This window comes from Streptomyces aurantiacus, from assembly GCF_001418335.1.
Taxonomy (GTDB): Bacteria; Actinomycetota; Actinomycetes; order Streptomycetales; family Streptomycetaceae; genus Streptomyces; species Streptomyces aurantiacus.
In genome coordinates, this window is sequence record NZ_LIPP01000122.1 from 1 (window position 1) to 57,671 (window position 57,671).

The window sequence follows — 57,671 nt, forward strand, 5'->3', positions numbered from 1 at the left end:
GGCCATCGACGCGCGCTTCCAGTTCAGGCGGTGCCGCAGGAGCGGAGTCCGGCGTCCGGTAGCTGCCCTCCGCCGCAGGGCCGAAGCACCGCCTTGCTCCCCCACCCGCCACCAGCCCCGCACACTCCCGGCCCTGGCCAAGGCCGCACTGCCGTAGTCCTTCCGGTTCGTGAACCAGGTCGTGATGCCTGAGGCGCCGGTACGGTGGATCGCGGCCGGGCTGTGCAGGAGTGGGCCGCGAAGACGGTCAGTCTGTCGGGTCCGGTCACGGGTCGGATCGGCGCGGCGGGTGACCGGCGTCCGCAGGTCGACGGATACCTCATCACCGGCCGCAGCACTCCGAGCTCAGCCCCGCGACAACTGCAGCGCGTCGGCCAGGAGCTGGAGCAGCGGTCGTCGCGGGGCCGTGCTGCGCGACCAGGTCCGGGCCGAGCATCGCCACGTCACCGGCGCAGGGCATCGGCCCGGTGTACGGTCTGGCCAACGTGAAGTTCGAAATGCCTGCCGTGATGGGCGCGTTCGGCCCTACGGTCGCCGGTGACTTCCTCGGCCGGCCCGTGGCGGATACGGCGGTCTGTGCGGCGCTCGCGTTCATGAACGTCCGCCACACGCACAAACAACAGGTCAAAGGCCGGAAGGCCGGAAATCCCGCCGCATATCTGCTCCCGGTGCAACGCGGCCTTCAACCGCGGCCCCTCCTGCGGAGGATCACCCGGCTCGCCTGACCTGCCAGGCGCGCCGGGCCGTCTCCTCCTCGAATCTCCGAATACCTATCGGCTTGCGACCACCACGACCGCCACGACCTTCAGGCCCTCGCCCCTGAGCTCCGCGACGCGCTGAGCCGTACGCCTGCCGCGGAGGCTCGCCGATGAGTTATCCCGGGCCCCGGTCGGACGTACGGATCAGCGCAGTCCGGCGAAGAGATCGTTCTCGGGTACGGCCGCGCCGGTGGTGTCCTTGACACGTACGAAGGTCTCCATGCCCATCAACTCGCCGAACCTCTCCTTGCCCATCTTGAGGAAGAAGATGTTCTCGCCCTGACTGGCGTGCGCGGCCAGCGCATCGTACTTCTGGCCGCTGAACGCGGTGGTGTCCACCCACGTGGTGATCTCATCGTCGGGAAGGCCGATCTCGGCCATCGCGGCGGCCTCGGCGGGATCCGGCTCCGGCATGTCCGGGTGGAACTCCCGCATGGTCTCCCCGAAACGCTGCATCATCGAGCGGGGCGCCGTCGTCCAGTACACCTTCGGTGTCAGTGTGGTCCTCTCCAGCGCCGCCATCGTGATGCGGTGGGCCTGGATGTGGTCGGGGTGCCCGTAGAAGCCGTTCTCGTCGTAGGTGACGACCACATCGGGTCGGTAGTGCCGCATGAGTTCCGCGAGTCGGGCGGCGCCTTCCTCCACCGGGGTGTGCCAGAAGGATCCGGGGGCGTCGTTGCTCGACCAGCCCATCATTCCGGAGTCGGCATAGTCCAGCATCTCCAGATCGCTGACCTTCAGAACGTCACAACTCGCTTCGAGTTCTTGCCGGCGCATCAAGGCGACGGCCACCGGATCGTGCCCGGGATCACCCGGCTTGACACCCCCCGGTGCGTCACCGCAGCCGCCGTCGGTACACGTCACGAGAACCGTGCGGATGCCTTCCGCCGCGTACTGCGCGAGGACCCCTCCGGTTCCGGTGGCCTCGTCGTCGGGGTGCGCGTGTACTGCCATGAGCGTCAAGGGTCGGTCAGCCATGAAAGAACCTCCTGAAAAAATACATTTTTGTGTAAATGTGCGGCGAGCTTGCCGCGATCCTGGGGCCCGGATCCCGGTGGGGACGACGGCCTTGTGGTCTCCGTTTTCCCCGCCCGTGCGGCGCCGGTCCCTCGGTCGATGCAACCATGACGACCGAACCGGCTGTTCCCGGCGCGGCCGCCCGGCCTTCCAAGCGTCGGCGTTCCAACGCGAGCACGAACGAGATACAGGCGCGACCCGGTGTCCCGTCGCACTGCAGTTGTCTGTATATCTTGCCCTGAGCTGCCGGTTTGCCAGGTGGCGGGGAACGCTCCTCCCAGCATCCGCAGCGAAGTCGGCTTCCATGGAGCCTACTTGGGCGCTGAGCGCCGTCGGCTCAGCAGAGGGTCATGCCGAGGAGGAGCAAGATCCCTGGGTGCCGGCGAAAGAGCGGACCGCAGCGCGGATCGGCCGGGTCAGCGGGCCCGGTCATAGACCAGGGCCATCTCGCCCAGGTCGCCGGTTTCCTGGTGGGTGAGCTTCCACTTCGTAGCCCGCAGGCCGTCGTCGAACAGTCGCTGCCCGTCTCCCGCGATCTCAGGGAGGATCATGAGGTACAGCCGGTCGACCAGATCTGCCGCGAGCAGCGGCTTGATGACACTTGAGGAGCTGTTGACGAGGATGTCGCCCTCACCGGTGGTCCTGAGCTCGGCGAGGATGTCGGCGGCCGGGGCGTTCACCACGCGGGTGCGTTCCCACGGCGCCTCGGTCAGGGTGGTCGAGAAGACCACCTTTTCCGAGTCGACCAGCCACTTCGCGTAGCCGCGATCACGGGGGTCGGCGTTCTCGTCCTCGGCGACCGAGGGCCAGTACCCCAAGAATCCCTCGGCGTTGAGTCGGCCAAGCACCGCCGTCGTCGCGCCCTCCCATATGCGGGTGAGTTGGCGCCGTGCGACCTCGGAGGTCACGTACGGCGCGAACATGCTGAAATCGCCGGGTCCTCCAGGGCCGTGATAGCGCCCGTCGAGGGAGAGGGCAAGATTCGCGGTCACCCTGCGGCTGGTCGAGTCAGTCATTTCGCGCTCCTCGCATTGGTGGTGTGGGTGTCGGTGTGGGTGTCGGTGTCGTGCGCCGCGGCGAGGATCCCCGCGAGCTTGTCGAGACTCTGGCCGAAGCCGATCTCGATGCCTGCGATGAAGTCGGCGGAGTCGACGGCGCTGCCGGTGATCCGCCAGTGGGCATCGAGGTCCGTGCCGGTGTCGCTGGGGCACAGTCCCAGGTCGACGTGAGCAGTGAAGGCGGGACTGCCATCGGGGAGTACCGGCGAGGTCCGGTAGACGAGGCGCTCGGCGGGCCGTACGTCCTCGACGGCGCCCTCCGCCCGCCCGGCGACCGCGTCAGAGTCGTCGGCGTCCTCGGCATCGCGGTACTCAAGGACGATCCGGCCGCCCGGTCGCACCTCGAAGAGGAGCTCGGAGACGCGGAGGCCGTCGGGAGCCCACCACCGGGAGAGCAGCGCAGGATCGGTCAGGTGCCGCCAGACCAGCTCCGGGCTGCCTGCGAGCGGCCGGTGAAACGTGAACGAGCGGCCGTCGGCCCACCCGGACTCCCCCGCGACAGCCCGCTCCGCGTGGAGGCTCTCCCCGTAGTGGTCGTACGTCGCACGTAGGCCGTCGGCCTGGGTCGAGGTGTCGGCAAGCCGGCTGAGCGTGGCCGCGAGGTCCCGGAGGGGAGCGGGCCGGAGTGCGTAGATGCGGCGTTGGCCGGTGCGCCGGGAGGTGACGACGCCGGCGCGTTCGAGCGTCTGCAGGTGTTTGGTCGTCTGTGGCTGCCGAGCCCCGGCGAGCTGGGCGAGGACGCCGACCGAGCGGGGCCGCTCGGCCAGCAGGCCCACGAGCCGCCAGCGGGCCGGGTCGGCCAGTGCGGTGAGGAGTGCGTCCATGGATCCGAGTATTCCCGATGACGAATATTCGTGTCAAGGAATAATACGTGGGCGTGGACACCTTCACCCTGCGCCGCCGTGGTGAGTGCCGTGACCGCATAGGTTCGCCGGTTCGGTGGTCGGGGCGGTCGGGTGTGGGGGGACGTCCGATCCGACCGCTGGAGGCGCGGTGGCTGGCGCGGTGGCTGAGCCCGTCCGTGTGCGCACCAGTACTCCGAGGTCCCCGACTACGGGCCCGCCGTGGAGCAGATGCGGAGCGACGGCCGGCACGAGTGACGCGAGCTCTCCGGCCGCAGCAGGATCAGCACCGCCGCAGGAACCGGCCACTACGTCCACGTCGACCGCCCCGACCTCGCCATCAAGGCCATCCAGCGAGTCACCGTACAGGCCACGCCCCGCTGGTAGGCGCCGAGGAACTCCTACACGTACAACCCGCGCGACCCGCATAGCCCGTGCAACCTGCACAACCCGAAGGACCAGATCACCGATCTGGTCCTTCGGGCTTTGGCGGCCTGCCGTGATGCTCCCCTCCAGGGGGAACGCGGGGTTCTGAGCCGCCGTCCGTCTCGGCTTCCGTACCCAGGCAGTTGAGCAACGGCCTTTCGTCATCCGTCACTTGTGGGGCAAACGACCGGCACACTCAGCGACCGGACCGGGCTACCGTCCCGTCGTACGGGGCTGACACCGACCACAACAAAAGCCTCTCATCTCCTGCCGAGGTCGTAGACCAACTCGGCTTCATCCGTCCGAGCAAGCCCATTGGCCTGCTCTTTTGATCCGGAGACCCATGGCTTCCTCCAGCAAGATCCGCAGCGTCCTGCGCAGGACCGCGGTTCCCCTGACCGCCACACTCCTCGCCCTTGGCATCAGTGTCTCCATGGCCGCTCCCGCCTCGGCGTCCAACTCCTACAACGGCAACGCCTACATCCAGGGCACCGGAACCTTCACGGACGACTGGACCGACGAGGGCGTCGTCGCCGAGTTCGGGGGCTACAACCGGAATTCCAATGCCACGTGCCTGTGGCAGAAGATCGTCTTCTGGGCGGATTCTTCCAGCGGTGGCCACAGGGACCAGATCGACGGCTACTTCGGCCACAACACCACCCTTGCCACACATTCGTGGCAGGCCAACTACATGAGCCCCACTGCCGCTGACGGCTCGGTAGGGAAGAACACCTGGGCCGCCGCGGGCAAGCGACTCAGGGACACGGACGGCGACGGGACGGTCGACAAGTACGACGGCCGGTACAGGGACATCGCGATCTCACGTGTCAACGGGGTCTACCACTTCGCCGACGCCGACGGCAATGACCGAAAGGCCAGCTACGACGCCCGAACCTGCACCATCGTCTAGTAGCACTCCGTCAGGTTCTGGTTCTGCTGGTTTTAAGGGGGCGACCGCAGGTGCTGCTGGTGCCGGTCCAGCACCTCAGCAGGTCTTGGAGTGCGTCGAGGGTCTGCTAGGGACCCGTATTGAGTTCCGATCAATGGGTGGCTCGGGTGAGGTCCTTGAGCCAGATCATCGAGGCGCGTAGGTGGAGGCCGGCGAGGTAGCTGTCGGGAGACTTGTCGTACCGGGTGGCGATGCCACGCCAGGCCTTCATCTTGTTGATCAGCCGCTCGACGGTGTTCCTCTCCTTGTAGAGCTCGGCGTCGAAGTCGACGGGCCTACCGCCCTGGGAGCCCTTCTTCTTGCGGTTGGCCAGCTGGTCCTTCTTCTCCGGATGACCGCACGGATGCGGCGTTTGCGCAGGTGGGCGCGGTTGGCACGGGAGGAATAGGCCTTGTCGCCCGCCACGGCGTCCGGCCGGGTGCGCGGACGGCCCACGGGCAGACGGACGCGCATCTGGTTCAGGACGGGGATGAACTGAGGGCTGTCGGCGGCCTGCCCGGCGGTCAGGAGCAGCACCAGCGGGCGGCACCTGCGGTCGCCGGCGAGGTGGATCTTGCTGGTCTGCCCGCCCCGGGAGCGGCCCAGCGAAGCGGCCTTCAGCCGCAGCCGGCGCCGGACGCGGCGCCGCTCCTGCCGTCCGGGGTCGGTGTCCGATGTCCTGTCGGCATCTCCCGCCACTGCCCACCGGTCCTGAACCGCCAGATCACCCCCTCGAACTGCTGCCGCAACCGCTCGGGATACGGACCGAACCGGCCGATCGGCAGATGGGACTCGATGAACTCCCATTCAGCGTCGCTCAGTTGCACCTGCGTCATGACACCGCGTCTACCGGCTCACGCCGTGCCGCGAGGTCGAATCCCGCAGATTGATCACAACTGGATACGGTCCCTAACGAAAAACTCAGTAATCCGAAAAACTCAGTAATCACTCGTCCGGTCACAGGCCCAGGACCGTCGCCACCAGTTCGCTGCGGCTGCGGACACCGGTCTTCGCGAACACACTCTTCAGATGGTCCTGCACGGTCGCCGCGGTGATGTGCAGTTCCACGGCGATGGTCCGCGACGGCAGACCGGCGACGACTCGCGCCAGCACGTCCCGCTCGCGCGGTGTAAGCCCGTACGCGAGCAGCAGTATCTCGGCCACGTCGGCGGCCGGCGCCGGATGTACCGTCACGGCGATGGCCGCCGGGTGCGGGCCACCACTCAGCGGCGAGGCCTGGACGGAGAGCCACCGGCCCGAGCGGCCGCGGATGCGTCCGTACGCCGGCAGCTCAGCGCCTCTTCCCCGTGCGGCCACCTCCAGGATCGCGGACGGCAGTTCCGCCTGCGACGGGCCCAGCTCGTCCCGCCAGAGTTTCGCGGCCAGGTTCTCCGAAAACAGCCGCAATTCCTGGTCGAGCAGGAGCACTCCGGCCTCGGACGGGCCCGCAGCGGTGTCGTCGGGTGCCCGGTGGGCGGCCCGGCGCAGGGCCGCACCGACCGGGGCGGACAGCCGCCGCAGGACGCCGACGTCGGCCGGGGTGAAGTCGGGCCGCCGGCCGCCGCGGAAGAGGGCGACGACGCCCCAGCAGCGGCCGTCCACCACGAAGCCCGCCCGCAGCTCGTGCCGTGCGTCGATCATCGGCAGCACGGTCCGGTAGCGGTGGCTGGATTCCGGATCACCGCCGGTGGCCGCACCGAGCGTGCCCGCGGACACCTCGGAGCGGGCCAGCGCCGCGAACTTCAGGACGTCGTCCACCAGGTACTCGTTGTGCGCGGCGGCCGCGGCCGCCTCCGGTACGAGCCCGGCGCTGACTTGGTCGGCGGTCAGCAGCGTCATCGGGTCGATCGTGCTGAAGCAGTAGGAGTCGGCCGGGATGAGGCGTGTCAGCCGGTCGGCGATCCGGCGGCGCAGTATTCGGGAGTCGAGGTCGAGACCGCAGATCGCCTCGATGTCGCGCACGGTCTCGCGCCGGACCATCGGGGAACTCACCCTTGCCACGGTATCCCAGAAATGTGGGAGGGCCGCCCGACCTCCGGGCGCCTACCGTGGGTCCGAGAAACCCCAGGTCACCGGAGGTACACCGACATGTCCCCGTCCATGCTCAACGTCGGACTGGATCCAGCGCTGGTGGACGACGCGCCCTCGTCACGGGCGGCGTTCCCTGAAATCGACGCCAAGGCGGTCCGGGCCGGAATGGCCGCGGGCCGGGCTCGGCTTGAGGAGCTCGGCCTCAGTGTCGATGTCTGCCTGCTCGACTACGGCCGCACGGCCGAGGCGGTCTTTCGCGCCGCGTTGACCGCCAAGGACTACGACATCGTGCTGATCGGCGCCGGCGTCCGGCTGGACCCGGAGCTGACCCCGCTGTTGGAGGTGCTGGTCAACACCACCCACGAGCTGGCACCCGGCGCGAAGCTCTGCTTCAACGTCAGCCCGACGACGGCTGTCGAAGCCGTCCAGCGGTGGTGGCCCGAACACAAGCCGCTGGTCCAGGCACTCCATAGCACTCAAGAGACGATTCGATGAACGGGAGGCGGTCTTCCGCCATGTCTGCAAGAGCACTTGAGGACAAGGTCGCACTGGTCACCGGCGGCAGCCGGGGCATCGGCCGGGCGATCGCGGAGCGGCTCGCCCAGGACGGCGCCGCCGTCGGCGTCACCTACGCCCGCGACGAGACGGCGGCGAGCGAGACCGTCGAAAACATCCGCAAGAACGGAGGACGGGCCTTCGCACTCCAGGCGGGGCTGGGCGAACGCGGCGACGCGGCCCGCCTCTGGGCCGCCTTCGACGCCGCGGGCACGGAGCACGTGCCCGACGGGAAGCTCGACATCATCGTCAACAACGTCGGCATCGGGGATTTCGCATCCCTGGAGTCGTTGACCGAGGACGCCTTCGACAAGGTCTTCGCCGTGAACGTGCGTGCACCGTTCTTCGTCACGCAGCAGGGACTGCCGCGCCTGCGCGACGGGGGCCGGATCATCAACATCTCCAGCTCCGTGGCCCGCCTGGCCACGCCGGGAATGATCGCCTACGGCGCCACCAAGGGAGCCCTGGACAACTTCAGTCTCGCCCTCGCCAAGGAGCTGGGTCCCCGGGGCATCACGGTCAACTCGGTGGCCCCCGGAACCGTCCTCACCGATGCCAGCGCGGCCACCCTGCTGGGCGATCCGCATGCCGAGGCGCAAGCGGCGTCTCTTGCCGCCCTCGGCCGGATCGGGCGGCCGGAAGACATGGCCGACATCGTGGCCTTCCTCGCCTCCGACGACGCACGCTGGGTGACCGGCCAGGTCATCGACGCAACGGGAGGCATGGCCCTCTGACGTGCTAAGGAGAGGAACACCGTCGAGCGGCTGATCAACAAGATGAAGGCCTGGCGTGGCATCGCCACCCGGTACGACAAGTCTCCCGACAGCTACCTCGCCGGCCTCCACCTACGCGCCTCGATGATCTGGCTCAAGGACCTCACCCGAACCACCCATTGATCGGAACTCAATACGGTCCCTAGAGGCTTGGGGCGGTGCCTCGACTTTTGGGTGGGCGGCAGATTCGATATCCAGTAGTCCGTCGGGGTCCTGGCCGTCCGGCCATTCGACCAGGAGGGTCCGCGTGGGCAGGACGCCGTCCCACCGGCTGTGGCCCCGCCCGATTCCTCGGCGGCGGCCAGGGACTGTTTGCCCGCGGGCCCCCGGTGCCGCGGGTGTCTTCCGGAGCCCCGGCCCGGACGGGGCTCCGGGGGCCGCCGGGCGTCGCGAACCGTCGTCCGGCCTCGACTCCCCGCACCCGGTCTCCCGCTTCGTCTACTTCGTCACCTTGATCCCCTCGAACTCGGTGGACTTCGGCGCCAGGCAGACGAACCAGTCGTCGGGCGAATCCTTGAGGCTGTGAATGACCGGAACGGCGGCGTTCGCCTCGGTGGCCGCGGACGCACGGCCGACCTTGGTAGTCGTGCCGTCCTTCCAGGTGCAGGTGACCTCCCGGGCGGTCTTGGCGACCTGGCCGGTCACCAGGCGCGGGGCCGTGTCGTTCTCGGGTAGCAGCGGGAGCGACACGGTCCCGTACTCGCCGCCGGACTGGACGTCGTCCTCAGGTAGCACCATGTCCGCGATCTGGGTGGTCCTCGCCTCTTCACCGGTGACCCGGTACACGAAGTGCGCGACCTTGCCCACCAGTTCGGAGGCCGTGGAGACGTCCTCCGGGTGCTCGCCGAACTTTGCCATCGCCGCCAGGGTGGCCTTGGCCTCCGCCGTGTCCGCCGGAGCCTTCCACACGTCGATGTACACCCTCCACGGCGCTCCCGCGTCGGTGCCGCTCGCCAGGGTCGTCCGCATGTGCGGCTCGGGGCCCTCCGGGCTGGCGACCGGCCGGCTCGCCGGCGATACCCCCCGGTCCCCGTCACCGGACAGCCCCGTCAGCGCCAGAGCCCCCGTACAGCCGGCCACGACCACGGTGGTGGCCGCCACGACCGCCCAGCGACGGGCCTTGCGGCGGCGGCCGCCCCGAATCACCGCCTGGGCGGGGGCTATGCCGATCTCCACCTCGTCGGCCGCGTCGGCCAGCAGGAGTGCGATGTCGTGCTGTGTCATGTTGTGACTCGTCTCCCAGTCCGCGCTTTTCACTTTCGTCCTCCCAGCGTCACCGTCTCCGCCAGCCCCGATATGGCGCGCAGCTTCGCGATCCCCTTGGCTGCGTTGCTCTTCACCGTGCCGACCGAACAGCCCATCGCCTCGGCCGTCTGTGTCTCGGTGAGATCCTCCCAGTAGCGCAGGACCACTGCTTCCCGCTGCCGTGCCGGCAGTTCGGCCAGCGCCTTCAGCAGCACGTGGCGGTCGTCGGCCTGGGCGATCCGGTCACCGGTGTCGGCCACCTCATGTGTCAGGCCCGCGTCCTCGCTCCTGGGCACCAGGAACTCCCGCAGTTTCCTGCGGTACCTGCGGGCATGCGCATTGATCATCACTCGTCGTACATACGCCTCCGGGGCGTCGGCCGAGGCGACCCTGTGCCAGGCCACATAGACCTGTTCCAGCGTCGACTGGACCAGATCCTCCGCAGCGTGCTGCTCCCCCGTGAGCAGGAATGCCGTGCGCATCAGCCGCGGCCAGCGGCCGACGACGAAGGCCTGGAACTCTCTGTCCCCGGCCTGCTTCCGAACCCCCATGAGCACCTCCTAGATGTTCAAAAGAGGCCATGAGAGGCCGAGACCGTTGCCTCACCGCGGAATCTTTTCCGCGTTCTCGCCGGAGCGGGGGGTGCCTGTCGAGTCGGCACGGAGCGCGGTGCCGGTGGTGCCACCGGTCCGTTCCTCCGTTCCTCCGTGCCGCCGCTCGCCGAACGCGGCGTACCCGCGCAGATCGCCGGCGCCGTGGCCGACGGCGCGCGCTCCATCGCAGGGACACACGTCCACCGCGTGGACGTCGCCTCCCTCAGCGACGCCGACTGGGAACTGATGGATGCCGCCGACGCCATCATCTTCGGCACCCCCACCTACATGGGCACCGCGTCGGGGGCGTTCCACGCCTTCGCCGAGGCCAGCAGCAAGCAGTGGATGACCCGCGCCTGGAACGACAAGCTCGCGGCGGGATTCACCAACTCCGGCTCCATGAGCGGCGACAAGCTGCACACCCTGCAGTACCTCTCGCTCCTGGCGGCCCAGCACGGAATGCTCTGGGTGAGCCTGAACCTCCTGCCGGGCTGGAACACCACCACATCCAGCGCCCAGGACGACAACCGCCTCGGCTTCTACCTCGGCGCCGGCGCAAAGGAGTACGTCATGCAGCACCGAAGAAGGCGTACCCGGGAGCCCCGTCGTCCTGAGTCGAGCCGACTCACTCGGGCGGCGCCGCTTCGAGGGCACCGGGGTCCCCACCCGCAGTCCCGATCGATGCTCGCATCTCACACTGCGGCCGACGCTTCCCTCCCCCTCGGCTCCCCCTCGGCTCCCTTTCCGCTCCCTTTCGGCCTCGGACTCCACGCAGTGGCCGCGCCGCCACCACACCGGTCACTCCAGCAATCGCCTCTCCTTGGCGGCCGCCACGGCCCCCGCCCTCGTCTCCACCCCCAACTTGCCGTAGATCCGCCCGAGATGGGTCTTGACCGTCGCCTCGCTGATGAACAGGGCTCGGGCGATCTCCCGGTTGCCCGAGCCGCGGGCGAGTTGTCCGAGGATCTCGTGCTCGCGCGGGGACAGGGTGGGACGCGGGCTGCGCAGCCGGGTCATCAACCGGTCGGCCACCGGGGCCGACAGGGCCGTGCGGCCGGACGCCGCATGGTGGATCGCTGTGAACAGTTCATCGGGGTGTTCGGCCTTGAGCAGATAGCCGGTGGCGCCCGCCTCGATGGCCCGGGTGATGTCGGCGTCGGTGTCGAACATCGTGAGCACCAGGACCCGGGGGCCCGTCCCGCCACCCTCGGCAGTCAGGCGCCGGGTGGCGGTCACGCCGTCCATTCCGTCGTCGAGCTGGAGGTCCATCAGTACGACGTCCGGGCTCAGCCGGGCAGCCATGGCGAGTGCCTCCTCGCCGGTGGCCGCCTCACCGACCACTTCGATGCCGTCGGCGCTGGACAGGAGGGCGCGCAGCCCCGCACGTACCACGGCATGGTCGTCGCACAACAACAGCCGGACGGGCGTCACAGGACGTGCTCCTTGGGGATGGTCGAGGGTGGCAGTGGTACGGAGGCCAGGGGTGCCAGGCAGATCGCCGCCGACACGACGGTGCCCTCGCCCGGCGTGGACTCCACGGTGAGCGTGCCGCCCGCCTGTGCGGCCCGGATGCGCATCGCGGGCAGTCCGTGCCCGCGCGCACTGTCCGGGGCCGGCCCGGACAATTCGCGCGAGGGGCCCGCCTCGAATCCGCGCCCGTTGTCGGCGACGTCCAGCGAAATCTGGTCGTCCAGGCAGGTCAGCGTCAGCGCGGCCCGGGTTGCCGCCGCGTGTTCGCGTACGTTGGCCAGCGCCCCCTGGGCGATCCGCAGCAGCGCCGCCTCAACCCGTTCCGGAAGCCTGCCCGGCTCACCGTCGAGCCTGAACTCCACGGTCAGCCCGGGACCGCTCTCTCGTTCGGCGAGTACGGCGAGCGCGCCCGGCAGGGTGTCGTCGGCGAGGTCGGCCGGCGCCAGGTCGTGCACGAACCGACGGGCCTCCGCGAGGTTGCGGGAGGTGATCTCCGACGCCCTGTGAACATGCTCGCGGGCCGCGTCCGGGTCGGTCCGCCAGACTCGCCCGGCGGCCTGGAGCAGCATCCGCTGACTGGACAGGCCCTGCGCGACGGTGTCGTGGATCTCCGTGGCCAGCCGCTGGCGTTCCGCCAGGACGCCCGCCCGCCGTTCGGTGGCGGCGAGTTCGTGACGCGTACGGACCAGGTCCTCGATCAGGTCGCGCTGCCGGGCCCCTTGACGCTGCAGATGCACCATCACGGCGGTGGCGACCGCGGCGACAGCGGGCGGGGCGATGACCATGTTGGGGTTCAACGCGCCCTCGGCGACGCGTACTTCGGAGGCCACGACCAGCGCGGTGAGTACGGCCGCCACCGGCACCGCGATCCGCGGGGGCAGCGCGTGCAGACCCGCGAACAGCAGGGGCATCGCGCACCACGTGGCGCTCGGCGCGAGGGCCAGGAGTACGACCCAGACCGCGGAGACCGAGCCCAGCCAGAGCAGATGGCGCCTGGTCGGCGGCGAGCCGGAGGGCGGTGCCGGAGCCAGAAAGCGACCGAGGACGTACAGCAGACAGAAGACCGCGAACAGCGCCACCACCCACCCGGTGCACACCCCGCCCTGGTCGCGGGTCAGGAAGCGGACGAACGAGGAGCCGAGCAGAAGGAAGAACGCGGCGTGCACGACTGCGTCCAGCCAGCGCTCGTCCGGATCGCTGTGCCTCGTCCTCATCCTCATCCTCGTCCCCATCCCCATCGCCGTCCCCATCGCCATCGTCCTCATCGTCATCCTTGTCCTCCGTGTCTAACGCTTCGGACGCGGCGCCACATCAACCGATCGGCTGACGCCGCCGTCACCCGAACCTCAGCAGGACCGCAGCCTGTTGACCGAGCCCACCGCCCTGCTCCCGCACCGAGGCTGAAACCAGACCTTGTACCCCTCGGAACGGTAGCGACCACATGCCCACGAAGAAGAACCTCACCGCCAACCGCGCCTCCCTCGGCCACCGCATCGGATACGCCCTGCATCACCCGAACCGGGTGCCCCGCTATCTGACCCGCGCCGCCCGGGACCTGTGGCTGCGCCACCGTCACACCGACCACGTCTCCTACTACCGTGCCGTGATGCGCTCCGACACCCGGGCCGACCCGGACACGGCGGTCGGCAGCCGCAGCCGTGAGCGATGGCTCGCGCTCGGGGCGATGCAGTTCGACTACCTGCTCGGCCACGGCCTGCGCCCCGAACACCGCATGCTGGAGATCGGCTGCGGCAACCTGCGGGGCGGCTGGCGGTTCATCCGGCACCTGGAGCCCGGGCACTACTACGGCATCGACATCTCGCCCGACATCCTCAGCGCCGCCCAGGAAACCGTCGTGGAGATGGGCCTGCAACAGCAGCTCCCCAGGCTGACCCCGGTTCGCGACCTGACGTTGCGGTTCCTGCCCGACGCCCACTTCGACGTGGTGCACGCGCACAGCGTCTTCTCGCACTCGCCGCTCGCCGTCATCGACGAATGCCTGGCCCATGTCGGCCGGGTGCTCGCACCGGGCGGCTGGTTCGACTTCACCTTCGACCGGACCGAGGGTGAGGAGCACCATGTCCTGCGGGAGGACTTCTACTACCGCACCGAGACGCTCACGGCCCTGGCCGAGCGCCACGGACTGCGGGCGCGCTTCATGGACGACTGGGAGGAACTCCCGCACGGCCAGTCCAAGATCCGCGTGACCCATGGAGACCTGGACACCTAGACCTGGACCTGGACCTGGACCTGGACCTCGGCCCGCGGTGAGGTCGAAGACGTAGAGGGGAGAGGGAGGGGGAGGGGGAGGACGGCGGTCGCTAGCCACGTTCTCGATGACCTGGTGACGTGCGCCGTCTCAGGCGGTGTGCCACGTGACGACGTTCTCCAGCTCTTCACGCGTGGTGCGGAACGCGTTGACCGGGTGGTCGTGGTCGGGGTAGCCGAAGGAGATGCCTGCCACCACTCGCCGGTTGTCCGGGATGTCGAAGTGGTCGCGGAGGAAGTCGGAGTAGGTGGCGAGGGCGGCTTGGGGCGCCGCGGCCACCCCGAGGCTCTGCGCGGCGAGCAGGAAGGAGTTGATGTAGAGGCCGCAGTCGACGGCGCCGTAGACGCCGAGGTCGGCTTCGGTGGTGATGATCGCGACGTGCGGTGCGTCGAACAGCTCGAAGTTCCGCAGCAGTTGCCGCAGGGTCCGCTCCTGGTCGCCCTTGGCGATACCGAGGCTTCCGTACAGCTGGAGGCCGCACTCGCGCCGGCGCTGCCGGTAGGCGCCGGTGTACTGCGCGGGGAACGGGAAGTCGGGCGAGGCCGGGTGGCTCTGGACGTGGGCCAGCAGTTCGGTGCGCAGCCGCTCGGTGGCGGCGCCTTCGGTGATGTGCAGGTGCCAAGGTTGGGTGTTGCACCACGAGGGCGTGCGCTGGGCCAGGCGCAGGAGTCGCTCGATGGTCGTCGCCGCGACGGGATCGGGCCGGAACTGGCGGCAGGTGAAGCGCTCGGTGAGGAGCCGGTTCAGTGCCTCGTGCAGGTCGGTGCCGATGCTGGTCGGGTTCAAGGGGACGCCTCCGCGAAGTGGTCTCGTTTCGAGACCGAACACTATCCGGAGTGGTCTCGTTTTGGAACTGCCGGGGTAGAGTTCTGGCGTGCGCTACGAAGACCTTGCCGACCTGCCGTGCTCGATCACGCGTCCGCTGGTGATCCTCGGCGACCGTTGGACGCTGCTGGTGCTGAAGGCGTCGTTCGCGGGCGTTCGCCGGTTCAACGAGTTTCAGAGCGCGCTGGGTATCTCCAGGAGTCGCTTGCAGGACCGCCTCGGGCGGCTGGTCGAGCACGGCATCCTGGACAGGCGGCAGGCGGCCGACGGCGCCCATGTGGAATACCGGTTGACGCGCAAGGGCCATGACATCTACCCGATCCTCATGGCGATCAGGGACTGGGGAGACGCCTACATGGCTCCCGACGGACCGCCCGCGCGCTACCGCCACCGTGACTGCACCGGCGAGGCACACGTCCAGCTCACCTGCGAGGCGTGCGGGACCGAGGTCACCGCACACGACATCACTCCGGAGCCAGGACCGGGCATCCTTTCCCACCTCGGCCGTCCGGGCGCCGAATTGGGCCAGTGACGGGTGACGGATCAGGCTCCGGCCGGCGCATGGACGCGCAACCGCACGAGGACCTGTGAAGCGTGTCGGCCTGGCTCCTCAGGGAAGGGCCCGTCTCGCGGAGCTGCGCTAGTAGTAGCCCTTCGTGCCGTCGAGCAGCTCCCGGACGATGTCCGCGTGCCCCGCGTGTCGCCCCGTCTCCTCGACGAGGTGGATCAGCATCCAGCGGAGGTTGGCGCTGCCGTCGCGGAAGTCGGGGTGGCGGCCGACGTCGTCCAGGCCGGCCGCGGCAACGACCTCGTCGCTGCGGGCGCACTGGGCCTCGTATTCCGCGAGGAGTTCCGCGAGGGGGCGGCCGTCGGTGTGCCAGTCGGCGTTCTTGCTCGACTCGTCGAATGCGGGGTTCTGCTTCTTGTCACCGCCGAGGAACAGCACTTCCAGCCATAGGTGCTCGGTCCAGCGCATGTGGGAGATGAGACCGGCCATCGTCATGGCGGGTGAGGTCGGGATGACCGCGCGGCGCGCGTCCTCGTCGCTCAGCCCTGCACATTTCCAGCGCAGGATCTGCCGCTGCAGGTCCAACCAGCCGATGAGCGCGGTGCGCTCGTCCGCTTGGCGTGGAGGGCGTTCCAGTTCCGATGACATGCCGGCGCACGCTACCAGGGCGGTCGGGAGGAGGTACCTGGATGACGGGCTCTTCCGCGATTCACGATTTTGGTCGCGGTTGGGGACATCGTCGGAGCGGCGCACACAGCGGCTGTGCCACCACGCGGTGAGCCGTCCCCCTCCCGGGCGCGGATCGGATCGCCACGACAGGATCAGAGACATCGGCCGATACCACTAGCACATGTGTCAACTGCGGCAGCAGACTGGCCAGTTCAACAGCGCACAGCCACAGGCTGCCTTCTCCGAAGCAGGGTGCCCCGCGGCCACACGCGACTGATATGAACCTACCTGAGCAACACCCCTGGTCCGGGCGGGACACAGTCGCCCTGTCACGGGCCAGCTGGTGGAGTTCGCCCCCGCACCGCGTACGGAGATGGCGGCCGGCTTCTGAAATTCAGATCGCTGCCTGGTCGCCACGCCATCCCAGGAGCCGTCGTCGCACCGAGCAGGAGGAGGGCACCGGCGGTGATCGCAGCGCGACGTGGGACAGGAAGTCGCACAGTAATTCCTTTCGAGTAACGGATGGAAAGCAAGCAGGCGCCCGGAAGTCCTCCTTGGTGATCGCACGCCGGGACGGGATGCGATTCACGGCTATGGCCGTGCTCAACGAAGGGGAACCGGTCTGCCCACCCCCCCTAGACGAGACAGAACGTTCGGTCTCACTCATTAAAGACAGATGATGCGTCACTGTCAAGACCGACCGTTCTACCGTTTGGTACGCTTGAGCACTATGAGTCGGAGTAAAGAGGGCGGCAGCACCTCGGAGGCACGCGCCCAGCTGCTCAACACGGCAACCCGGATCTTCTACGCCGAGGGAATCCACTCCGTCGGCATCGACCGGATCGTCGCGGAAGCACAGGGAACCCGGGCAACGCTGTACCGGCACTTCGCCAGCAAGGAAGACCTCGTCCTCGCCTACCTCGATCTGGCGGACCGGGGCATCCGCGGCCAGGTCGCCGTCGCGCAGGCCAGCAGCCAGTCGGCGCCCGACCAGGTGCGCGCCGTCGCCAAATCCATCACCGAAGGCATCCGGTCCCCCGGGTTCCGCGGCTGCGCCTTCCTCAACGCAGCGGCCGAATACCCCGACGCCACCCGCCCGATCCACCAAGCCGTCCTGGCTCACCGGCAATGGTTCCTGAACACCGTCACAGACCTGCTGGCACAAACGGCCGACGCACCCGCCGACACCGCCGGCCGGCACTTCGTCATGCTCCGGGACGGCGCCATGGCAGCCGGTTGCCTCTTCGACCCCGAGCTGATCTCCGAAACCTTCCTGCACGGCGTCGAAGGAATTCTTCAGGCACGCGCCAACTGACACTGCGGTTGTGTAACTGCCATCGTGGGCGACACTGCAGATCTCCTCAGGTCGCCGAGAGGAACTCTCAAGGGCCACATCCATGGACGATCAGGAGTGGTCTGCATGTATCGCCGACCTGTATGTAACGCTCACTATACCCCGAAGCGAGCAGGGCGCAAGCAACTCACGCCCACCCAAGTCCACCACTCCCCCCCTCGGCACTATCAAGACCGAACGTTCTATCTGCTACAATCCTTGGCATGGTGCGCAACGTATCCCCCGGCCGGCCGTCTGAAGCACGGTCCCGACTGCTCGACGCGGCCTGCCGGCTCTTCTACGAGGAAGGCATCCACTCCGTCGGCGTCGACCGCATCGTCACAGAGGCTCAGGTGACACGAGCGACCTTCTACCGCCACTTCCCCAGCAAGGAAGACCTCGTCGTCGCCTACCTGGACGAGGCTCACCAGGCCGAGCGCAGCCGGGCCGACACGGCCGTCGCCGGCGGACTTCCGGCCGCCGACACCGTCAGGGCACTCAGCAGATCCATCGCCCAGGGCATCCAGTCCCCCGACTATCGCGGGTGCGCATTCATCAACGCCGTCGCCGAGTACCCCGACTCCGACCACCCGGTACACCAGGCCGTACTCGCCCACCGCCAATGGTTCCTCGACACCGTCGCAGGCCTGCTGGCCCAAATCCGGGAAGCACCCGCCGAAGCCGCCGCACAACACTTCGTGATGATGCGCGACGGTGCCACGGCCGCCGGCTGCCTGTTCGACCCCGAAATGGTCTGCGAAACCTTCTTGCACGGAGTCGAAGGACTCCTGCGGACACACGCCACCACCCGCTGATCGGACGGGCGGACTCGACGCCGATCCCGAGCCGGTCACCCGTGCCGAAAGCAGAACCCTGCGGGTCGGCGCCCGCTTACGAAGCGTAGGAAAAATAGGCGACACTACCGTTGACGGTCGCCATCATTGAAGACCATCCTGTCCCAGGCGTGCGAGGAAGCCGCGACAGAGAGGTAGACAGTGAGACTGAAACGGTTGACGACTGTGCTCACGGCGTTGCTGGCCATCGCCACCGCCACTGCCGGAACACCGACCGCGGCCACCGCGAGCGAAAGAGTGTCGCGACCCGGCGAGTACGCCGGATACGCTCCCGTCCTCTACGACGAGTGGGTGCGCACCTCGCAGTACCTGCCCACCCGGGACGGCACCTGGCTTGCCGTCGACCTCTACCGTCCGGCCGTCGACGGCAAAGCGGTGGATCGGCCCTTCCCCGTCATCTGGGAGCACCAGCTCAGCAGGGCGTCGCGTGCCCCGGACGGATCGGTCAGCCTGCGTGGTGTCACCAGCGGGATGGCTGAACTCACCAAGTACGGCTACACGTTGGCGTACGTGGACCGCAGGGGCAACGGCGCCTCCTTCGGCACCATGACGGGTTATCACTCACGTACGGAGGCCGCCGACGCGTACGACGTCACCGAGTGGCTGGCCGCGCAGTCGTGGAGCGACGGTCAGGTCGGGGTGTTCGGCTGTTCCAACACGGGCGACGCCGCGATGCAGGCGGCGACCGTGGGGGCACCCCATCTCAAGGCCGTCTTCGCGGGCAACTACTCGTTCCACAAGTACGACGCCTTCCAGCGCGGAGGGATCCGGGCGAACTGGGGTGCCGGCCCCGCCCGCACCCGCGAGGAGGATCTGCGCAACCTGCCGGTCGACGCCGACAGCGGCGGCGCCCTGCTGCGTCGAGCGGTGGAGGAGCACCAGGCGAACACCTCCCTGCGGGACATGTGGCGGGCGGCCCCCTACCGGGACAGCCACGTCACCTCGGTCGGTACCCGGCCGTGGCGCGAGTACAGCGTCGCCACGTACAAGGAGGCGATCGAGCGCTCCGGTGTCCCCGTCTACAGCTTCGACGGCTGGGACGACGACTTCCGCAAGGAGACCCTGGTCAGTGCGGCGACTCTGACGAACCCGCACAAGGTTCTCGTCGGCCCGTGGCCGCACTGCGGGAGCGAGGGGTTCGACATCGTCGCCGAGCAGCACCGGTTCTTCGACCACTGGCTCAAGGGCATCGACAACGGGATCATGCAGGAGCCGCCGGTCCACTACTACACGGGCTCCTCCCACGGCACGGGACAGTGGCGCGACGCGGCGCAGTGGCCGCCGAACCCGCGTGCGCGGCAGACGCGTTACTACCTGGGCGGCGCCGCGAGCGGCACCGTCGGCTCGGTCAACGACGGCACGCTGGGCCGCTCCGGGCCGCCGCACAGGCGCGGCGGCGGTGACGCGTACACCGTCGACTACTCGGTGAGCTGCCCGGAGCCGGTCGGTCTGGCGCAGACCTGCCCGCAGGACGAGAAGGGGCTGACCTACACGACCGCGCCGCTGAAGGACGATGTCGAACTCACCGGCCATCCCGAGGTCTCGCTGCACCTGTCGTCCTCCGCACCCGACGGCAACGTCTTCGCCTATCTCTCCGACGTCGCCCCGGACGGCACCGTGCGCATCCTCACCGACGGCCGGCTCCGCCTGGCTCTGCGCAGCACACAGCGGGCGCCCTACGACGTGCTCGGCACGCCGTGGCACCGCGGCGACGCGCGGGACGCCGAACCGATGCCCGCGGGCCGGGCCGAGCGCGTCGACTTCGACATGCTGCCCCTCTCGTCGGTGGTGTCCGCCGGGCACCGGCTGCGGGTCACGATCACCGGGGCCGACGTACGGGAGAGCAACCGCACCGAAGTGAGCCCGGCCCCCGTGTACACGGTGCACCGCGAGCCCGCGCGGGCGTCGTCGATCACCCTCCCGGTCGTGCGGTGAACTCCGGCGGGACGACGGCGTTCACCGCACGACATGCCCCATGCCCCCGTATGGAAAATCACCACGCCGAAGAGGAGAACCACGATGGCAAGAGGGCTGCGTAACGCCGCCGCCGTGTGTCTGGCGACAGCCGGGGTGGCGGCGCTCGCCGCCCCGGCCGCGGGAGCCGCCGCGCGCGGCACCGGACCGTGCCCCGCCGGAAGCCCCGCCGGGGTGACCTGCGCCGGCGGTGAACTGGCCGACGGCACGCCCTACCGGTTCGTGGTCCCCGACCACTGGAACGGCACCGTGATCGTCGACCTGGACTTCGCCGGCCGCGCGCCCGGCGAGCCGCTGACCGCGGAACTCACCGACCGCGGTTACGCGGTCGGTGGCACCACCCGCGACGTCACGGGCTGGCGCATCGCCGCCGCCATCGACAACCAGGCATCGGCACTCGAACGGTTCGAGGAGGCCGTCGGCCACCCCCGGTGGGCCATCGCCTCGGGACGCTCGATGGGCGGGTTCGTCTCGGCGGGCGTCGCGCAGGTCCACCCGGACGCCTTCGACGCCGCGGTTCCCTTCTGCGGTGGCCTCGGCGGCTCCGTCGGGCAGTGGAATCAGAAACTGGACACCGTCTTCACCCTCAAGGAACTGCTCTTCGCCGGCAGCCCACTGCCCGTCACGAAGATCCCGGCGGACACCCAACAGGCCACCCGCGACTGGCAGTCGGCGCTCGGCACGGCCCAGGCGGCCCCGGCGGGCCGGGCCCGGATCGCGCTGGCCGCGGCGATCGGGCAGTTGCCGGGCTGGGGTCAGGACGCCGCGGGCGGCGCGACGCCCATGCCCGCCCCCGGCGACACGGACGCGATCCAGGAGGGCATGTACCTCACACTCGCCGGCGGCTTCCAGCCGTACATCGGCCAGTCGATGAGCAGCCGGCGGTCCATCGAGACGCTGGCGGGCGGCAACCCGTCGTGGAACACGGGTGTCGACTACGCCCGGCAGTTCTCCGCGGCGAGCGCGGAGCAGCAGCGGACGGTCCGGGAGCTGTACTCCCGCGCGGGCCTCGACCTGCGTGCGGACCTGCGGACCCTGGCCCGGGCGCCGAGGATCACGGCCGACCCGTCCGCGGTGACGTACCTGGAGAAGGGCATCGTCTTCGACGGCGACCTGAAGATCCCGGTGCTCACGGTCAACGCGATCGGCGATCAGATCTCCACCGTCGCCCAGCAGCAGTCCTACGGAGCAGCGGTGCACAAGGCCGGGAAGACGGCGCTGCTGCGGCAGAGTTACGTACGGACGGTCGGGCACTGCACCTTCACGACCGGGGAACAGGTCGCGGCGATCACGGTGATGGCGAAGCGGCTGACCACCGGGCGCTGGTCCGACACGGCCACCGCGGGCAACCTGAACCGGCTCACCGCGGCGGCCGGCGAAGACCACGGCCGCTACCTGCACTACCAGCCGCCGGTCTTCAACCGCCCCTACGTCGGCTGACGTCGGCCGACCTTCGTGGATCGCACAGGGCCTGCCGGACGAGCGTCCGGCAGGGCCCTGTGCGGTCCGGTACGGCTACCCGCGCGGGTCGAGCGGGGTCTCGCGGACCAGCAGCACGGCGGCGAGGGCGGCCGCCGCGAGCGGTACGGCCACGAGGAAGACGGATGCCAGCCCCGCCGTGTAGGAGGCCCGTACGGAGTCGGCGACCTGGGCGGGCAGCGCGGCGACGGCCTCGGGAGTGCCGAGCAGTGCGCGCGAGTCCTGGCCCGGCGGCAGACCGGAGCGCAGCCGGGCCGAGATCATCGCGCCGAAGGCGGCCACGCCGACGGCCCCGCCCAGGGTGCGGCTGAAGGTGGCCACCGCTCCCGCCACCCCGACGTCGCAGGCGTCGACGGCGTTCTGTGCGACCAGCACCAGCACCTGCTGCGTCAGCCCGGTACCCAGGCCCAGTACGGCCATGGCACCGGCGAGCCACCACGGGGAGGTGTCCGGGGCGATCGGCGACAGCAGGACGGCGCCGACCGTCACCAGGGCGCAGCCGACCACGGGGAAGACCTTCCAGTGACCGGTTCTGTTGATGAGGTATCCGGACAGCGCCGACGCGGTGATCATCGTGCCGACCTGAGGCAGCATCAGCAGGCCCGCCGAGGTTGCGTCGTGGCCCCGGACCACCTGGAGGTACTGGGGCAGATAGATGACGCCGCCGAACATGACCGCGCCGACCAGGAAGCTCGTCGCGCACGCCACGGCGAGGCCGGGTCGGGCGAACAGCCTGGGCGGCAGGATCGGGTCGGCGGCACGCCGCTCGTGCCGCACGCAAGCCACCGCGAGCAGGAGCACACCACCGCCGAGCGCGAACGTGGGCCGGGAGGACCACGGCCAGGCACTGCCGCCCGCCGACAGCAGCACGACGAGGCCCGAGGTACCGGCCGCGAGCAGCGCGCCGCCGAGGACGTCGACACCGCCGAGGGGTGTCTTGGGGACGTGGTGCGGTGCGAGCCGGACCAGGAGCGCGGCGACCAGGGCCACGGGTATCACGCCGAGGAAGCACCAGCGCCAGCCGAGGCCGGGCAGGCCGACGAACAGCCCGCCGATGAGCGGTCCGGCGACCGAGGCGGTACCGAACGCCACCCCGAACCAGCCGGTGTAGAGCCCTCGTTGCCTGGCCGGCACCAGTGAGGCGACGAGGGCGTTGGTGAGCGCGAGGATGCCGCCGGCTCCCGCGCCCTGGAAGGCGCGTCCGGCGATGAGCACGCTCATCGCCGGTGCGCAGCCCGCCAGCAGGGAACCGGCCACGAACACGCCGAGGGCGGCCAGGAGCAGGGGTCGGGGCCCTCTGCGGTCGGCGGCCTTGCCCCACAGCGGGGCGGCCACGGTCATGGTGAGCAGGGCGGCGCTCGCCACCCACGGCACCTGGTCCTGGCCGCCCAGTTCGCCGGCGATCGTCGGCAGGGCGATGCCGACGATCGTGTTGGTGAGGGAGCCGACGAACAGCGCGGCGAGGGCGCCGGAGAGCACCGCCCGCATCGAGGGCGCCGCCGGGTCAGTCACCGGCGTGGACACGCCGTTCGAGCCAGTCGCCGACGGTGCGGGTGAGGGCGTCGCCGTCGGCGCTGCGCGCGTCCACGTTGTCGGCGTGCAGTTCGAGTACCGGGATTCCGGCGGCTTCCAGCGCGCGGGTGGTGAAGTAGCTGCCCCGCGCGTCCTCGGAGACCAGGTGCACGACCCCGTCGACGCCGTGGTGGCGTGCCTCCTTCACGTACCACTCCGCCGACCAGGGCGGGGTGTACAGCTGGTCGGAGAAGGCGGCGAAGCGGGCGGCGAGGGCACGCAGCGGGTCGCCGCCGTAGCGCAGGTAGCCGTCGGCCGCGATGGCGAGGTACATGGACCAGACGAAGACCGCGCCGTGGCTCTCCTCGAAGCGGCGGTAGAAGTCGAGGTCGAACCAGAGTCCGCGGCCGATCCACATCAGCCGGGCCCGTTCACCTGGGCAGACGGCGGTGCCCGCGGACACACGTTCGGCCACCTCGTCGTGGAAGGCGCGGGCGGCGTCGCGCGCCCAGACGGTGCCGCGGTGCCACTGCGGGATCATCACGCTGGGGATGCTGTCGTTGACCGGCAGGGGGCAGGGGCGGGCGCGGGCGATCAGGTCGCGGGTGCGGCGGTTCCACTCCTGCTGTTCGTTGACGAGGTCCATGACCTCGGCGAAGCGGGTCTCGGAGAAGACCCGTCCGGTGGTCTGCTCCAGGAACCTGATGAGCCCTTCGAGTTCGCCGGTCATCAGGTCCAGTCGGTCGCTGCCGACGGCCTGTTCCCAGTCGCGCGGCATCAGTTCCCACCAGCGCGTCGGGACGTCGTTCTCCGCGGCGCTCTCCAGCGGGTAGAAGGAGACGCCGGGCTGGGTGTCCCAGATGTCGAAGATCTTGCGGGACACGTCGCCCGTGGTCTCCGCGAGCACGATGGTGGGCCGGGGCAGGCCGCCCCAGGGCGCGTCGGCCGGGTCGGGGTCGAAGGCGGAGGCCAGCGGGATGGAGCTGTACTGCTCGCTGTCGTCGGGGTAACCGCGCTCAGCCAGGAGGCCGAGGTAGTCCTGGGCGCGTCGTTTGGCCGTGACGATCGAGGACCACCACTGGTTGACGACGTACGGGATGCCCATCGTGCGGAAGATCTCCTGCGGGGCGTCGGCGTTGACCAGCGCGAGGTCCCCGCCTTGGGCCGCTTCCTTCCTGAGGTCGGCGAACCACTGCCGCTGGTAGGCGGTCGCCGCCGACGCGGAGGCGAGTCGGGCGTTCACCGGGCCACCGCCGCGTGCGGGCGCAGCCCCGTCAGTGCCTGGACGGCCTCGTCGTCCAGGGCGCCGTACGGCTGCCGGCTCAGCAGGACGGACGGCAGTCCGGTCGCCGCCCGTTGGGCCGGGTAGTCCCAGCGTGGGGCGTCGTCGTGCACCCGGGCGTAGCAGACCAGGGCCTCGGCGCCGCAGTCCTGTGCCGCCCGCCGGGTGTGCTCGGCGCGGTCGCGGATCGACGCGCGGGGTGCGGTGGGCCCGTTGTACTGGTAGCGCTCGGCGAGCGCGTCCTCGGTCGGGGCCGCGGTCCGGCGCAGCGACAGCAGGTCGCCCCAGTCGTGGTCCTCGCCGACGACGAGCAGGCCCGCGTCCTCCAGGGCCGTGTAGACGTGGGCGGTGTCGTGCGGGCTTCCGGTGACGAACACGCGGTGTCCTTCGTGCTCGGGCAGGAGGTCCGCCTCGGTGAGCAGTTCTTCGAGCAGTGCGGTGGCGCGGTCGGCGGGCAGTGCCGTCGTCGCGGCGACGACGGACAGCGCCTGGGCGCCGGTGAGTCGCGCGGGGCGCAGCCGGCGCAGTGCGGCGACCCGGGTGAGCAGGTCGCGCAGCCGCTCGTGGACGGCGATCGCGTCGGCGAGTGCGGCGTCGTCGATCGACCGTCCTGCCCAGGTCTCGACGGTGGCACGCAACTGGCGGAGTTTGGCGCGCACATAGCGGGTGGTCGTGCGGTGCGGCAGGTGCAGTACGTCGACCAGGTGCACCGGCGGCAGCGCCGAGGCCAGGTCCACGCGCCGCAGTTCGCGCAGTGCGTAGAACAGCCGCAGGGACGCCTCGCAGTCCCGGGAGACGACGATGCCGTCCAGTGGTCCGAAGTCGTGGTCGAGCAGGCGGGTGAGGACGGAGCGCGCGACGGGGTCGAGGCCGGTTCCGAGGTACCGGTCGCCTGCCGTGCTCGGGGTGCCGGGGCTGCCGGACAGGCGCAGGGGCAGCAGGCCCGCCGCGGTGATGTACTCGACGGGGACGTCGGCGCCGACGTAGCCGATCACTGCGCCGTGGTGGCGTGCTCGCCAGTCGTCGGCGGCCGTGCGGCGGTCGGTGCCGTGGGAGGTGAGCTGCGCGAGGGCAGCGGACATGGGGGTGCCTCCAGGTGGTGCGGGGTGTGCGGTGGAACGACGGCCGGGGTGCGGCGGGATCAGATCACCGACTCGGCGGCCAGTTCAGCGATGTCCTCGGCGCTGTAGCCGAGCTTTTCGCGGTACACCGCGTCGTTGTGCTCGCCGAGCGCCGGGGCGGGCCGGTCGAAGCCCGCGCGTGCGGCGGAGAACCGGATGGGGACGCCGGTGGTGGAGAGTCCCTCGACGGGGCCGTGCGTGGGGTGGATCACCGGTACGACCTCCTCGCGCTCCCGCACGAGCGGGTCCCGTACGGCGTCCCGGGGCTCGCGCACCTCGGCGGCGGGCACGCCCTCCGCGGTGAACGCGCTGATCGCCTCGGCGGTGGGGCGGACGCTGCTCCACTCCCGTATCAGGGCGTGGATCTCGTCCGCGTGGCGGACCCGCTGGTCGCGGCTGTGGAAGCGGGCGTCGTCGATCAGGTCGGGGCGGCCGACGGCGCGCAGCACGCCGTGGGCGAAGGCGTCGGTGGGCGCGGACAGGGCGAGGTGGCCGTCGGCGGTCGGCAGGATGCCGAAGGGGGCGAGGCGGGGCACCATCGCGCCGGTGCGTTGCGGCATGCCGACCGCCTCGAAGGCGTCGAAGGGCTCGCACGCGACCAGGGACGTGAGTGCCCCGAGCATCGATACGTCGACGTGCTGGCCCTCGCCGGTCTGGTCGGCCTGCATGAGGGCCGACAGGGTGCCGATGACCGCGTACAGCGGGGCGAGCATGTCGCCGACGGGCAGGCCGAAGCGTACCGGTCCCTCGTCCGGCTCCCCCGCGGTGAGCATGACGCCGGACAGGGCCTGGATGATGGAGTCCATGGCCTTGCCGGAGCCGGGTCCGCCCTGGCTGCCGAATCCGGTGATGGACGTGTAGACGAGGCGTGGGTTGAGGGCGTGGACGGCGGCGTAGTCGATGCCGAGGCGTCCGGTGACGCCGGGGGTGTAGTTCTCCACGAGGATGTCGGCGTCGCGTACGAGGTCCGCGAAGACCCGCTGGGAGCGTTCGTCCTTGAGGTTGAGGGTGACGCTGAGCTTGTTGCGTCCGCGGGCGAGCATCGAGACGGACATGTCGTCGGGGCCGCGCCGGGTCACGGAGAGCCCCTCGCCACCGCCCACGTAGGGCGCGTTGTTGCGTGAGGAGTCGCCGCCGGTGGCCGGGTTCTCGACCTTGATGACGGTGGCGCCGAGTCCTGCGAGCAGCAGGGTCGCGTAGGGGCCGGCCAGCGCGGTGGTCAGGTCGATGACGGTCCGTCCGGCCAGTGGCTGGTCGCTCATGATGCCCTCTCGGTGTTCAGCTCGATCAGTACACGGCCGTCGTCGCGGACGAACCGGCCGTTGAGGCCCGCGGCGCGGGTGATGTGCTCGATGTAGTCGGTGACCCGTCGGCCCTCCTCGGTGTCGCCGCAGGGCACCGGGCGTCCCCGGTCGTCGATCCAGCAGGGTTCGAAGCCCGCCTGGACGAGTCCTTCGCCGTCGAAGCGGCAGACGGCGATCGCGGTGTTGCGGCTCTCCGGGTGGAAGGGGTAGGCGGGCATGTCCGGGTCGGGGGCGAAGCCGTACAGCTCCTTGCGCCGGTGGGCCCAGCGCGTCAGCTCGGCGCTGGAGCGGCTGGTCGCGTCCGGGGTCAGCGCGCGGGTGACGGTGACGAAGTTGCCGAGGCCGTGGAAGATCGGGCGGCCCCGGTAGGTCTCGATGCCCCGCATGATGTGGGCGTGGTGGCCGAAGACGGCGTCGGCGCCGGCGTCGATGGCGGCACGGGCCACCGGTGACTCGTACATGGCGACGGCGGCGGGGGTGTGGCCGACGCCCTTGTGGAGTCCGACGAGGACGACGTCGGCCCGCTCGCGCAGGCGTGCCACGTCGGCCTGGAGGCCGGCCAGGCTGTCCGGGTCGGCGAAGGTGTAAATCTTCGGTGGGCCGCCGGGACTGGCGTGGTCGAGCTCGTAGTGGGTGAGGACGTGGACGTAGGCGCAGCCCGCCTTGCGCGAGGTGGCCCAGGACTCGCGCGGGCCCACGCAGTTGTAGGAGAGCACGCCGACGCGCAGCCCGCCGCGTTCGACGACGGCGGGCGTTCGGGCCTCGTCGAGGTCGGCGCCTGCTCCGGCGGTGGCCAGGCCGGCCCGGTGGGCGTGCGCGACGGTGTCGGCGACGCCGGTGTCGCCCGCGTCGTAGATGTGGTTGCCGGCCAGCGTGACGATGTCGAAGCCGGCCTCGGCAAGCGCGGTGAGGGCCGCCGGGTCGGCGGGCGGCGCGGGGACGTCGGTGCTCTGCTGGACGGTGGTGGTGGAGTGCGGGACCTCGACGTGCCCGATGGTGACGTCCGCGGCGCGGAGCAGGTGTGCCGAGGGGGCCAGGAACGAGGCGGGGTCGGGCTCGTCGAGAATGAGGTCCCCGACCGAGGCAACGGTGATCACGAGACGTGCTCCTGAGGGGTGGCGAGGCTGTCGCGGTGGCGGGCGAGGAACGACCGCAGGCGCGTGGTGCGGGGGTTGGTGAACATGTCGTCGGGCCTGCCGCTCTCGACGATGCGGCCGGCCTCCATGAAGACGCAGCGGTCGGCGACCTCGCGGGCGAAGGCGATCTCGTGGGTCACCACGACCATGGTCATGCCCTCGGCGGCCAACTGCCGCATGACGGCGAGCACTTCGTCGACCAGTTCCGGGTCGAGGGCGCTGGTGGGCTCGTCGAAGAGCATGACGCGGGGCCGGGCGGCGACGGCCCGGGCGATCGCGACCCGCTGCTGCTGGCCGCCGGAGAGCTGGCGCGGGTAGTGGTCGGCGCGGTCGGCGAGGCCGACCCGTTCGAGCAGTTCGCGGGCTTCGGCCTCCGCCTCCTGCCGGGGTCTGCCGTGGACGCGTACCGGAGCTTCGGTGATGTTCCTGAGCACCGTGAAGTGCGGGATGAGGTGGAACTGCTGGAAGACCATGCTCATCCGGCTGCGTTGCGCGGCCACCCGGCGGGTGCCGAGGGGTCGCAGGGCGCCGCGGTGCCGTTCGTGGCCGAGGAGTTCGTCATCCAGGTAGATCGCGCCGGAGTCGATGGTCTCCAGCTGGTGCACGCACCGGATCAGGGTCGACTTGCCGGACCCCGAGGGCCCGATGACCGTGACGACCTCTCCGTCGGCGACGTCGAGGTCCACTCCGTCGAGGGCGACGTGGTCGCCGAAGTTCTTGCGGATGCCCCGCACACGCAGGGCGGGTTCACCGGTCATGCGGACACTCCGTTCATACGGACACCCCGTGAGAGGTCTTCTTCGGGCGGCGGGTGAGGCCGCCGGTGGTGTGGCCCCGGGAGAAGTGCCGTTCGAGCCAGCGCTGTCCGATGGTGAACAGGGTGACGACGGCCAGGTACCAGAGGCAGGCCACGATGAGCATGGGAACGATCTCGTAGGTGCGGTTGTAGACGACCTGCACCGAGTGCAGCAGGTCGGCCATGGCGATCACCGAGACCAGCGCGGTTCCCTTGAGGACGCTGATGAACTGGCTGCCTCCCGGCGGGATGATCACGCGCATCGCCTGCGGAAGCACGACGCGGAAGAAGGTCTGGCCAGGCGTGAAACCCATCGCGCGGGCCGCGTCGCGCTGTCCCTGCTCCACGCCCAGCAGCCCGCCGCGGATGATCTCCGCCAGGTACGCGGACTCGACCAGCGACAGCCCGATGACGGCGGCTGTCACCGGCGTGATCACCTCGTTGGCGTCCCAGGAGGCGAACTCCGGACCGAAGGGGATGCCGAGGGAGATGCGTGGGACGAGATAGGCGAGGTTGAACCAGAAGATGAGCTGCACCAGCGGCGGGATGCCGCGGAACACGCCGATGTAGAGCGTGGCCGCCCAGCGGACCGGCGGGAACTGCGACATCTGCGCCGCCGCCAGCAGTGCTCCGAGGACGGAGCCGATGACGGTGGCCGCGACGGCGAGCCACACCGTGGTGCCGAGCCCGGAGAGCACCGACGGATCGAAGAGGTACTCCCCGACCACGTCCCACTCCAGGCGCGGGTTGGTCACCAGGAAGTGGACGAGCAGTACGGCGACGACCGCGAGCACCGTACCGGCCACCACCCGCCAGGGCCGTACGCGCCGCCTGGACAGGGCGACGTCGTCGGTCTTCGGACCGGTGGGACGTTCCGTCAGGGAGAGGGGTCCGGCCACGGTTCAGCTCTCTTTACTGGCGATGTTCAGGGTGGGCTTGTCGACCATCACGTCCTTCAGTCCCGAGTCCTCCATAATGCGTCGGTACTCACCGTTGTCGACGAGCGCCTGGAAGGCCTTCTGGATCACCGGGCCGAGCCCGCTCTTCTTGGGCACGAGGAGAGCGAGGTTGTCGGTGGTGGCGCCCTGCTCCTCGGTCTGGGAGACGTAGCCGTACTTGTCCGACTGGGTCTTGGTGACGTCGATGGCGGCGGCCTGGGTCATCCCGGCGGCGTCGGCGCGGCCGGACTGCGCGGCCAGCAGGGTGGCGTTGGTGTCGTCGAGCCCGATCGCCCGCGCCGGCTGCTTGCCCTGGTCGGCGCAGAACTTGGACAGCTTGGCCAGCTGGCCCTCCACGATGCTCGCCTTGACCACGGCGACCTTCTTGCCGCACAGGTCGGCGGCGGAGGTGACCTCGGTCTTGGAGGACTTCGGCACGACGTAGGACGTGCGGCTGGTCATCCAGGTGATGGTGTCGAACTGGCGCTCGCGTTCGGCCGTGGCCTGCACCGGCCCGTTGAAGCCCTCGTAGCGCCCGCTGAGCATGCCCTGGAGCGCCGCGGGGAGATTGTTCACGATCTTGATCTCGGTGCGTACTCCGAGCACCTGCCCGAGCGCCTTCTGCAGGTCCTTGTCGATGCCCGTCACGGAACCGTCGGCGCCGACCGAGCGGAAGGGCGGGTGCGAGTCACCCGCGAACCGCAGGACGCCGGAGTCCTTGACCGCCTTCGGCAGGGCGTCGTGGAGCGCGGGCACCTTGGAAACGGACGGGGCGGCGGCGCCCTCCGTCTCGGACGCGCCACAGCCCGCGAGGGCCAGCGCGGAGATGAAGGCGGTGGTGAGAGTGCCATATGTTCGCCACTGTCGGTGGCCTCGAAAGTCACGCATGAAGGTGTTCCCTTGCATGGGGAGAGATCCGCGTCATTGTCGGTATCGATGGCGAGCGTCGCACGAGGTGTCGCCTATAGCAAGGGTCGTGCCATACTTCGATTCGCCGCGATGATCACCGAGGGGACTGAGGTGCCATGGGAAAGGGCCTGCCGAAAGCCGATCTGCCCCGGGCACAGAACGGGGCGGAGCCCCAACTCCTGCTGACGTCCCTGCTGGGTGACTTCTGGTACTGGCGCGACGAACACATCCCCGCGACGGCCCTGGTGAGACTGCTCGCCGACTTCGACGTGACGTCGGACGGCGCCAGGGCGGCGATGCGCCGGCTGGTGACCCGCGGACTGCTGGACTCCTCCCGCAGCGGACGCACGACGGCGTACGGGATCCCGGCCCGCACCTCCGAGGTGATCGTCGAACGCACGCACCACATGCTGACGTTCGGCACCACGGCGCCCCAGTGGGACGGACAGTGGACGGTGGTCGCCTTCTCCGTCCCCGAGCAGGACCGCGGCCTGCGGACCACGCTGCGTTCACGGCTGCGGCTGCTGGGGTTCGCCGCGCTCTACGACGGCGTATGGGTGTCGCCCCACTCTCTCGGCGCGGAGGCGCAGTCCCTGCTGCGCGACCTCGGAATCGACACGGCGACCGTGCTGCGCTGCACCGAGGTGCCCGGCGGGGCCCGGCAGGGCGACCCGGTCTCGGCGTTCGACCTGACGTCGCTGACCCTGGAGTACCACGCCTTCACCGAACGCTACGAGACGGTGCTCGACAGCCTGGACGCCGGCCTCATAAGCCCGGCCCAGGCGCTGCGCACGCGCACCGAACTGCGCGTGGCCTGGCGGCGTTTCCCGGAGACCGACCCGGACCTGCCGGCCGAACTGCTGCCGTCGGACTGGGACCGGCCTCGCGCCCAGCAGGTCTTCCTGCAGATCTACGACCGCCTGGGACCGCTGGCCGAGCTCCGGTTCCGGCAGATCCTTGCCACGGTCTCACCCGAACTGGCCGAACTGGCGTCCCATCACGACTCCACCGCCATCGCCGAGCTCTACGCCTCACTGGGCGACCGCAGGGCGCACGGAGACACCCCCTTCGAACAGGCCGCGCGGGCTCGCCGGCTGGACGAGGTGACCCGCTCCAAGTCGTGACACGGGGGCCGCCCCACGGCACCCCCGCACACGTCAGGCCAGCGCGCGATGCGCGCTCTTCAGGGCAGCACGGAAACGCTCGACGTCGGCGGGCCGGAGACCCTCCACCATGCGCTCTTCCAGGCTGCGGGCCGGCTCGGCGTAGTCGGCGAGCAGCCGGCGTCCGGCGTCGGCCAGCAGGATGACCTTCTCCCGCCGATTACGCGGGTGGGGCTCACGCCGGATGAACTCACGGCTCTCCAGTGCGCGGACCATGTCCGCCATCGACTGCGCCGTGACGAACGAGGCCCGGGCCAACTGGGCGGCGGACACGCCGTCATGGCGCTCCAGCACGGTCAGCGCCGTGTACTGCAGGGCGGTGACCCCGGCGGGCTTGAGCAGTTCCTCCAGGCGCGCGCGCACGACGAGTTCGGTCCGCTTGAGCAGATAGAGCAGGGACGGCCCCGCATCAGTCCCCTCCCCGGTGTCCACCGCGGGCTCCGTCGCTTGCGTCATCCCCGTGCCTCCACTGACAGCCGCTCCATGTCTCACAACCCACCACCCTAAGTCATTGACAGGATTCCTGTCGGAAGAGAACACTGAGTCCAACCGACAGGATTCCTGTCGATCTCTGTCGATCCATCGCAGTGGTGGCCCGGCCCGCATCACCGCCCATCAGCCCATCAGTCATCAGCCCATCAGGAAGAGGCACAGCCATGGATCTGCAAGGCAAGGTCGCGGTCGTCACCGGAAGCGGGCGGGGACTGGGACTCGCGTACGCCCGCGCCCTGGCCGCGGCGGGTGCCGCCGTCGTGGTCAACGACATCGACGCCGACGTGGCCGACGCCGCGGTCCGTGCCATCACCGCGGACGGCGGCAAGGCCGTCGGCGTCGTGGCGGCCGTGGGCGACAGCGAGGCCGCCGAGCAGCTCACCGAAGCGGCGGTACGGGAGTTCGGCCGCCTGGACGTCCTCGTCACCAACGCCGGCATCCTCCGCGACCGGGTGCTGTGGAAGATGACGGACGACGACTTCGACTCCGTCGTCAAGGTCCACCTGCGCGGCACCTTCACCTGCGCCCGGGCCGCCGCGGTGCGCATGCGCGAGCAGGGAGAGGGCGGGCGGCTGATACTCATCTCCTCCCCCGCCGGCCAGCGCGGCAACTTCGGCCAGACCAACTACGCCGCCGCCAAGGCCGGCATCGTGGCGATGGCCCGTACCTGGGCACTGGAACTGGCCCGGGCGGGCATCACCGTGAACGCGGTCGTCCCCGTCGCGGCCACCGCGATGACCAAGACCATCCCCGCCTTCGCGCCGGCCATCGAGGAGGCCGAACGCACCGGCGCTCCCCTGCCGGACTGGCTGCGCAAGGACGAGGGCCTCGGCACCGTCGACGACGTGGCGGGCCTGATCACCTTCCTCGCCTCCGACACCGCCAAGGACGTCACGGGCCAGGCCATCGGCATCGGCGGCGACCGGCTGGCCCTGTGGGCCCACCCCACGGAGACGGCGGTCGCCTTCGCCGACGGCGGCTGGAGCGCCGACGCGATCGGCGAGCGGTGGCACGACGGCGTCGGGGCCGAACCCCAGACGTACGGCATCCCGGCTCCCAAGGCACCGGAGGCCTGACATGAGCGACCCGGTCATCGATGTCGACGCCCTGACCGCCATCGACATGCACACCCACGCGGAGATCTCCCGGACCGGCCACGGCGCACTGAGCCCGGAACTCTTCGGGGCCTCCGCGGAGTACTTCAAGGCACACGCCCACCGGCAGCCGACCATCGACGAGATGGCCGCGTACTACCGGGAACGACGCATGGCGGCGGTGGTCTTCACCGTGGACGCGGAGCACGCCACCGGCCATCCACGGATCGCCAACGAGGAGGTCGCCGAGAGCTGCGCCGCCCACGCCGACGTGCTGATCCCGTTCGCCAGTGTCGACCCGCACAAGGGTCGTGCGGGCGTCCGCGAGGCCCGCCGCCTGGTGACGGAGCACGGGGTGCGCGGCTTCAAGTTCCACCCCAGCATCCAGGCGTTCTCGCCGGACGACCGGATGGCATACCCGCTCTACGAGGCGATCGAGGAACTCGGCGTGCCCGCGCTGTTCCACACCGGGCAGACCGGGATCGGCGCCGGTGTGCCCGGGGGCGGCGGCATCCGGCTGAGGTACTCCAACCCCATGCTCGTCGACGACGTGGCCGTGGACTTCCCCGAACTGCGCATCATCCTGGCGCACCCCTCCTTCCCCTGGCAGGACGAGGCCCTGGCCGTCGCCACGCACAAGCCGTACGTGCACATCGACCTGTCGGGCTGGTCACCGAAGTACTTCCCGCCGCAACTGGTGCGGTACGCCAACACGCTGCTCAAGGACAAGGTGCTCTTCGGTTCGGACTATCCCGTCATCACCCCCGACCGCTGGCTCGCCGACTTCGAGCGGCTCGACATCAAGCCCGAGGTCCGGCCGAAGATCCTGAAGGACAACGCCGCCCGTCTGCTCGGCCTGGTCAAGGGCTGAGGGGGCAGGCCGTGTTGAACCAAGGCATCGGCTCCTGGCCGGCCCGCCGGGCCCGCAAGACACCGGATCGTACGGCGCTGGTCCACCGGGACACCGAGATCACCTACCGTGCGTTGCACGAGCGGGTCCTGCGCCTGTCGCACGCGCTGCGCGCCCTGGGGGTCGCCGGCGGCGACCGCGTCGCCCACCTGGGCCCCAACCATCCGGCCTTCCTGGAGACGCTGTTCGCCGCCGGCGTCCTCGGTGCCGTGTTCGTACCGCTCAACACCCGGCTGGCCGCGCCCGAGTTGGCGTACAACCTCAGCGACTCGGGCAGTACGGTGCTGGTGCACGGTGCCGAACAGGCCGGGACGGCCGCGGTGGCCGCCGCGGACTCCGGCGTCCGGCACCGCGTCACGCTCGGCGCGGCCGTCGACGGGACCCTCGGCTACGAGGACCTGCTGGCCGGCAGCAGTACCGAGCCGCTGGACGAGGCCGTCGCCCCGGACGCCCCCTGCGTCATCATGTACACCTCCGGGACCACGGGCCGCCCCAAGGGCGCCGTCCTCTCACACGCCAACATCACCTGGAACAGCGTCAACGTCCTCGTCGACACCGACCTGACCGGTGACGAGGTCACCCTCGTCGTCGCCCCGCTGTTCCACACCGCGGGACTCAACATGACCTGCCTGCCGACCCTGCTCAAGGGCGGCCGGGTCGTGCTCCTTGAGGCCTTCGACGCGGGTGCCGTGCTGGAGGTCGTCGAGCGCAGGCGCGTGACGTACATGTTCGGCGTGCCCACGATGTACGACGCGATGGCCGTCCACCCGCGCTGGGAGACGGCCGACCTGTCCAGCCTGCGCTCCGTGAGCTGCGGCGGTGCTCCGGTGCCGGCGCGCACCATCGACCGCTACCTCGCGCGCGGCCTGGCCTTCAGCCAGGGGTACGGCCTGACCGAGGCGTCCCCCGGCGTCCTGTTCCTGGACCGGGAGCAGACCTCGGCCAAGGCGGGTTCGGCGGGCGTGCCGCACTTCTTCACCGACACCCGGGTGACCCTCGCCGACGGCGGCGCCGCCGGGCCCGGGCAACGCGGCGAGATCCTCGTCCAGGGGCCCAACGTCATGTCCGGCTACTGGGGCCGCCCCGAGGACACCGCGGCCGCCTTCTCCGACGACGGGTGGCTGCGCACCGGCGACGTCGCCCGCACGGACGAGGACGGCTACGCGTACATCGTCGACCGGGTCAAGGACATGTTCGTATCCGGCGGGGAGAACGTGTACCCGGCCGAGGTGGAGGACGCCCTCCTGAGTCATCCGGCCGTCCGTGAGTGCGCGGTCGTCGGAGTGCCGGACGACGTCTGGGGCGAGGTGGGCCACGCCGTCGTCGTCCTGGCGGCCGGTGGCCGCGCCGACGGCCCGGAGATCCTCGCGCACCTGGAGGGCCGACTGGCCAAGTACAAGATCCCGAAGACCGTCGCGTTCGCCGAGGACCTGCCCCGGACAGCCTCCGGCAAGATCATCAAGCCGGCCGTGCGCGAGGCCCACCGGGCCGCCTCCACCTGACCGACACCCTCGCCCCTCAACTCCATGGAAAGGCAGCATCCGTGACCACCACCGCCCAGAGCCTCGAAGACCTCGTCTCCCTCGCCGGCCGCGACCTCGGCCGTACCGACTGGCTGGAGATCACGCAGGAGCGTGTGAACACCTTCGCCGACGCCACCGACGACCACCAGTGGATCCACACCGATCCGGAGAGGGCCGAGCAGGGGCCCTTCGGCGGGCCCATCGCCCACGGCTATCTCACCCTGTCACTGATCATCCCGATGTTCGGCGACCTCCTGGAGATCTCCGGCGTCTCCATGAGCGTCAACTACGGCCTGGAGAAGGTCCGTTTTCCGAGCCCCGTGCCGGTCGGCGCGAAGATCCGCCTGCACGGAACGGTCGGCTCCGTCGAGGAGGTCAAGGGCAACGGTGTCCAGATGGCTCTGACCTTCACCGTCGAGGTGGAGGGCAGCGAGAAGCCCGCCTGCGTGGCACAGGCCGTGTACCGGCACTACGCCTGACCGGCGCCGGGACGGCGCACGCCGACGGACGCCCCCTCGGGCCGGCCGTCAGCCGCAGCCTTCGTGGGTACACGGTCAGTCGGCCTGTGCCCGGACGACGACACTGCTCGTGAACTGCTGCTTCCCCCTGCCCCGCGAGGAGACGAGCAGGCGCAGGGGCTGTGGCACGTCCCGGGGCAGGTCAGTGGGCGCGGTGACCAGCCAGAGTGTGCGCAGTGTCCTGCCCGCGGCAAGGGCGGTGGGGCGGGTTCTGCGCGTGGGTACGGCCTTCCAGCCGGTGGGCACAAGCAGTTCCGGAGTGGCGGTGACGACCGTGGCGGCCTCCGCTGTCACCGTTGCGGCGATCCGCACCGCCTTGCCCGGCTCCACGGAGACAAGGCCGTCCGACGGTGTCCCGATGGCAAGGGTGAGCCGGGGGTCCTGCGTCCGCCACGACTGCCAGGCGGTGACTCCCACGGCACCGCCCGCAGTGCGTGTGGCGGTCAGCCTGAGGGTGGTGGTCGTGACGGCCGACCGCAGCCGGATCCGGTTCAGGGTTCCTCGGCTCGGGACCTGCGGGGTGCGCTCCTGGCCGGGCAGAGGATGCCAGCTGCCGCCCTCGTCGAGATATTCGAGTTCGAAGGTGTCAGGAGTGCGGACACCGCCGCCGTCGTCGTAGAAGGCGATCCGCAGGTCGGACACGGGTGTGGGGACACCGAAGTCCACGGTCAGCCGGTCGCCGGCGTTGGGGCTGCCGTAGTTGGTCCACCGCGACGACGGTGTGTCGATGTGGAGGTCTTGTCCGTCGATGGCCTTGGCCGGACTGTCGAGGGGAAATGTGTAGGAGGCTCGTGCGAGGGGGTAGCCCGTCTGGTCGACGTTCGCCAGGTCGTCGACCTCATGGGGAAGGATCTGCTGCACGGCGTTGCCGATGGTGAGCGTCACCGGCTTCAGGTCCGCCTGACGATGTATCTGCCCGCCGTCGAGCCACACGGTCAGACCGGTCCCGTGTCCGTAGTGTCGGCCGGTGCGGTCGAAGACCACGCTGAGGTTGTGTCCGTGGTAGGGGAGGTTCTCCACGGCGAAGTGGTCCCAGTCCTGCGGCACCAGCGGCGCGACGGTGACGGTGGCGTCGGGCTGGGAACGGATGCCGAGCAGCCCGGAGAGGACCAGATCGTTGAAGGTGGAGTGGTTGTAGTCCTCACTGTGCCCGCGGCCGTCGTAGATCCAGCGGTCCTCGTCGGGGTGGTGCGCCTCGGCGACGTACGGTTGGCCGTTCTTGCGGTGGGTCAGGGCGTAGGCACGGAGCGCGGTGTAGTAGCCCGTGCGGTCGACGTAGGACTGAGCGGGGTAGTCGATGAGGAGGTTGGCCAGGGCGGTGAGGGTCTGGCTGGTGGCGAACGGCCAGCTCGGGCCGTTCCAGCGGCAGCAGCCGTCCAGTGCCTGATGCATGAACCACGGGCTGCGCCGCTCGACCGTGGTGAGGCCGAAAGGCGCCAGGAACCCGTCAGGATCGCCCAGTTGCGCCCATGCCGCCGCGTTCTCCGCCGGTGCCATGTGGAAGTACCACGGAACGAAGCCGATCTCCTCGCGGTCGGCGATCTTGTGCCGTTGGGGATTGCCGTCGCGCATGACGTGCTTGTAGAACTTGCCCTCCTCGTCCCACAACCAGCGCTCCTGGTTCGTCCGGAGGGCACGGGCGCGCTCGTCGTAGCGGTCGGCCTTTGCGGCGTCGCCTCGTTGGCCGCGGCGCCGCAGGAGCGCGGCGATCGCCTTGGCGTCGCCGTACTGGTAGGCGTTGAGGGTGGGGCGAAACCCGTCCCCGCCGTGGTACGGGTCGTCGCTCTGGTAGGAGCTCGCGGTGTACTCCATCGCGTCCCACACCGGTGTCTGCCAGTAGAGGCCGACCGTGTCGTCGAACTGCGGGGCCCATCTCTCCCATTGACGTTCCAGTACGTCCAGCAGGCCCAGGGCGTGGTCCCACCTGCCGTCCGTCGACGCGCGAGCCATGACGGCGTCCGCGATCCAGAAGGAGTACTGGTGGGCCCAGTCGGTGGTGTTCTTGTTGAGGTTGTCCGTGGCCGGTTTGGGCCCTGAGCCGCTGCCGCGCAGCCAGTAGCCGACGTAGTCGTCGAGGTAGCGGTAGTCGCGCAGCCAGCGCGCCTCGCGGATGTGGTGGGCGGCGGCGGCGACGATCCCGCCGTGCGGCGCGGAGTAGCCGACCGGCCCCAGGAACTCCGAGAGGATCCACCCGTCCTGGGATCCGGTGTACTTCAGCGCGTGCTTGATCACGCGCCAGCGGTAGTAGTAGGTGTCCCGTATCGCGGCGTCGGGCAGGTCGACGAAGGGGATGTTCGCCTCGTACCACTCGGCTTCCGGCAGGTCCCCCAGCAGCGCCTCGTGGTCGAGAAAAGCCGTTCCGGGACCCACGTCCGGATAGACCGCAGACGTGATCGACCCCTTGCCGGCCGCGTGCGCTGTTCCTGGCGGGCTGCCCGGCGCGCCCGCGCGTGCGGCCGCGCTGGGCGATACGGCTCCGCTCACGGCCACCGCACCGAGGGCCGCAGCGCCGCTGTGGAGAAGTCGCCGACGATCAAGGGCCATGCGCGTACTCCCTCTGCTGAAACGAAGTGGACGGGGCTGCTCGCGCGTCTGGCGGACCGTGCCGGACAGCGTTGTCCGCCGGAGGTTCGTGCTCAGACTGCCATGGCCGGATCCGCAGTTGAAGAGTCTGTACAACGTTAGAAAGTAAGATTCTGAACCCGGTGAGTGCGCGTCATGGCGTCGGCGACGCGAAGGGATTGGCGTCTGCGTGATGGTGACCCCACACGTCCGAGACGCCGAAGTCGTGCGGTACCCAGTCCTCCCCGACGTCGATTCCGCCGCAGGCGATCTCCAGATGGAACCCGCTGGGGTTTCGCACGTAGAACGAGATCGCCTTGTCGTTCATGTGCCGGCCGAGGCTGATCGAGATCGGCGCGTCGTTGGCCTTGGCCCGGTCGTAGGCCCGCCCGACGTCGTCGATCGAGCCGTACTCGAACTCAAGGTGGTGGATCGACGGCGTTTCCGCGACCGCGAGCGCGAGGCTGTGGTGGGTCGGGTTGCAGCGGAAGAAGAACAGGCCAGGGGCGCGGTAGTCGGTCAGCGCGAACTCCAGGACGGACTCGTAGAGTTCGCGGAGTTCCGCGAGTCCGGGGCTCGCCAGCACGAAGTGGCCGAGGCCGGTGGCACCGGGATGCGTGCCGTCCGGCCGCGCGACCGCGGTGCGTGCCTTGGCTTCACCGACCGCCAGCTCGACCCGGTATCCCACCGGGTCGGTGAACCAGCGCAGTTGCGTGGCGCCCCGCAGCCGCATCTCTTCCGCCGAGCCCTCCGCGACCGTGAACCCCGCGTCGGTGAGCCGCCGAGTGAGCCTGTCGAGTTCCTTCGGTGTGTCGACGATCCAGCCCAGTTCTCGCGGGCTGTCCTGCGTGGACGGATGAAGAGCCAGGCGGTACTTGAACTCGTCGAGTTCGGCCAGCGCGACGTCGTCCGTGCCGAACTTCGCTGTGGTGACGCCGATGCCCAGCGTGCGCCCGAGCAGGTCGGTCCAGGCGTCGACATCGGTGACGTTGAGTCCGACGTAGCCCAGTTTGCGGATACCCACGGTTTCATCCCTCCGCCGCGGCGGTTGCTCCGCCCCGCAGAAACTCGCTGACGATGTGGTTGAACTCGGGTGCGCGCTCGTACTGCACCCAGTGCCTGCAGTGCGGCAGCACACGGAGTTCCGCGTCGGGAATGCCCTCAAGGATCTTCGACGCCCAGGCCAGGGGAACGGTCTGGTCCTCCCGCCCCCAGACGAGCAGCGTGGGGGCGGCGACGAGATGCAGGTCGGGGGTCAGATCCCCGAAGTTCGGGGGAATCGGCAGTTCGGGGTGGGCCCGCAGGCTCGACTCGTACCGCTCGTCGATGAGGGACTCGGTGGCCAGCGTCTCGTCGAAGACCATCAGGCGCACGAACTCGGCCATGGCAGCGCGCGAAGGCTTGTCGGCCGCCATATAGGCGAAGAGGCGGTCGAGCCCGACAGGCCACGGCGGCGCGTCCGCCGGCAGCACTCCGCCCGGGGCCATGAGAACGAGCCGGTCCACGCGGTCGGGATGACGCATCGCGATGCGCATCGCGACAGCGCCGCCGTAGGAGTTGCCCACCAGGTGGGCCCGCTCGATCCCGAGCGCCGTCATGACGGCGCACACGCGTTCCGCCGCGTCGAAGATCAGTGGCTCGTCCGTCGCGGGCCGCGGGGAACTTCCCCAGCCGGGGAGGTCCACCACGATGTTCCGGTAGTTCCCGAAGGCGGGCAGGTTGCCACCGAAGTTGCTCATGCCCGTGGCCCCTGGCCCCGAGCCGTGCAGCCACACGACCGGGCTGCCCGCACCGACATCGGTGTAGGCCACCTGCGCGCCCCCGACCTCCACAGTACGTGTCACTCCGATTCCACCCTCCGTACGAACGATCGCTGTCTCGCATGCAGGCTTGTCGCGGTCACCGGTAGATCGACGTCACCTGCTGGTAGTTGTGCAGCGCCGCCGGGTCGACCGTGCAGTGGTTCAGCCCGACTGTTCCGGTGTGTATGCGGCGTGCGACGCGCATGCCGCGCTCGTCGGCTTCGGGTCGCCACTTCGTCGTAACGGCTGCGCGGCGCCAGTACGCGGGTACTGGCGAAGCATGCCTGCCCGTTCGCCGGCGTGGCCTGGAAGAACGGCTCGGCGATCGCCGTGGCGAGGTCGGCGTAGTCGTTGCGGAGCGTTCCAGGGCACGCGTGATGTCCTCGCGCCGCCGTTCGGGACGCTGCCCAGGACGTCCCCGGTGCTCGCCCGGAGGACGGTGATCCTCTCGTCGCCGGCGGGGGCGACCCGCTGGCCCCCGATGAACAGTAATCGTGGTGCGGTTTCACGTTGTCTCCTTGCCTCCTTGTCTCTTTGTCTACTTCTGTTCTGTTCTGCTGGTGCTCTCAGGCCCAGCGCCTGTAGTCGTCGTAGGGCAGCGGATGGTCCACGGGTACGACACGGGAGTTGACCGCGGTCAGACAGCCTCGGCAGAACAGCTGCCGGAAGACGACCTCCGCGTCGACGTAGACGGACGGGTCGTGCCAGATGTGCGGGCCGGCCTCGCTCGGCGCCACGTCGCGGCGGGCCAGCCCGTCCACGAACACGCCTCCGGCCAGGGGTCCGGTCTCGGTGCCGCAGTGGACGCACACCACCGTCCCGACGCCGTCGGACGATTCGAGGACCGCGAGGTTGTCGTCGAGCCGGCGCAGCTCGCTCAGGTCCGGTGTGCCGATCGGCTTGAGCCGGGTGTCGGGCAGTCCGGCGTCGGCGGCGCGGCGGCGGCGCTGTGTCTCCCGGCTCTCGTCGGTGGCGGTCACGTCCACTTCGCCGTTCTCGCGGAGCACGACGCCGTAGACGTCCCGCGCGGCCTCGGCCGACACGCGGACCTGCAGTACGTCGTCGCGGACGCCTTCGGCCGGGCGGAGCAGCGGGTCGCCGTATCCGCCGCCCGCCTGCCAGTGCAGGTACAGCGCGTCCCCGGAGCCGAGGTCCGACTCCCCCTCGCAGGGCAGCACCTCGATGTCGCCGCCGAGCGCGTCCAGGCCGGCGGGGATGGTCGTCGCCCCGGCGAGCTGGGGCACGTCGATGCCGCGCACCACCAGGTCGAGCTGGGAGTTGCCCGGATAGCCGCCCGCCAGGCCGACGTTCTGGTTGGCGGCCTTGCCCGTTCCGGAGATGACGAGGGACATCGTGCCGGTCTGGTCCGGGTGCTGTACGTAGCAGACCGAGCCGCTCATTCCGCCCCGTTGCCGGCCCGGGCCGCCGGAGTCGGTCTGCTCGCGGCGCCACAGGGCGACGAGGGGGTAGAGGTACTCGGTCATCTCGACGTCGGGTGCCCGTGCGGAGGGGATGATGAGCCGGCCGCCGGTGTCGACGCCGTCGTGGTGCACCTGGGCTCCGTAGCCGCCGGCCATGACGTCGAAGACGGGCGACACGAAGCCCTTGCTGCCGCCTCCGCGGACGTCGACGCCGGACACCACGCACAGGTCGGTGGTGCCGTTGCAGATCGACTGCACGTCGCCGCGGTGGTCGGGTTCGGCGTCGAGCATCTTGGCGATGACCTCGGCGACCAGGTTGCCCGATCCCCATGCCGGGCCGAAGGGTCCCTTGCCCACGGCCGCCGGGAACGAGGCGTTGGTGATGGTGTCCTCGTCGGTGACGATCTCGAAGCAGCGCATGAGTCCGCCCGCCGCCCACGGGATGTCGCCCGCGAGCAACGGCAGCACCGTGAAGACGATGCCCGCCCGCAGCCCCGGGTAGGGGCAGTTGATGATTCCGGTCTGCCCGGCCGTGCCACGGAAGTCGAAGACGAGCCGGTCGGCTTCCTTGGTCATCGCGACCTTGATGGCGTGCAGGCCGCGGTCGCCGGTCCCCGACTGCTCCTGGTAGCCGATGGCGGTCCAGGTTCCGTCGGGCAGGGTCTCCAGCTTGGCCCGCAGTCGGCGTTCGGCGTCGTCCATCATGCGGCGCATCACCGCTTTGACGGTGTCGGCGCCGTACTTGTCGATGAGCCGGAGGATCTGCTCCGCCGCGTTCTTGTTGGCGGCGATCTTGGCCCGCAGGTCGAGCCCCACCATGTGGGGAAGGCGTGACCTGCGGACCCAGGCGTCGGCGACGTCGCGCTGCAGCACTCCGTCCCGGACCACCTTGATCGGCGGAGTGGGCACCGCCTCACCGAACACGTCCTGGGCCGACGGGCTGAACGAGCCCGGCCGCGGCCCGCCGAGGTCGACCTGGTGGGCGATGGCCGTGGTCCAGCCGAACAACTTGCCTTCATGGAAGATCGGGGCCAGGACGGCGGCGTCGTTCTGGTGCAGTCCTCCGCCGATCCACGGGTCGTTGCACAAGAACATGTCACCCTCGGTGATGCCCGGGTTGTCACTGCGGTTGCGCAGGGTCCAGACGATCGCCAGGTCCATGGAACCGATGAGGCCCACGTTGTACGCGCCGACCTGGACCTGCTCACCGAGTTCGTCGCAGATGGAGAAGTTGAAGTCGTTGGACTCGGTGACGACGTGCGAGCCCGACATCCGCCGCAGGGTCTCCCCCATCTCCTGGGTGACGGCCCACAGGCGGTGCCGGACGACTTCGTAGGTCAGGGCGTTGACCTGGCCGGCCTGGTCGTCGTCGAGCCGGTGCAGGGGCAGAGTGGGCGAGATCTGCCTCAGCAGTTCCTCGCGCGGAACGGGACGGCTGGTGAACTCGTCGGCCCCGGGGATCTTCGATGTCATGGAAGCTGTCCTCACTGGTAACTCAGCACGAGGTTGCCGAGCCGGTCGACACGGCCGGTCACACCGGCGGGAACCACTGCCACGGTGGTCGGCACATCGACGATCGCCGGTCCGGCGATCTCATGACCTGCGCGCAGCCGGGCATAGTCGTAGACGGGGGTCGGCACGAAGCCGGTCTGTGAGTCGAGGCAGACGGACCGCGTCTCCAGGAACGCGTCGGCGGGATCGGGGCCGTCGGCCTGCGCGACGTCCGGCAGGACGACGGGGAAGCCGAGACTGGCTTTGGCCCGCGCGCGGTAGGTGATCGCCTGCACGCCGGCTTCGCGGTAGCCGGCACCGCTTCCGTTGATGCGTTCGTACTGCTCCTCGAAGCGCTCCAGGATCTCGTCACAGGTGCGTTCGGTGAATTCGGTGTCCGGGACGGTGGTCGCGAGCTCGTTGACCTGCATCGAGTACCGCAGGTCGATCTCCCGCTGCAGCGTCACGTCGTGGAACTTCACCTTCTGCCGGTCGAGCGCGCGCTGCAGGTCGGCTTCCAGCCGGGCGTAGTGGGATGCGAGAACGGATGGGTCGACCGGGAAGGAGGAGGGGTCGGAGAGTTCGGCGCTCAGTGCGATGTCGGAGGCCGCGAGTCCGTAGGCCGAGAAGGCGGAGGCGACGGGGCCGAGCGGGACGACGACCTCGCTGACGCCCAGGTCCTGGCAGTAACCGGCGCAGTGGGCGGGTCCCGCACCGCCGAAGGCGTAGACGACGAAGTCGCGGGGGTCGTACCCGGCCTGTACGACGGATCGGCGCAGGAGGTCTCCCGCCTGGGCGTTCTGCACCTCGTGGATGGCGATGGCGGCTTCTTCGACGGTGAGGCCGAGCGGTTCGGCCACGTGCTCACGGATCGCTTCGCGCGCCAGGTCCATCCGGAGGGGCTTCCTGCCGCCGAGCAGCCCGTGCGGGCTGAGGATGCCCAGTACCAGGTTCGCGTCGCTGTTGGTGGGGCGGGTGCCACCGTTGCCGTAGCAGGCGGGCCCTGGGACGGCCTCGGCGCTCTGCGGGCCCAGGCGCAGATTGCCGCCGGCGTCCACGGAGGCGAGGGCTCCGCCGCCGGATCCGATCGTGTGCACCCGGATGGTCGCCGCGTTGATCGGGTACTGGTTCACGATGGAACCCGGGGCCATCACCGGCTCCCTGTCGACGATCAGCCCCGCCAGGAAGGTCGTCCCGCCGACGTCGGTGGTGATGACATTGCTGTGCCCCAGTTGCTCGGCCAGGCGCATCCCGCCGATGACACCGCCGGACAGGACGGACCCGACCGTGGTGATGGCGTGCTCCGGTGCCCGGTCGGCCGTGATGGTCCCGCCCTCGCTCTGCATGACCAGGAGCGGCCCTTTGAGCCCGTTCTCCTCCAACTGCCTCTGCAGCGGGGTCAGATACGTTCGCAGCCGCGGCCCGATCTGCGCGTTCATGACCGTCGTGGAGGTCCGCGCGAACTCGCGGATGCGGGGGCTGACCTCCGACGAGAGCGTCACGTACATGTCCGGGGCGATCTCGTGGATCAGTGCGCGGACGCGTTGCTCGTGGGCCGCGTTCTTGAACGACCACAGCAGACAGACCGCGATCGCCTCGACGCCTTGGTCCACGAGGGATCGTGCGACACCGCGCACCTCGTCCTCGTCGAGGGGAACCAGCACCTTTCCGGCATGGTCGATCCGCTCGGTGACCTCAAGTGCCCGGTGCTTCGGAATCAGCGGCGTGGGTTTGCGCTGCCGCAGGGTGTCCTGGATCTCGTGGGCTGCGCGTCCGAGGGTGCGCCCCTCGGCGTTCATGATGTAGATGGAGTCCCGGTGGCCCTTGGTGGCGATGAGCCCGACGTCGGCCACCGTGCCCTGGACCAGGGCGTTGATCGACGCGGTCGTACCGTGGGCGAAGTAGTCGGTCTGCGCGAGCAGTTCACCGACGCCGATACCCAGCTCGCCCGCGATCTCCTCGATCGCGCGCATGACACCGACTTCGCGGTGTGGCGGAGTCGTCGGTGTCTTGGCCGAGACGATACGGCCGGCACCGTCCGAGGCGACGGCGTCGGTGAACGTGCCGCCCACGTCGATGCCCAGTGCGTATGACATGTGCCTTCTCCTGGTGGTCTCTACTGCTGGGAGGGCGGACGTTGCCTGTCACGGCACCAGCCCGGTGACTGTCTGCAGGAGCTCGTCGATGCGAGCGTCGTCCGCTCCGCCCATCCAGGCGACGTGCTGGTCCGGACGTACGAGCAGGAGTGCGGTGGGATAGCGGTCGGGCCACCGCCCGGGCAGGTCGACGACGGTAAGGGGGATCCCCCGCTCACGCGCCGCGTCGACCCAGGGCCGCACGTCGACGCCGCTGTCGGTCCGCAGCAGGGTGAAGTCGGGCCCGAGCACGTCGAACACCGACCGGCTGTCGTCGAGCCAGACGTGCGGCAACCGGAAACCGGGCTGAGCCCGTTCCAGGTAGGCCCCCATGGTGATGGCGGCCTGGTCCTTTCCACCGACCACCAGCGGTGAGCCGGCGTAGTGGTAGCCGAAGCTGAAGCCGTCGGGTGAGTACCGGTGCGGCTCCGTCTCCGCGAGGCGACCGGCGAACTCGTCGCGGGCCCGCTCGCCGTCCGGGCCCGGCAGATGGATGTCCGGCGAGACGTCCGCAAACGAACTGCGCGCCGCCGATCCCACCGCGCCGGCGAACTGCTCACCCACCGGCTTGCGTTCCTGCTCATACGCGTCCAGCAGGCTCGGGGGCGCCCACCCGTGCTGGACCGCCGCCAGCATCCAGCCCAGCGTCGCCGCGTCCTGGATCCCCGCGTTCATGCCGAAACCTCCGACGGGGATCCAGATGTGGGCGGCGTCGCCGGCCAGGAAGACGCGCCCCGTGCCGTACCTCTGGGCGACGAGCCGGCGTCCGGTCCAGCGGACCACGCCGAGCACCTCGTGCTCGACGGGCGCCCCGACCGCCTCCCTCAGGAGCTGTTGGGGGTCCTCGTCCTCGGTGTCGTGGTCCGGGGGAAACGCGACGTGGTTGAGCCACAGCTCGCCCCCGTCGATGGCGATCAACGAAGAGATCCGGCGCCCGTAGGTCCAGTACGTCCAGGCCCGGTTCCGGGCCGCCAGCCGCCCGAGTTCGGGAGAGCGGACGAAGGTCGAGACGAAGTTCTGGAGGGCGTCGACACCCTCGTAGTGGATGCCGAGTTGGCGGCGGACTGTGCTGTGGGCCCCGTCGCAGCCCACCACGTAGGCGCAGCGAAGCACCCGGGTGGTACCGCCGGAGTCGACGACCGCCTCGACATGGTCCTCGTGCTGGCGCAGTTCGATCAGGCGCGTTCCGCGCTCGATGGTCAGTCCGGGCACAGTGTTGGCGTGCCGTTCCAGGACGGGTTCCAGGAACAGCTGCGAGATTCTGTGCTGCGGCTCCGGCGTCGGCCAGTGTTCTCTCCCCGCACCGGCCAGCACGTCGCCCGCGGACGGCAGGTCGATGCGGAAGATCTCCTCACCGAGCAGAGTCGTCCGGTACTGGATGGATGCCGGGTAGTCCTTGGGCAGACCGGCCTGCCGGATGTCGTCGGCGAGCCCCAGCCGTCGGAAGATCTCCATCGACCGGGCGGATGTCGTGTTGCACCGGGGATTGACGGCTCGCTGTTCGCTCGCCTCCACGAGGTGGCATGCCACGCCGCGGCGTGCGAGGTCGATGGCGAGGGTGAGGCCCGCGGGGCCGGCGCCTACGACGAGGACGCCGGCCCGGTCCTCCTGGTGCGGGCTGTGTTGATTCATGCGTTCAGGAACTCCCCTACCAGGGTGCAGAACTCATCCGGTCGGTCGACGTGGATCCAGTGGCCGGCCCCCGGTACGACGTCGAGGCGCCCGGCGGGCAGGGCCCCGACGAGGCGTTCGGAGACTTCGACCGGTGCGACCCGGTCGTGCTCTCCGTGCAGGGCGAGGACCGGGGTGCGGACCGTGGTGAGGTCGACGGCGGGCGGTCCGTCGACCGCGTCGGTGAACATGGAGCGGAAGGCCGCCTCGGCACCGGGGCGCCGGGCTTGCTCCAGCCTCAGGTACGTGAGGTCGTCGAGGAAGTCGCGGTGGGCGCCCTCGTCCGCCACCAGGCGGCCCAGCGTGGCCCGCATGGACTCCCTTGTCGGTCGGTCGTAGAAGGGAACGGCCCGGGGCAGCGGTCCTGTGCCGGCACCGCCCATGAGGACGGCGCGACCGACCCGTTCGGGCGCCTCGGCCATGAGGGCCAGTGCCGCGGCTCCGCCCGCGGCCGAGTTGCCGAGAAGGTGCACACGCTCAAGCCCTTGGCGATCGAGCAGCGACAGGATCTGTCGAGCTCGGGCCCGCGCCCAGGCCCCCGGTCCCTGAAGCCTGCCATCGGCCGCCTCGCCTGCGGTGATCTGCGTACCGAAGCCAAGCAGATCGGGAGCGATACAGCGGAACGAGGCGGAAAGCCTGGCACCGACCGTGATCCAGTTGCTTCGGGCGTCGACGCCCGGACCGCCGCCGTGAAGCAGGACGAGGGCAGTGCCCTGGCCCGCGTCCGCGCCCGGCTGGGCGCCGTTCTTCGGCATGGCCGACATCCACAGCCTCCTGTTCGGGAAAGTCGTCGCGACGCTTGATTCGGCCTGCACCTGAAAGGCGCGTGAGCCGGGCAAAAGCGTGTCGGTGCGCAGGCATCCGTTGCACGGCCACCAACACAGCCATCATCTGTATGTAACGCTCACTCTACGAATGAGGAAGCGCTCAGGCAAGCCGTGGCACGGACGAGACCGGCAGGGGGATCGCGCGGAAGACGTGGTCCGGGTCGAAGCGGCGTTTCACCGCGAGCAGCCGTTCGGTGTTCGGGCCATAGGCGTGTGCGGTCCGTGCGGCCTCGTCCGGTCCGAGCAGATTGGGATAACCGCCTGGTAGCGCTTCGGGCTCAAGGGCACTGGTCAGGTCGTCGGCCCAGGCGCGGTGGCCCTTTGCCTGGACGTCGTCCGGTTCCCAGAGGGCGATGATTTCGATCATGAGGTGCGGGTCACGGTTGCCGAACGCCGTCTCCGTGACGGGTACCCGTGCCGCGGCTCCGTGCAGGCAGTGCACGGAGACGGCCGAGTGGGGCGAGGTCAGGCTGGAGCCTGCGAGGTGCAGCACGTCGCGCACTCCGGTGGTGAGCGCCGGCACCGAACGAGGGCGGATCTCGGCGTGCCGTCCGAAGGGAAACTGCGCGTCGATGACCGCGAGTTTCTCGGGCATGGTGGTGGGGGCGAGTTGGGAGACAAGGGGTGTGCCGAAGCTGCCGAGCCGCGCGAGTGCGCGTTCCCCCGCCGCGGCGTCGTCGCCGCTCCAGGTGGGCGCCACGAACACCACGGGGTCTCCCCCGGGCCCGCGCAGGACGCCGAACTGCACGGTCAGCTCGTCCGGGGTCTCCGGTACGGCATCCGCCAACCCGGCCAGGACTGTGGCCGCCTGGTCCCAGGAGTACATGACGATGCCGGACAGCAGCGTCGGCACACGGTGCAGGCGCACGCGCAGGGCCGTGACGAGACCGAAGTTCCCGCCGCCGCCACGCAGTGCCCAGAACAGGTCCGGTTCCCGTTCGTCGTCCACCGTGACGACCGAGCCGTCGGCGAGTACCAGGTCCGCGGACACGAGGTTGTCCAGGGCCAGTCCGAATCGGCCGCTGAGCGGTCCGTAGCCGCCGCCGAGCGTCAGGCCCGCCATACCCACGGAGCCCGCGGTGCCGGTCACGGCGGTCAGGCCGAAAGGCTCGACGGCGCGGGCCAGATCGGCGGCTGTGGCCCCTCCGGACACCTCGGCAACCTGTGCCACCGGGTCCACCGTCACCCGGCGCAGGCCCGCGAGATCAATGGTCAGGCCGCCGTCGTTCAGCGCCCTTCCGGCCCAGTCGTGGCCGCCGCCTCGCACCGACAGAGGTACGCCGGATTCCCGTGCGGCCAGCACGGCGTTCCGAGCGTCGTCCGGATCGGCGCACCGAACGATCACGCCGGGGCGCGAGGACACGGCGCCGTTCCACACGTGTCGGCCGGCGTCGTAGTCCGGCCCGGCGGTGACCACCCGTCCGGCGGGGATGGTCCGTTGCAGGGTGTCGGCCAGCCGGCCGAGGTGTTGGTGCGTTGCCACGGTCATGGCACCTCTCTGTGCAGGTCTCGACGAAGGCTTGCTGGAAGCTGACCCGTGTCAGCCGTTCCGACTCCTTACGACGTCCGCGCCGCGCTGGGCGAGAGCGGAGGCGATCGCGAAGCCCAGCCCGGTGTTCGCACCGGTCACGACGGCCGTACGGCCGTGCGGTTCGGGGATGTCCCGGCCGGTCCGGTGCTGCTTCTTCACCGGCGCTCTCATCGGCGCTTCTCCAAGAGATCAGCAAAGTGGGAGACAGGTGTCCACAGCGGTCGACGGTGCCGAAGCAGGTGTCCTGCCGGGACGTGTTTCACCGGGTGCTGCGGGCAGCGTCCTCGATCACGTGCGTGACCGTGCCGGGACGGCTGATCATCACGGCGTGGGAGGCGTTGACTTCCTCGGTGTGCGACCCTGCTCGCTCGGACATGAAGCGTTGGAGGTCGGGAGCGATCGCGTGGTCCTGGCGGGTGATCAGGCTCCAGGAGGGCACGGTGCGGAACGCCTCCTCGACACTGGCGTCGGAGACGGCCCTGGTGTTGGCGGGCCGCTGCGCCGCCGCCAGGTCGGCGGCCGTGGTCCTGTCGACGTCGGCGGCGAAGGCTTCCCGGAAGTGGTCGGGGTCGATCGACACGTCCGTACCGGCCGGGACCTGGGTCGAGATCAGTGGGATGGGCGGTGACGACCTGGCAGCCAGCTCGCCCACTGTCTCGCCCTTCGCCGGGATGAAGCCGGCGATGTAGACCAGGGCCTTGACATCGGGGTCGGAGGCGGCGGCGTTGGTGATCACAGCGCCGCCGTAGGAGTGGCCGACCAGCACCACGGGGCCGTCGATGGCGGCCAGGTAGCTGGAGACGTAGGCGCTGTCGCCGGTGAGCCCTTGCAGGGGATTGGCGATGGCTCGCACGGGATAGCCGTCCTTGCGCAGTCGCTCCATCACCGGTGCCCAGCTGGAGGAGTCCGCCCACGCTCCGTGGACGAGGACGACGGTGGGCTTCGCCGAGTCATCGGATCGTCCACCGGTCGCCATCGCTACGCCGGGAGCCGTGGTGGCACCCAGCAGGGCGAGGGCGCCGGCGGCGAGCGCGACGCGACGTGAGATGCGGATGCGCATGAAGTGTCCTTTCAGGTAACGGAATCGGGGCAGGTCAGCAGGGTCGGTCAGCAGCGCTTCACCAAGGCGTACGGCTCATCGGGCTGACCGAACCGCGCTTCGTTCGAGGTGGGTGGGCGGTCTTCGCCCCGGCCCCGGTCGCGGTCGTGCCGTCGAAAAGGATCCGCCGGGCCTCGCAGTGCGGGCGGACACGGACTCGCCACCTCGGCTGTCCGGCGGCAGGCTGGTCAGCGGCCGTACGTTTCCAGCAGCCGTAGCCACACTTCGCTGATCGTGGGAAACGCGGGAACGGCGTGCCACAGCCGGTCCAGCGGAACCTCTCCGACGATGGCGATCGTCGCGGCGTGCAGGAGTTCCGCGACATCCGGGCCGACGAGGGTGAAGCCGACGATCACCTTGCGGTCCTCGTCGACAACCATGCGGGCGTGCCCCTGGTATCCGTCGGCGTGCAGGGCCGATCCGGCGACGGCGCCCAGGTCGTGGTCGACGACGCGGATTCGGATTCCGGCGGCCTCGGCCGCGGCCGCGGTCAGTCCCACCGACGCGATCTCCGGTTCGGTGAAGACCACCTGAGGCACCGCACGCTCGTCAGCGGTTGCCACATGCCGGCCCCACGCACCGTCCTGGACCGCTTCGCCCTTGGCGCGCGCCACGATGACATCACCCACGGCGCGGGACTGGTACTTGCCCTGATGGGTCAGCAGCACACGCCGGTTGACATCACCAGCGGCATACAGCCACCCGCCGGCCGGCAGTGCCCCGTCGTCCCCCACCACCCGCAGCGTGTCATCCACCGAGAGCCAGGCGCCCGGCGTCAGACCGACCGTGTGCAAACCGACGTCCTGGGTGTTCGGCGTACGGCCGATCGCGACGAGGAGCTCGTCCGCCTCGACATGTTCGCCGGTGGTGAGCGTGACGTGCACGGTGCCGTCACCGTCATCACGCCGCACGGATGCGGCCTCCGCGCCGACGCGCACCGAGACACCGGCTTCCCGCAACGACTCGGTGACCCGTTCACCGGCGAACGGCTCCGCGAGCGGCAGCACACCGTCGCGGGCCAGCATCGTCACCGACGACCCCAGTGCGGCGAACGCCGTCGCCATCTCCGAGGCCACCACTCCGCCGCCGATGACGGCGAGCCGGCCGGGGACCGCCTTCGCGGCGGCCGCCTCCCGGCTGCTCCACGGCTCCGCCTCCCGCAGACCGGCAATGTCCGGCAGCAGCGCGCCGCTTCCGGTCGCGACGACGACCGCGTACCGCGCGGTCAACGACGTCACGACACCGTCCTCACCGCTCACGTCGACAACCCGGTCGGCACTGATGCGCCCCTGCCCCCGGTACAGCGTGATCCCGGCCGAATCCAGCCAGGACACCTGCCCGTCGTCCTTCCACTCGGAGGAGAACGAGTCACGGCGGCGCAGCACGGCCGCGACATCCAACTCACCGCTCACCGCCTCACGCGCCCCCGGCACCTGCCGGGCCGCCCGGAGCGCGGCAGTGCTCCGCAACAGCGCCTTGGTCGGCATACACGCCCAGTACGAGCACTCACCACCGACCAGTTCCCGCTCGACGACGGCGGCACTGAGCCCGCCCCGCACCACCCGGTCGGCGATGTTCTCCCCGACCGGCCCCGCGCCGATCACGATGACGTCATACGTGCTGGAACTCATGTCAGTTCCCGTCCCTCGAAGCACGGCCCAGACGCAGGGCCGAGATGAGGAAGAACACGGCGCCCGGGATGGCATATCCGACCGCGCTGGACAGCGAGGGGTCGTCCGCGCCGGCCGACGCGATGAACGACCCACCGGCCAGGACCGAAATGCCACCGCTGAGGATCATCGGCCACTGGCCGCCCATGCTGCGACGCGGGACAGCCACGATCAACTGGACCAGCCCGGCCACGACCGCCCAGGCACCCCACACACGCAGCACCGCCGGGATACCCGACGCGCACGCAGCACCCACACCCACAGCCGTGACCAGACTGACCACGACATTCACATACAGCAGCACAGGCGACCCCGCGCTCCGCGAAACCCTCGCGTCATAGACAGCCGCACCCACGTCGAACAGCGGGTACAACACCAGCAGGGTCACCACCACCGGGTTCAGCTTCGAAGCCATCGGCAACATCACCGCGGCCCAGATGATCGCAAACGCGAACCGGACAAAATACAACCGCCGCAAAGCAGACGCGGCCCCGGCAACACCGGACGGAGCAACAGCAGTGCTCACAACGAACCTTTCGACAGTCGGATGAAGGAGGAGGGGTTCAGCTCGTCCTGCGGTCGGCCCATCTCGACCAGGTGGGCCGACCGCATCGGTGCGACATGCCTGACGGTGTACGAGGTCATTCGCCTGGACACCGTTTCGGCGAGACTGAATGTTCTGCCCCACCAGGATGACAACAGCGCCGGGAACTTGTCAAGACAGAACGTTCTACCTCGGACTCTGCTAGCCTGACGGACGATCCCGACCACAGAAGGCGAGAGCACCCCGGACGCCGGAGCGTAAGTCCTGACCCTCGAAGCGATGCGAGGTAGAACGTTTACTCTACTGAAGGCCCATTGCGTCACGCCCGCGCTGCACCATGCGAAAAGGGCAGCTCGACGGCGCCGCCCCCTCGTCCCCCTATGCCCGGTTCATCACTGAATCATCGTCGGTGTGGGATCGGAGACGGTGAGGCAGGTCGAGAGCCAACTCCAACAGCGCAACTATGAAGGCTTTCTGCGCTGAGAGGCCTGCCCTGAAAGCAGGACCGTTCCCGCAGGCTCTATAACCCGGTGCCCCCACTACTGGAACACCTCGTAGGGAAGCTCGGCGAAGAAGCGTGCCGCCCGGACGAGTTGGGCGACGTCGACCCGCTCGTCGGTCTGATGGGCGAGATCCGGGTCGCCCGGACCGCACAGCAGTGTCGGAAGACCGGTCGGCGGCTGGAGAATCGAGCCGTCAGAGAAGTAGCTGACGGCTGTCTTGCGCGGCGCGCCGTCGCCGAACGCCCGCAGCACGCGGTCGGCAGCAGTCACGAGCGGATCATCGGGCGCGGTCCCGACGGGAGGGTAATCACCGGTCACACGCAACTCGAACTCGACACCGTCGACGCGATGAGCGTCAACAACATGAGCGAGCACCTCAAGGAGCGCCTCGTGATCGACGTCGGGTGTCGTCCGGATGTCGACCTGCGCCACACAGCGGTCAGGGACGATGTTGACGACCGACCCGCCGGTGATCGTCCCGATGGTGACGGTCGGGCGGCCCAGCAGCGGGTGCTCGCCGACACGGAAGTCCAGTTGCTCGATGCGCTCAAGCAGACGCATCATGTGGCTGATGGCATTGACTCCTTGCTCGGGCATCGCCGCGTGCGCGGAACGCCCTCGCGCTGTCAACTCAAGAAACAGCGCGCCCTTGTGAGCGACGACGAGCTCCATGTTGGTCGGCTCGGCGATGACGAGCCGGCCGACTCCGTCCATCGCACCCGATCCGAGCGCGGCACGGGCGCCGGCACAGTCGACTTCCTCACCGATCGTGCCCAAGAACCGGATCTCCGCGGGGAATTGCGCCGACCGGCGCGCAAGCGCCCCCATACCGCACACCATCGCCGCAACGCCGCCCTTCATGTCGACCGCGCCACGTCCCCACAGAACGCCTTCGGGGCTGAGGTGGGCGCCGTGAGCATCGTGCGTCCATGGGGCACCGCCGAGCGGCACAGTGTCGAAATGCCCGCAGTACATGAGCGCCGGCTGTTCGGTGCCGCCGGGGAGCCGGAGCTGCAGGTTCGCCCGTGCTTCGGACAGCTCCACGATCTCACCCTCCAGGCCCCACTCAAGAGCGCGGTCGAGCAGTAGCTGCGCCACCGCGCGCTCGTTGCCCGGTGGGTTGACGGTGTCGATCCGAATCAGGGCCTGGGTGAGCTCCACGAGCTCGGCCGCCTCGGCCGAGCTGAACGTCTCGGTTTCGCGTTGAACGTGGTCCATGAGGCGGACAGTGGCCCAGGACGCACCGCTCGACAAAGAGCCAATTGGCCACCGGTGGCCCTGCCCGTCACGATCCGTCCCACCGCGACCGAGCTGACCGCGCTGCTCGTCGTCTTCCTCTCCACGTGCGGGGCACAGTGCTCGCGCTCCAGGTATCCGGACAAGGCAGTGGCCAAGCAGCCGGCACGCCTTGAACCGCCGAACCCGCCGTGCTGCTTGGGCCTCGTCGCCCGCAGTCGCCCGGAGGCTGCGGTCAGGCTTGCACGGTGGGTCGGACGACGATTTCGCTGACGTCGACGCCGTCGGGCTGCTCGATGGCGTAGCCGATGGCGGACGCGACGACAGCAGGCGGAGCGCCTGCTCGACCTCACCCTGGACGGCCTCGCGAAGCGCCGTTGAGCACGGCGCCCGGCACGTCCCACCACGCCCTGCCGTGGAGGAGTTAGTCCAGGGCCGGAGCCCGGCAGGCCCACCTGCCCGCAGCTCCATGTCCACCCGGAACGCATGCGGTTGTCGACCTCCACGGGGTGTGGTTTCGCGGGCGGCGGCGGCAACTGCACCGATCAGCGCCAGGAGTATTGACAACGATGTCAGAGGCATGATCTAGTCCGCTTCCATCCAGCCAAGTGCCGCTGGCTGCGCTACGAGTAGGGGCTCACCGTGATGATCTGCGTACCGCGTCCGGCGCCCGCGAGCGCGGCTCGCGCGCCTGGACCGCGCGGGAGCCGTACGCGCGCAGCACATGACGGGTAAGAAACAGGAGACCGCTTCCATGCACAGACCCCTCCATCGATTGCGTAACCGCGCATCGACAGTCCTCGCCGCACTGCTTGTCGCCGGCGGTGGTCTGGGCCCGGTGCCTGCCATCGCCCAGGCCCCCGCGGCAGCTCCCCAACTCACGTCACTGGTCAACCCGTTCATCGGTACGCAGAACTTCGGCAACACGTTTCCCGGCGCGAGTGCCCCCTTCGGCATGGTGCAGGTCAGCCCGGACACCGGCGGCCAGGGCGGCTACGACTACCAGCAGGACAAGATCCACGGATTCAGCCAGACCCATCTCTCCGGCGTCGGCTGCTCCGTCATGGGTGAGCTGCCGCTCATGCCGACGACCGGAGCGGTCGACAGCGTCGACCCCGATGCCTACCGCTCGACCTACTCGCACGACGACGAGGACGCCGAACCCGGCTACTACCGCGTCGGGTTGAAGACGTACGGCATCGACGCCGAGCTGACCGCCACCCCCCGCACCGGATGGCAGCGCTACACCTTCCCCTCGACCGGCCGTGCCAACGTCCTGTTCAACACGGGCAAGGCCAACCAGAAGGTGTACACCTCCGAGGTGCATGTCGTCGGCGACCGGACGGTCGAGGGCCGTGTCGAAGCGGGCAACTTCTGCGCGGGCAAGGACAAGCACACCGTCTACTTCACAGCGACCTTCGACAGGCCGTTCGCCTCGCACGGCACCTGGCGTGGGACCACTCGTACCCCCGGTGAGCGCGACGCGGCCGGCGAGGGCGGGAACGGTGCCTGGGTGACCTTCGACGCCGAAGCCGACCGTGATGTCGTCGTCAAGGTGGGGCTCTCCTACACGGGCACCGAGGGCGCCCGGAAGAACCTGAAGGCGGAGACGGACGACTCGTACGACTTCGACGCCACGCGCGCGGCGCTGCACGCGACCTGGGAGCAGCAGCTCGCCTCCGTCAAGATCGGCGGTGGGTCGGCCGAGCGGCAACGCGCCTTCTACTCGGCTCTCTACCACGCACAACTGCACCCGAACCTCGCCGGAGACGTCGACGGCCGCTATGCGGGCTTCGACGGGAAGACCCATTCGGCGTCGGGATTCACGCCTTACCAGAACCTGTCGCTGTGGGACACCCACCGGCCGCAGAACCAGCTCCTGCAGATGCTGGAGCCGAAGGTCGCCCGCGATGTCGCGCTGTCGGTCGTCGCGACGGGGCGGGACGGCGGCTGGCTGCCGCGCTGGTCGCTCGCCAACAGCGAGACCAACATCATGACCGGCGACCCGGTGACTCCCTTCCTCGTCGAGGCGTGGTCCAAGGGCCTGCTCGCGGGCCACGAGGAAGAGGCGTACGCGCTCCTCAGGAAGAACGCGCTCAGCACGCCGCCGGACGATTCCCCCTACAACGGCCGTGCGGGAGTCGCCGCGTACCAGGACCGTGGCTACATTCCCAGCGGGCTGGAACCGGGGAAGGACTGTGCGGACAAGGGCGGCGACAACGACTGCCGCCATCCCGCTTCGGCGACCCTTGAGTACGCGGCCGCGGACGCGTCGCTGGCACTCATGGCGAAGGGCCTGGGGCACGCCTCGGACGCCCGCATGTTCGCGGCACACGGCCAGTGGTACAAGAACCTGTGGGATTCCTCCATCCAGCAGTTCCGGCCGCGTACGACCGACGGCACCTGGCTCACGCCCTACGACCCCGTCGAGGCAGGCCACCAGTTCCATGAGGGCGGCGCCTACCAGTACCAGTGGCTGGCGCCCCAGGACCCGGCCGGGCTCGTCTCCCTGATGGGCGGCAAGCGGGCGACCGAGAAGCGGCTCGACTCCTTCTTCGCCTACGACAAACTCCTCGCGGACCCTGCCGAGACCGCTCGAAAGGACTGGATCTCGGCACCGTACGACTACTACGGGAAGCCGACCTACAACCCGAACAACGAGCCCGATCTGCACTCCCCCTACATGTACTTGTGGGCCGGCGCACCCGCCAAGACGGCCACCGTGGTCCGGGCCGCGATGACCCTCTTCACGGACGGGCCCGACGGCATGACCGGCAATGACGACCTGGGCACGATGTCGGCCTGGTACGTCTTCTCCTCCCTGGGCCTGTACCCGACGACGAACGGTGGCGACTTCCTCGCCGTCTCCAGCCC

General features: G+C 69.7%; 48 protein-coding genes and 4 pseudogenes (1 of these 52 running past the window's edge). 18 read left to right on the plus strand and 34 right to left on the minus strand.

Translation table 11 applies throughout. The features are described from left to right. Positions 1-467: 467 nt before the first annotated feature. Entirely contained in the window at positions 468-725 is a 258-nt protein-coding gene (locus tag AOK01_RS17520; RefSeq protein WP_055512669.1) for a DUF6236 family protein, read from the plus strand. A gap of 177 nt (positions 726-902) precedes the next feature. Here AOK01_RS17520 and AOK01_RS17525 read toward each other — a convergent pair whose 3' ends face one another. From AOK01_RS17525 to AOK01_RS17535, 3 genes are all read right to left on the minus strand, one after another. Beyond that, positions 903-1,736 (minus strand): PIG-L family deacetylase, encoded by an 834-nt coding sequence (locus AOK01_RS17525; RefSeq protein ID WP_055512671.1) that lies wholly within the window; start codon positions 1,734-1,736, stop codon positions 903-905. 455 nt (positions 1,737-2,191) lie between these two features. After that, positions 2,192-2,791 (minus strand): dihydrofolate reductase family protein, encoded by a 600-nt coding sequence (locus tag AOK01_RS17530; protein WP_055512673.1) that lies wholly within the window; start codon positions 2,789-2,791, stop codon positions 2,192-2,194. Further along, positions 2,788-3,657 carry a metalloregulator ArsR/SmtB family transcription factor gene (locus tag AOK01_RS17535; protein WP_055512675.1) on the minus strand — a complete coding sequence of 290 codons (870 nt, stop codon included), beginning with the start codon at positions 3,655-3,657 and terminating at the stop codon, positions 2,788-2,790. The genes AOK01_RS17530 and AOK01_RS17535 overlap by 4 nt, the downstream gene beginning before the upstream one ends. A 787-nt stretch (positions 3,658-4,444) precedes the next feature. On the opposite strand from AOK01_RS17535, the gene AOK01_RS17540 reads away from it, so the two are divergent. Further along, the gene (locus AOK01_RS17540; protein WP_063792816.1) at positions 4,445-5,011 is read left to right on the plus strand and encodes a peptidoglycan-binding domain-containing protein; all 567 of its coding nucleotides are present in this window, start codon (positions 4,445-4,447) and stop codon (positions 5,009-5,011) included. A gap of 130 nt (positions 5,012-5,141) precedes the next feature. On the opposite strand, the pseudogene AOK01_RS41245 reads toward AOK01_RS17540, so the two are convergent. Beyond that, positions 5,142-5,865: pseudogene (locus AOK01_RS41245) on the minus strand (IS5 family transposase). Between the two features lie 121 nt (positions 5,866-5,986). Continuing rightward, positions 5,987-7,021 (minus strand): helix-turn-helix transcriptional regulator, encoded by a 1,035-nt coding sequence (locus tag AOK01_RS17555; protein ID WP_157871343.1) that lies wholly within the window; start codon positions 7,019-7,021, stop codon positions 5,987-5,989. A 96-nt stretch (positions 7,022-7,117) separates the two neighbouring features. On the opposite strand from AOK01_RS17555, the gene AOK01_RS17560 reads away from it, so the two are divergent. From AOK01_RS17560 to AOK01_RS17570, 3 genes and pseudogenes are all read left to right on the plus strand, one after another. After that, complete coding sequence (locus tag AOK01_RS17560) at positions 7,118-7,555, plus strand: hypothetical protein (RefSeq protein ID WP_055512679.1); 438 nt, start codon at positions 7,118-7,120, stop codon at positions 7,553-7,555. A gap of 20 nt (positions 7,556-7,575) precedes the next feature. Beyond that, complete coding sequence (locus tag AOK01_RS17565; protein WP_055512680.1) at positions 7,576-8,349, plus strand: glucose 1-dehydrogenase; 774 nt, start codon at positions 7,576-7,578, stop codon at positions 8,347-8,349. Positions 8,350-8,355: 6 nt separating this feature from the next. Then, positions 8,356-8,511: pseudogene (locus tag AOK01_RS17570) on the plus strand (IS5/IS1182 family transposase); the annotation flags it as partial. A 50-nt stretch (positions 8,512-8,561) separates the two neighbouring features. Here AOK01_RS17570 and AOK01_RS46565 read toward each other — a convergent pair. The 3 genes and pseudogenes from AOK01_RS46565 to AOK01_RS17580 all read right to left on the minus strand — a co-directional run. Next, positions 8,562-8,711: pseudogene (locus AOK01_RS46565) on the minus strand (IS701 family transposase); the annotation flags it as partial. A gap of 115 nt (positions 8,712-8,826) precedes the next feature. Continuing rightward, on the minus strand, positions 8,827-9,612 hold the full coding sequence (locus AOK01_RS17575) for a hypothetical protein (RefSeq protein WP_055512773.1): 786 nt from the start codon (positions 9,610-9,612) through the stop codon (positions 8,827-8,829). 29 nt (positions 9,613-9,641) lie between these two features. Beyond that, complete coding sequence (locus AOK01_RS17580) at positions 9,642-10,184, minus strand: SigE family RNA polymerase sigma factor (protein ID WP_055512682.1); 543 nt, start codon at positions 10,182-10,184, stop codon at positions 9,642-9,644. Positions 10,185-10,340: 156 nt separating this feature from the next. On the opposite strand from AOK01_RS17580, the pseudogene AOK01_RS44415 reads away from it, so the two are divergent. After that, positions 10,341-10,793 (plus strand): annotated as a pseudogene (locus AOK01_RS44415) (flavodoxin family protein); the annotation flags it as partial. 231 nt (positions 10,794-11,024) lie between these two features. Here the strand turns inward: AOK01_RS44415 and AOK01_RS17595 are convergent. Next, positions 11,025-11,657: a response regulator gene (locus AOK01_RS17595; protein ID WP_055512690.1), complete on the minus strand. Its 633-nt coding sequence runs from the start codon at positions 11,655-11,657 to the stop codon at positions 11,025-11,027. After that, positions 11,654-12,910: a sensor histidine kinase gene (locus tag AOK01_RS17600; protein WP_245702292.1), complete on the minus strand. Its 1,257-nt coding sequence runs from the start codon at positions 12,908-12,910 to the stop codon at positions 11,654-11,656. Before AOK01_RS17600 ends, AOK01_RS17595 begins: the two co-directional genes overlap by 4 nt. A 227-nt stretch (positions 12,911-13,137) precedes the next feature. Here AOK01_RS17600 and AOK01_RS17605 point away from each other — a divergent pair, with 227 nt between their 5' ends. After that, on the plus strand, positions 13,138-13,926 hold the full coding sequence (locus tag AOK01_RS17605; protein ID WP_055512692.1) for a class I SAM-dependent methyltransferase: 789 nt from the start codon (positions 13,138-13,140) through the stop codon (positions 13,924-13,926). A 129-nt stretch (positions 13,927-14,055) separates the two neighbouring features. Here the strand turns inward: AOK01_RS17605 and AOK01_RS17610 are convergent, their stop codons facing one another. Next, the gene (locus AOK01_RS17610; protein ID WP_079103493.1) at positions 14,056-14,751 is read right to left on the minus strand and encodes a nitroreductase; all 696 of its coding nucleotides are present in this window, start codon (positions 14,749-14,751) and stop codon (positions 14,056-14,058) included. 88 nt (positions 14,752-14,839) lie between these two features. Between AOK01_RS17610 and AOK01_RS17615 the strand changes: the two genes are divergently transcribed. Further along, entirely contained in the window at positions 14,840-15,322 is a 483-nt protein-coding gene (locus tag AOK01_RS17615) for a winged helix-turn-helix transcriptional regulator (RefSeq protein WP_055512694.1), read from the plus strand. A 108-nt stretch (positions 15,323-15,430) separates the two neighbouring features. On the opposite strand, the gene AOK01_RS17620 is transcribed toward AOK01_RS17615, so the two are convergent. Next, entirely contained in the window at positions 15,431-15,946 is a 516-nt protein-coding gene (locus tag AOK01_RS17620) for a DinB family protein (protein WP_055512696.1), read from the minus strand. 751 nt (positions 15,947-16,697) lie between these two features. Here AOK01_RS17620 and AOK01_RS17625 point away from each other — a divergent pair. The 4 genes from AOK01_RS17625 (at position 16,698) to AOK01_RS17640 (ending at position 21,568) form a co-directional block, all read left to right on the plus strand. Beyond that, complete coding sequence (locus AOK01_RS17625; RefSeq protein WP_055512698.1) at positions 16,698-17,282, plus strand: TetR/AcrR family transcriptional regulator; 585 nt, start codon at positions 16,698-16,700, stop codon at positions 17,280-17,282. A gap of 242 nt (positions 17,283-17,524) precedes the next feature. Then, a complete protein-coding gene (locus AOK01_RS17630) occupies positions 17,525-18,115 on the plus strand; it encodes a TetR/AcrR family transcriptional regulator (RefSeq protein ID WP_055512701.1) in 591 nt (196 codons plus the stop codon). A 204-nt stretch (positions 18,116-18,319) separates the two neighbouring features. After that, positions 18,320-20,089: a CocE/NonD family hydrolase gene (locus AOK01_RS17635; protein WP_055512702.1), complete on the plus strand. Its 1,770-nt coding sequence runs from the start codon at positions 18,320-18,322 to the stop codon at positions 20,087-20,089. An 84-nt stretch (positions 20,090-20,173) separates the two neighbouring features. Then, entirely contained in the window at positions 20,174-21,568 is a 1,395-nt protein-coding gene (locus tag AOK01_RS17640) for an alpha/beta hydrolase family protein (RefSeq protein ID WP_055512704.1), read from the plus strand. Positions 21,569-21,643: 75 nt separating this feature from the next. Here the strand turns inward: AOK01_RS17640 and AOK01_RS17645 are convergent, their stop codons facing one another. From AOK01_RS17645 to AOK01_RS17680, 8 genes are read right to left on the minus strand one after another with little or no spacing between them, the layout of a single operon-like run. Beyond that, positions 21,644-23,119, minus strand: coding sequence for an MDR family MFS transporter (locus tag AOK01_RS17645; RefSeq protein WP_213862111.1), 1,476 nt, complete (start codon positions 23,117-23,119; stop codon positions 21,644-21,646). Further along, entirely contained in the window at positions 23,112-24,362 is a 1,251-nt protein-coding gene (locus AOK01_RS17650) for a 2-hydroxyacyl-CoA dehydratase family protein (RefSeq protein ID WP_055512708.1), read from the minus strand. The genes AOK01_RS17645 and AOK01_RS17650 overlap by 8 nt, the downstream gene beginning before the upstream one ends. Next, entirely contained in the window at positions 24,359-25,483 is a 1,125-nt protein-coding gene (locus AOK01_RS17655; protein ID WP_055512710.1) for a 2-hydroxyacyl-CoA dehydratase family protein, read from the minus strand. The genes AOK01_RS17650 and AOK01_RS17655 overlap by 4 nt, the downstream gene beginning before the upstream one ends. Positions 25,484-25,542: 59 nt before the next feature. Beyond that, positions 25,543-26,784, minus strand: a complete 1,242-nt coding sequence (locus AOK01_RS17660; protein WP_055512713.1) for a CaiB/BaiF CoA transferase family protein — start codon at positions 26,782-26,784, stop codon at positions 25,543-25,545. Continuing rightward, positions 26,781-27,923, minus strand: a complete 1,143-nt coding sequence (locus tag AOK01_RS17665) for a CapA family protein (RefSeq protein ID WP_055512715.1) — start codon at positions 27,921-27,923, stop codon at positions 26,781-26,783. The genes AOK01_RS17660 and AOK01_RS17665 overlap by 4 nt, the downstream gene beginning before the upstream one ends. Further along, positions 27,920-28,720 carry an amino acid ABC transporter ATP-binding protein gene (locus tag AOK01_RS17670; RefSeq protein ID WP_055512717.1) on the minus strand — a complete coding sequence of 267 codons (801 nt, stop codon included), beginning with the start codon at positions 28,718-28,720 and terminating at the stop codon, positions 27,920-27,922. The genes AOK01_RS17665 and AOK01_RS17670 overlap by 4 nt, the downstream gene beginning before the upstream one ends. Positions 28,721-28,733: 13 nt before the next feature. Further along, positions 28,734-29,657: an amino acid ABC transporter permease gene (locus AOK01_RS17675; RefSeq protein WP_198427963.1), complete on the minus strand. Its 924-nt coding sequence runs from the start codon at positions 29,655-29,657 to the stop codon at positions 28,734-28,736. A gap of 3 nt (positions 29,658-29,660) precedes the next feature. Beyond that, positions 29,661-30,584, minus strand: a complete 924-nt coding sequence (locus tag AOK01_RS17680; protein ID WP_079103498.1) for a transporter substrate-binding domain-containing protein — start codon at positions 30,582-30,584, stop codon at positions 29,661-29,663. 137 nt (positions 30,585-30,721) lie between these two features. Between AOK01_RS17680 and AOK01_RS17685 the strand changes: the two genes are divergently transcribed. Beyond that, positions 30,722-31,729 carry a PaaX family transcriptional regulator gene (locus AOK01_RS17685; protein ID WP_055512719.1) on the plus strand — a complete coding sequence of 336 codons (1,008 nt, stop codon included), beginning with the start codon at positions 30,722-30,724 and terminating at the stop codon, positions 31,727-31,729. A 33-nt stretch (positions 31,730-31,762) separates the two neighbouring features. On the opposite strand, the gene AOK01_RS17690 is transcribed toward AOK01_RS17685, so the two are convergent. Further along, positions 31,763-32,224, minus strand: a complete 462-nt coding sequence (locus AOK01_RS17690) for a MarR family winged helix-turn-helix transcriptional regulator (RefSeq protein ID WP_055512720.1) — start codon at positions 32,222-32,224, stop codon at positions 31,763-31,765. 200 nt (positions 32,225-32,424) lie between these two features. Between AOK01_RS17690 and AOK01_RS17695 the strand changes: the two genes are divergently transcribed. From AOK01_RS17695 to AOK01_RS17710, 4 genes are read left to right on the plus strand one after another with little or no spacing between them, the layout of a single operon-like run. After that, positions 32,425-33,336, plus strand: coding sequence for an SDR family oxidoreductase (locus tag AOK01_RS17695; RefSeq protein WP_055512722.1), 912 nt, complete (start codon positions 32,425-32,427; stop codon positions 33,334-33,336). A 16-nt stretch (positions 33,337-33,352) separates the two neighbouring features. After that, positions 33,353-34,225, plus strand: coding sequence for an amidohydrolase family protein (locus tag AOK01_RS17700; protein ID WP_157871349.1), 873 nt, complete (start codon positions 33,353-33,355; stop codon positions 34,223-34,225). A gap of 11 nt (positions 34,226-34,236) precedes the next feature. Continuing rightward, on the plus strand, positions 34,237-35,766 hold the full coding sequence (locus tag AOK01_RS17705; protein WP_055512726.1) for an acyl-CoA synthetase: 1,530 nt from the start codon (positions 34,237-34,239) through the stop codon (positions 35,764-35,766). A gap of 41 nt (positions 35,767-35,807) precedes the next feature. Beyond that, entirely contained in the window at positions 35,808-36,266 is a 459-nt protein-coding gene (locus AOK01_RS17710) for a MaoC family dehydratase (protein ID WP_055512728.1), read from the plus strand. A 75-nt stretch (positions 36,267-36,341) separates the two neighbouring features. Here the strand turns inward: AOK01_RS17710 and AOK01_RS17715 are convergent, their stop codons facing one another. The 13 genes from AOK01_RS17715 to AOK01_RS17770 all read right to left on the minus strand — a co-directional run bounded on the left by AOK01_RS17715 (position 36,342) and on the right by AOK01_RS17770 (position 54,779). After that, entirely contained in the window at positions 36,342-38,849 is a 2,508-nt protein-coding gene (locus tag AOK01_RS17715) for an MGH1-like glycoside hydrolase domain-containing protein (RefSeq protein ID WP_079103495.1), read from the minus strand. Positions 38,850-39,021: 172 nt separating this feature from the next. After that, positions 39,022-39,891, minus strand: a complete 870-nt coding sequence (locus tag AOK01_RS17720; protein ID WP_055512732.1) for a VOC family protein — start codon at positions 39,889-39,891, stop codon at positions 39,022-39,024. 4 nt (positions 39,892-39,895) lie between these two features. After that, positions 39,896-40,711, minus strand: a complete 816-nt coding sequence (locus tag AOK01_RS17725) for an alpha/beta fold hydrolase (RefSeq protein ID WP_055512734.1) — start codon at positions 40,709-40,711, stop codon at positions 39,896-39,898. Between the two features lie 524 nt (positions 40,712-41,235). Then, positions 41,236-43,563 carry a hydantoinase B/oxoprolinase family protein gene (locus tag AOK01_RS17730; protein ID WP_055512737.1) on the minus strand — a complete coding sequence of 776 codons (2,328 nt, stop codon included), beginning with the start codon at positions 43,561-43,563 and terminating at the stop codon, positions 41,236-41,238. 11 nt (positions 43,564-43,574) lie between these two features. After that, positions 43,575-45,677 carry a hydantoinase/oxoprolinase family protein gene (locus AOK01_RS17735; protein ID WP_055512739.1) on the minus strand — a complete coding sequence of 701 codons (2,103 nt, stop codon included), beginning with the start codon at positions 45,675-45,677 and terminating at the stop codon, positions 43,575-43,577. A gap of 48 nt (positions 45,678-45,725) precedes the next feature. Continuing rightward, the gene (locus tag AOK01_RS17740; protein ID WP_055512740.1) at positions 45,726-47,348 is read right to left on the minus strand and encodes an FAD-dependent monooxygenase; all 1,623 of its coding nucleotides are present in this window, start codon (positions 47,346-47,348) and stop codon (positions 45,726-45,728) included. Continuing rightward, positions 47,345-48,151, minus strand: a complete 807-nt coding sequence (locus tag AOK01_RS17745) for an alpha/beta fold hydrolase (RefSeq protein ID WP_055512742.1) — start codon at positions 48,149-48,151, stop codon at positions 47,345-47,347. Before AOK01_RS17745 ends, AOK01_RS17740 begins: the two co-directional genes overlap by 4 nt. Positions 48,152-48,314: 163 nt before the next feature. Further along, positions 48,315-49,703 carry an FAD-binding oxidoreductase gene (locus AOK01_RS17750; protein ID WP_055512744.1) on the minus strand — a complete coding sequence of 463 codons (1,389 nt, stop codon included), beginning with the start codon at positions 49,701-49,703 and terminating at the stop codon, positions 48,315-48,317. 51 nt (positions 49,704-49,754) lie between these two features. Beyond that, positions 49,755-49,916, minus strand: coding sequence for a hypothetical protein (locus AOK01_RS43580; RefSeq protein WP_157871347.1), 162 nt, complete (start codon positions 49,914-49,916; stop codon positions 49,755-49,757). Between the two features lie 88 nt (positions 49,917-50,004). Beyond that, entirely contained in the window at positions 50,005-50,805 is an 801-nt protein-coding gene (locus tag AOK01_RS17755; protein WP_055512746.1) for an alpha/beta fold hydrolase, read from the minus strand. 227 nt (positions 50,806-51,032) lie between these two features. Continuing rightward, positions 51,033-52,475, minus strand: a complete 1,443-nt coding sequence (locus tag AOK01_RS17760; protein ID WP_055512748.1) for a dihydrolipoyl dehydrogenase family protein — start codon at positions 52,473-52,475, stop codon at positions 51,033-51,035. Position 52,476: 1 nt separating this feature from the next. Then, positions 52,477-53,040, minus strand: a complete 564-nt coding sequence (locus AOK01_RS17765; RefSeq protein ID WP_055512750.1) for a hypothetical protein — start codon at positions 53,038-53,040, stop codon at positions 52,477-52,479. A gap of 557 nt (positions 53,041-53,597) precedes the next feature. Further along, on the minus strand, positions 53,598-54,779 hold the full coding sequence (locus tag AOK01_RS17770; protein ID WP_055512752.1) for a M20 family metallopeptidase: 1,182 nt from the start codon (positions 54,777-54,779) through the stop codon (positions 53,598-53,600). A 772-nt stretch (positions 54,780-55,551) separates the two neighbouring features. On the opposite strand from AOK01_RS17770, the gene AOK01_RS17775 reads away from it, so the two are divergent. After that, positions 55,552-57,671: the 5' portion of a GH92 family glycosyl hydrolase gene (locus AOK01_RS17775; RefSeq protein WP_079103496.1), read on the plus strand. It continues 1,165 nt past the right edge of the window; the window shows 2,120 of its 3,285 coding nt (coding positions 1-2,120); it begins with the start codon at positions 55,552-55,554; the stop codon falls past the right edge of the window.

Excerpts from the sequence above, each read along its gene's own strand:
- AOK01_RS17525 (WP_055512671.1), bottom strand. The coding sequence starts at position 1,736 with ATGGCTGACCGACCCTTGACGCTCATGGCAGTACACGCGCACCCCGAC.
- AOK01_RS17530 (WP_055512673.1), bottom strand. The coding sequence starts at position 2,791 with ATGACTGACTCGACCAGCCGCAGGGTGACCGCGAATCTTGCCCTCTCC.
- AOK01_RS17535 (WP_055512675.1), bottom strand. The coding sequence starts at position 3,657 with ATGGACGCACTCCTCACCGCACTGGCCGACCCGGCCCGCTGGCGGCTC.
- AOK01_RS17540 (WP_063792816.1), top strand. The coding sequence starts at position 4,445 with ATGGCTTCCTCCAGCAAGATCCGCAGCGTCCTGCGCAGGACCGCGGTT.
- AOK01_RS17560 (WP_055512679.1), top strand. The coding sequence starts at position 7,118 with ATGTCCCCGTCCATGCTCAACGTCGGACTGGATCCAGCGCTGGTGGAC.
- AOK01_RS17565 (WP_055512680.1), top strand. The coding sequence starts at position 7,576 with ATGTCTGCAAGAGCACTTGAGGACAAGGTCGCACTGGTCACCGGCGGC.
- AOK01_RS17575 (WP_055512773.1), bottom strand. The coding sequence starts at position 9,612 with ATGACACAGCACGACATCGCACTCCTGCTGGCCGACGCGGCCGACGAG.
- AOK01_RS17580 (WP_055512682.1), bottom strand. The coding sequence starts at position 10,184 with ATGGGGGTTCGGAAGCAGGCCGGGGACAGAGAGTTCCAGGCCTTCGTC.
- AOK01_RS17600 (WP_245702292.1), bottom strand. The coding sequence starts at position 12,910 with ATGAGGACGAGGCACAGCGATCCGGACGAGCGCTGGCTGGACGCAGTC.
- AOK01_RS17605 (WP_055512692.1), top strand. The coding sequence starts at position 13,138 with ATGCCCACGAAGAAGAACCTCACCGCCAACCGCGCCTCCCTCGGCCAC.
- AOK01_RS17620 (WP_055512696.1), bottom strand. The coding sequence starts at position 15,946 with ATGTCATCGGAACTGGAACGCCCTCCACGCCAAGCGGACGAGCGCACC.
- AOK01_RS17625 (WP_055512698.1), top strand. The coding sequence starts at position 16,698 with ATGAGTCGGAGTAAAGAGGGCGGCAGCACCTCGGAGGCACGCGCCCAG.
- AOK01_RS17630 (WP_055512701.1), top strand. The coding sequence starts at position 17,525 with ATGGTGCGCAACGTATCCCCCGGCCGGCCGTCTGAAGCACGGTCCCGA.
- AOK01_RS17640 (WP_055512704.1), top strand. The coding sequence starts at position 20,174 with ATGGCAAGAGGGCTGCGTAACGCCGCCGCCGTGTGTCTGGCGACAGCC.
- AOK01_RS17655 (WP_055512710.1), bottom strand. The coding sequence starts at position 25,483 with ATGTCCGCTGCCCTCGCGCAGCTCACCTCCCACGGCACCGACCGCCGC.
- AOK01_RS17660 (WP_055512713.1), bottom strand. The coding sequence starts at position 26,784 with ATGAGCGACCAGCCACTGGCCGGACGGACCGTCATCGACCTGACCACC.
- AOK01_RS17670 (WP_055512717.1), bottom strand. The coding sequence starts at position 28,720 with ATGACCGGTGAACCCGCCCTGCGTGTGCGGGGCATCCGCAAGAACTTC.
- AOK01_RS17680 (WP_079103498.1), bottom strand. The coding sequence starts at position 30,584 with ATGCGTGACTTTCGAGGCCACCGACAGTGGCGAACATATGGCACTCTC.
- AOK01_RS17685 (WP_055512719.1), top strand. The coding sequence starts at position 30,722 with ATGGGAAAGGGCCTGCCGAAAGCCGATCTGCCCCGGGCACAGAACGGG.
- AOK01_RS17690 (WP_055512720.1), bottom strand. The coding sequence starts at position 32,224 with ATGACGCAAGCGACGGAGCCCGCGGTGGACACCGGGGAGGGGACTGAT.
- AOK01_RS17695 (WP_055512722.1), top strand. The coding sequence starts at position 32,425 with ATGGATCTGCAAGGCAAGGTCGCGGTCGTCACCGGAAGCGGGCGGGGA.
- AOK01_RS17715 (WP_079103495.1), bottom strand. The coding sequence starts at position 38,849 with ATGGCCCTTGATCGTCGGCGACTTCTCCACAGCGGCGCTGCGGCCCTC.
- AOK01_RS17730 (WP_055512737.1), bottom strand. The coding sequence starts at position 43,563 with ATGACATCGAAGATCCCCGGGGCCGACGAGTTCACCAGCCGTCCCGTT.
- AOK01_RS17735 (WP_055512739.1), bottom strand. The coding sequence starts at position 45,677 with ATGTCATACGCACTGGGCATCGACGTGGGCGGCACGTTCACCGACGCC.
- AOK01_RS17740 (WP_055512740.1), bottom strand. The coding sequence starts at position 47,348 with ATGAATCAACACAGCCCGCACCAGGAGGACCGGGCCGGCGTCCTCGTC.
- AOK01_RS17745 (WP_055512742.1), bottom strand. The coding sequence starts at position 48,151 with ATGTCGGCCATGCCGAAGAACGGCGCCCAGCCGGGCGCGGACGCGGGC.
- AOK01_RS17750 (WP_055512744.1), bottom strand. The coding sequence starts at position 49,703 with ATGACCGTGGCAACGCACCAACACCTCGGCCGGCTGGCCGACACCCTG.
- AOK01_RS43580 (WP_157871347.1), bottom strand. The coding sequence starts at position 49,916 with ATGAGAGCGCCGGTGAAGAAGCAGCACCGGACCGGCCGGGACATCCCC.
- AOK01_RS17755 (WP_055512746.1), bottom strand. The coding sequence starts at position 50,805 with ATGCGCATCCGCATCTCACGTCGCGTCGCGCTCGCCGCCGGCGCCCTC.
- AOK01_RS17760 (WP_055512748.1), bottom strand. The coding sequence starts at position 52,475 with ATGAGTTCCAGCACGTATGACGTCATCGTGATCGGCGCGGGGCCGGTC.
- AOK01_RS17770 (WP_055512752.1), bottom strand. The coding sequence starts at position 54,779 with ATGGACCACGTTCAACGCGAAACCGAGACGTTCAGCTCGGCCGAGGCG.